Origin of the sequence: Shewanella scandinavica, assembly GCF_031932065.1 — a bacterium.
Classification (GTDB): Bacteria; Pseudomonadota; Gammaproteobacteria; order Enterobacterales; family Shewanellaceae; genus Shewanella; species Shewanella baltica.
Genome location: NZ_JAUOES010000003.1, coordinates 1 through 57,671, shown reverse-complemented (window position 1 = coordinate 57,671; position 57,671 = coordinate 1). Strand labels below are relative to the sequence as shown.

The 57,671-nt window shown below is 45.6% G+C and carries 52 protein-coding genes and 1 rRNA gene (1 of these 53 running past the window's edge); 28 read left to right on the top strand and 25 right to left on the bottom strand.

Annotation, left to right across the window (positions count from 1 at the left end; genetic code table 11):
* Positions 1 to 32: the 5' end (the start) of a DUF3612 domain-containing protein gene (locus Q4Q50_RS03020; RefSeq protein ID WP_311898309.1), read on the bottom strand. Its footprint begins 1,501 nt before the window's first position; 32 of the gene's 1,533 nt are visible here — the first part of the coding sequence; it begins with the start codon at positions 30 to 32; its stop codon lies off the left edge, out of view.
* 251 nt (positions 33 to 283) lie between these two features.
* On the opposite strand from Q4Q50_RS03020, the gene Q4Q50_RS03015 reads away from it, so the two are divergent.
* Together Q4Q50_RS03015 and Q4Q50_RS03010 are read left to right on the top strand one after the other, a co-directional pair.
* Positions 284 to 847, top strand: coding sequence for an aldolase/citrate lyase/malate synthase family protein (locus Q4Q50_RS03015; protein ID WP_012090627.1), 564 nt, complete (start codon positions 284 to 286; stop codon positions 845 to 847).
* Positions 848 to 1,134: 287 nt separating this feature from the next.
* Entirely contained in the window at positions 1,135 to 2,085 is a 951-nt protein-coding gene (locus tag Q4Q50_RS03010) for a YeiH family protein (protein WP_220591524.1), read from the top strand.
* A 22-nt stretch (positions 2,086 to 2,107) separates the two neighbouring features.
* Here the strand turns inward: Q4Q50_RS03010 and Q4Q50_RS03005 are convergent, their stop codons facing one another.
* The 4 genes from Q4Q50_RS03005 to Q4Q50_RS02990 form a co-directional block, all read right to left on the bottom strand.
* Positions 2,108 to 2,254 (bottom strand): hypothetical protein, encoded by a 147-nt coding sequence (locus Q4Q50_RS03005; protein ID WP_086014207.1) that lies wholly within the window; start codon positions 2,252 to 2,254, stop codon positions 2,108 to 2,110.
* A gap of 142 nt (positions 2,255 to 2,396) precedes the next feature.
* Positions 2,397 to 3,032 carry a paraquat-inducible protein A gene (locus tag Q4Q50_RS03000; protein WP_012090633.1) on the bottom strand — a complete coding sequence of 212 codons (636 nt, stop codon included), beginning with the start codon at positions 3,030 to 3,032 and terminating at the stop codon, positions 2,397 to 2,399.
* Between the two features lie 112 nt (positions 3,033 to 3,144).
* A complete protein-coding gene (locus tag Q4Q50_RS02995; RefSeq protein ID WP_311898308.1) occupies positions 3,145 to 4,335 on the bottom strand; it encodes an HD-GYP domain-containing protein in 1,191 nt (396 codons plus the stop codon).
* 306 nt (positions 4,336 to 4,641) lie between these two features.
* Positions 4,642 to 6,012, bottom strand: coding sequence for an ATP-binding cassette domain-containing protein (locus tag Q4Q50_RS02990; RefSeq protein ID WP_311898307.1), 1,371 nt, complete (start codon positions 6,010 to 6,012; stop codon positions 4,642 to 4,644).
* A 520-nt stretch (positions 6,013 to 6,532) separates the two neighbouring features.
* Between Q4Q50_RS02990 and Q4Q50_RS02985 the strand changes: the two genes are divergently transcribed.
* Positions 6,533 to 7,891, top strand: a complete 1,359-nt coding sequence (locus tag Q4Q50_RS02985) for an isochorismate synthase (RefSeq protein WP_311898306.1) — start codon at positions 6,533 to 6,535, stop codon at positions 7,889 to 7,891.
* Between the two features lie 12 nt (positions 7,892 to 7,903).
* On the opposite strand, the gene Q4Q50_RS02980 is transcribed toward Q4Q50_RS02985, so the two are convergent.
* On the bottom strand, positions 7,904 to 8,644 hold the full coding sequence (locus tag Q4Q50_RS02980; RefSeq protein WP_311898305.1) for a substrate-binding periplasmic protein: 741 nt from the start codon (positions 8,642 to 8,644) through the stop codon (positions 7,904 to 7,906).
* Positions 8,645 to 8,859: 215 nt separating this feature from the next.
* On the opposite strand from Q4Q50_RS02980, the gene Q4Q50_RS02975 reads away from it, so the two are divergent.
* Positions 8,860 to 9,519: a 7-cyano-7-deazaguanine/7-aminomethyl-7-deazaguanine transporter gene (locus Q4Q50_RS02975; RefSeq protein ID WP_106648874.1), complete on the top strand. Its 660-nt coding sequence runs from the start codon at positions 8,860 to 8,862 to the stop codon at positions 9,517 to 9,519.
* 100 nt (positions 9,520 to 9,619) lie between these two features.
* Positions 9,620 to 10,078: a GNAT family N-acetyltransferase gene (locus tag Q4Q50_RS02970; RefSeq protein ID WP_311898303.1), complete on the top strand. Its 459-nt coding sequence runs from the start codon at positions 9,620 to 9,622 to the stop codon at positions 10,076 to 10,078.
* A 350-nt stretch (positions 10,079 to 10,428) separates the two neighbouring features.
* On the opposite strand, the gene Q4Q50_RS02965 is transcribed toward Q4Q50_RS02970, so the two are convergent.
* Positions 10,429 to 12,582 (bottom strand): sensor histidine kinase, encoded by a 2,154-nt coding sequence (locus tag Q4Q50_RS02965; RefSeq protein WP_261273201.1) that lies wholly within the window; start codon positions 12,580 to 12,582, stop codon positions 10,429 to 10,431.
* 1 nt (position 12,583) lies between these two features.
* Positions 12,584 to 13,966, bottom strand: a complete 1,383-nt coding sequence (locus tag Q4Q50_RS02960; protein ID WP_311898301.1) for a sigma-54-dependent transcriptional regulator — start codon at positions 13,964 to 13,966, stop codon at positions 12,584 to 12,586.
* Between the two features lie 284 nt (positions 13,967 to 14,250).
* Between Q4Q50_RS02960 and Q4Q50_RS02955 the strand changes: the two genes are divergently transcribed.
* From Q4Q50_RS02955 to mutM, 8 genes are all read left to right on the top strand, one after another.
* Positions 14,251 to 15,075, top strand: coding sequence for an ABC transporter substrate-binding protein (locus tag Q4Q50_RS02955; RefSeq protein ID WP_311898299.1), 825 nt, complete (start codon positions 14,251 to 14,253; stop codon positions 15,073 to 15,075).
* Positions 15,072 to 15,779: an ABC transporter permease gene (locus tag Q4Q50_RS02950; protein WP_107402989.1), complete on the top strand. Its 708-nt coding sequence runs from the start codon at positions 15,072 to 15,074 to the stop codon at positions 15,777 to 15,779. Before Q4Q50_RS02955 ends, Q4Q50_RS02950 begins: the two co-directional genes overlap by 4 nt.
* 3 nt (positions 15,780 to 15,782) lie before the next feature.
* Positions 15,783 to 16,493, top strand: coding sequence for an ABC transporter ATP-binding protein (locus Q4Q50_RS02945; RefSeq protein WP_115335872.1), 711 nt, complete (start codon positions 15,783 to 15,785; stop codon positions 16,491 to 16,493).
* On the top strand, positions 16,477 to 17,070 hold the full coding sequence (mobA, locus tag Q4Q50_RS02940) for a molybdenum cofactor guanylyltransferase MobA (RefSeq protein ID WP_311898297.1): 594 nt from the start codon (positions 16,477 to 16,479) through the stop codon (positions 17,068 to 17,070). Before Q4Q50_RS02945 ends, mobA begins: the two co-directional genes overlap by 17 nt.
* A 29-nt stretch (positions 17,071 to 17,099) precedes the next feature.
* Positions 17,100 to 18,911, top strand: a complete 1,812-nt coding sequence (locus Q4Q50_RS02935) for a bifunctional molybdopterin-guanine dinucleotide biosynthesis adaptor protein MobB/molybdopterin molybdotransferase MoeA (protein WP_311898296.1) — start codon at positions 17,100 to 17,102, stop codon at positions 18,909 to 18,911.
* Positions 18,912 to 18,927: 16 nt separating this feature from the next.
* A complete protein-coding gene (gene moaA, locus Q4Q50_RS02930) occupies positions 18,928 to 19,911 on the top strand; it encodes a GTP 3',8-cyclase MoaA (protein WP_311898295.1) in 984 nt (327 codons plus the stop codon).
* A gap of 90 nt (positions 19,912 to 20,001) precedes the next feature.
* On the top strand, positions 20,002 to 20,457 hold the full coding sequence (locus tag Q4Q50_RS02925) for a hypothetical protein (protein ID WP_006084727.1): 456 nt from the start codon (positions 20,002 to 20,004) through the stop codon (positions 20,455 to 20,457).
* 35 nt (positions 20,458 to 20,492) lie between these two features.
* A complete protein-coding gene (gene mutM, locus Q4Q50_RS02920) occupies positions 20,493 to 21,308 on the top strand; it encodes a bifunctional DNA-formamidopyrimidine glycosylase/DNA-(apurinic or apyrimidinic site) lyase (protein ID WP_311898294.1) in 816 nt (271 codons plus the stop codon).
* A 73-nt stretch (positions 21,309 to 21,381) separates the two neighbouring features.
* Here the strand turns inward: mutM and Q4Q50_RS02915 are convergent, their stop codons facing one another.
* The 7 genes from Q4Q50_RS02915 to rfbB form a co-directional block, all read right to left on the bottom strand.
* Positions 21,382 to 22,857 carry a capsule assembly Wzi family protein gene (locus Q4Q50_RS02915; RefSeq protein WP_311898293.1) on the bottom strand — a complete coding sequence of 492 codons (1,476 nt, stop codon included), beginning with the start codon at positions 22,855 to 22,857 and terminating at the stop codon, positions 21,382 to 21,384.
* A 90-nt stretch (positions 22,858 to 22,947) separates the two neighbouring features.
* Positions 22,948 to 23,439, bottom strand: a complete 492-nt coding sequence (gene coaD / locus Q4Q50_RS02910) for a pantetheine-phosphate adenylyltransferase (protein ID WP_006084735.1) — start codon at positions 23,437 to 23,439, stop codon at positions 22,948 to 22,950.
* A 70-nt stretch (positions 23,440 to 23,509) separates the two neighbouring features.
* Positions 23,510 to 24,340, bottom strand: coding sequence for a hypothetical protein (locus Q4Q50_RS02905; RefSeq protein WP_311898292.1), 831 nt, complete (start codon positions 24,338 to 24,340; stop codon positions 23,510 to 23,512).
* Between the two features lie 20 nt (positions 24,341 to 24,360).
* Positions 24,361 to 24,900 carry a dTDP-4-dehydrorhamnose 3,5-epimerase gene (gene rfbC / locus Q4Q50_RS02900; protein ID WP_107950028.1) on the bottom strand — a complete coding sequence of 180 codons (540 nt, stop codon included), beginning with the start codon at positions 24,898 to 24,900 and terminating at the stop codon, positions 24,361 to 24,363.
* A 10-nt stretch (positions 24,901 to 24,910) separates the two neighbouring features.
* Positions 24,911 to 25,792: a dTDP-4-dehydrorhamnose reductase gene (gene rfbD / locus Q4Q50_RS02895; RefSeq protein WP_107950030.1), complete on the bottom strand. Its 882-nt coding sequence runs from the start codon at positions 25,790 to 25,792 to the stop codon at positions 24,911 to 24,913.
* A 47-nt stretch (positions 25,793 to 25,839) separates the two neighbouring features.
* The gene (gene rfbA, locus Q4Q50_RS02890) at positions 25,840 to 26,709 is read right to left on the bottom strand and encodes a glucose-1-phosphate thymidylyltransferase RfbA (RefSeq protein WP_107950032.1); all 870 of its coding nucleotides are present in this window, start codon (positions 26,707 to 26,709) and stop codon (positions 25,840 to 25,842) included.
* 88 nt (positions 26,710 to 26,797) lie between these two features.
* Positions 26,798 to 27,856, bottom strand: a complete 1,059-nt coding sequence (gene rfbB / locus Q4Q50_RS02885) for a dTDP-glucose 4,6-dehydratase (protein ID WP_107950034.1) — start codon at positions 27,854 to 27,856, stop codon at positions 26,798 to 26,800.
* Between the two features lie 291 nt (positions 27,857 to 28,147).
* Here rfbB and Q4Q50_RS02880 point away from each other — a divergent pair, with 291 nt between their 5' ends.
* Positions 28,148 to 29,062, top strand: a complete 915-nt coding sequence (locus Q4Q50_RS02880) for a WavQ (RefSeq protein WP_107950036.1) — start codon at positions 28,148 to 28,150, stop codon at positions 29,060 to 29,062.
* A 74-nt stretch (positions 29,063 to 29,136) separates the two neighbouring features.
* Here the strand turns inward: Q4Q50_RS02880 and Q4Q50_RS02875 are convergent, their stop codons facing one another.
* From Q4Q50_RS02875 to Q4Q50_RS02860, 4 genes are all read right to left on the bottom strand, one after another.
* Entirely contained in the window at positions 29,137 to 29,697 is a 561-nt protein-coding gene (locus tag Q4Q50_RS02875) for an acyltransferase (RefSeq protein WP_107950038.1), read from the bottom strand.
* The gene (gene vioA / locus Q4Q50_RS02870; RefSeq protein WP_107950040.1) at positions 29,697 to 30,803 is read right to left on the bottom strand and encodes a dTDP-4-amino-4,6-dideoxy-D-glucose aminotransferase VioA; all 1,107 of its coding nucleotides are present in this window, start codon (positions 30,801 to 30,803) and stop codon (positions 29,697 to 29,699) included. The genes Q4Q50_RS02875 and vioA overlap by 1 nt, the downstream gene beginning before the upstream one ends.
* Positions 30,804 to 30,887: 84 nt before the next feature.
* Positions 30,888 to 31,961, bottom strand: coding sequence for a hypothetical protein (locus tag Q4Q50_RS02865; RefSeq protein ID WP_311898291.1), 1,074 nt, complete (start codon positions 31,959 to 31,961; stop codon positions 30,888 to 30,890).
* Positions 31,962 to 31,985: 24 nt separating this feature from the next.
* Complete coding sequence (locus Q4Q50_RS02860; RefSeq protein WP_311898290.1) at positions 31,986 to 33,035, bottom strand: glycosyltransferase family 9 protein; 1,050 nt, start codon at positions 33,033 to 33,035, stop codon at positions 31,986 to 31,988.
* Between the two features lie 98 nt (positions 33,036 to 33,133).
* On the opposite strand from Q4Q50_RS02860, the gene Q4Q50_RS02855 reads away from it, so the two are divergent.
* The gene (locus Q4Q50_RS02855; RefSeq protein ID WP_311898288.1) at positions 33,134 to 33,889 is read left to right on the top strand and encodes a 3-deoxy-D-manno-octulosonic acid kinase; all 756 of its coding nucleotides are present in this window, start codon (positions 33,134 to 33,136) and stop codon (positions 33,887 to 33,889) included.
* A gap of 26 nt (positions 33,890 to 33,915) precedes the next feature.
* Here Q4Q50_RS02855 and waaA read toward each other — a convergent pair whose 3' ends face one another.
* Positions 33,916 to 35,181 carry a lipid IV(A) 3-deoxy-D-manno-octulosonic acid transferase gene (gene waaA, locus Q4Q50_RS02850; protein WP_311898287.1) on the bottom strand — a complete coding sequence of 422 codons (1,266 nt, stop codon included), beginning with the start codon at positions 35,179 to 35,181 and terminating at the stop codon, positions 33,916 to 33,918.
* Positions 35,182 to 35,323: 142 nt separating this feature from the next.
* Between waaA and Q4Q50_RS02845 the strand changes: the two genes are divergently transcribed.
* From Q4Q50_RS02845 to glpG, 5 genes are all read left to right on the top strand, one after another.
* Positions 35,324 to 35,971, top strand: coding sequence for a TetR/AcrR family transcriptional regulator (locus Q4Q50_RS02845; protein ID WP_107950050.1), 648 nt, complete (start codon positions 35,324 to 35,326; stop codon positions 35,969 to 35,971).
* Between the two features lie 287 nt (positions 35,972 to 36,258).
* Entirely contained in the window at positions 36,259 to 37,452 is a 1,194-nt protein-coding gene (locus tag Q4Q50_RS02840; protein ID WP_012588957.1) for a glycine C-acetyltransferase, read from the top strand.
* An 11-nt stretch (positions 37,453 to 37,463) separates the two neighbouring features.
* The gene (gene tdh / locus Q4Q50_RS02835; protein ID WP_006079369.1) at positions 37,464 to 38,489 is read left to right on the top strand and encodes an L-threonine 3-dehydrogenase; all 1,026 of its coding nucleotides are present in this window, start codon (positions 37,464 to 37,466) and stop codon (positions 38,487 to 38,489) included.
* Between the two features lie 101 nt (positions 38,490 to 38,590).
* Positions 38,591 to 38,896, top strand: coding sequence for a thiosulfate sulfurtransferase GlpE (gene glpE, locus Q4Q50_RS02830; RefSeq protein WP_006084745.1), 306 nt, complete (start codon positions 38,591 to 38,593; stop codon positions 38,894 to 38,896).
* Positions 38,893 to 39,738, top strand: a complete 846-nt coding sequence (gene glpG, locus Q4Q50_RS02825) for a rhomboid family intramembrane serine protease GlpG (RefSeq protein ID WP_012588958.1) — start codon at positions 38,893 to 38,895, stop codon at positions 39,736 to 39,738. Before glpE ends, glpG begins: the two co-directional genes overlap by 4 nt.
* A gap of 89 nt (positions 39,739 to 39,827) precedes the next feature.
* On the opposite strand, the gene elbB is transcribed toward glpG, so the two are convergent.
* Complete coding sequence (gene elbB, locus Q4Q50_RS02820; RefSeq protein ID WP_311898286.1) at positions 39,828 to 40,490, bottom strand: isoprenoid biosynthesis glyoxalase ElbB; 663 nt, start codon at positions 40,488 to 40,490, stop codon at positions 39,828 to 39,830.
* Between the two features lie 387 nt (positions 40,491 to 40,877).
* Between elbB and polA the strand changes: the two genes are divergently transcribed.
* Positions 40,878 to 43,643, top strand: coding sequence for a DNA polymerase I (polA, locus tag Q4Q50_RS02815; protein WP_311898283.1), 2,766 nt, complete (start codon positions 40,878 to 40,880; stop codon positions 43,641 to 43,643).
* Positions 43,644 to 44,918: 1,275 nt separating this feature from the next.
* Here the strand turns inward: polA and yihA are convergent.
* Positions 44,919 to 45,578: a ribosome biogenesis GTP-binding protein YihA/YsxC gene (gene yihA / locus Q4Q50_RS02810; RefSeq protein WP_006079362.1), complete on the bottom strand. Its 660-nt coding sequence runs from the start codon at positions 45,576 to 45,578 to the stop codon at positions 44,919 to 44,921.
* 168 nt (positions 45,579 to 45,746) lie between these two features.
* Here yihA and Q4Q50_RS02805 point away from each other — a divergent pair, with 168 nt between their 5' ends.
* The 5 genes from Q4Q50_RS02805 (at position 45,747) to hemN (ending at position 50,660) form a co-directional block, all read left to right on the top strand.
* Positions 45,747 to 46,370, top strand: a complete 624-nt coding sequence (locus Q4Q50_RS02805; protein WP_311898282.1) for a c-type cytochrome — start codon at positions 45,747 to 45,749, stop codon at positions 46,368 to 46,370.
* A gap of 820 nt (positions 46,371 to 47,190) precedes the next feature.
* On the top strand, positions 47,191 to 47,829 hold the full coding sequence (locus Q4Q50_RS02800; protein ID WP_107950056.1) for a class I SAM-dependent methyltransferase: 639 nt from the start codon (positions 47,191 to 47,193) through the stop codon (positions 47,827 to 47,829).
* 90 nt (positions 47,830 to 47,919) lie between these two features.
* Entirely contained in the window at positions 47,920 to 48,480 is a 561-nt protein-coding gene (yihI, locus tag Q4Q50_RS02795; RefSeq protein WP_006079359.1) for a Der GTPase-activating protein YihI, read from the top strand.
* Between the two features lie 74 nt (positions 48,481 to 48,554).
* A complete protein-coding gene (locus tag Q4Q50_RS02790; protein WP_311898281.1) occupies positions 48,555 to 49,022 on the top strand; it encodes a DUF2489 domain-containing protein in 468 nt (155 codons plus the stop codon).
* Between the two features lie 261 nt (positions 49,023 to 49,283).
* Positions 49,284 to 50,660: an oxygen-independent coproporphyrinogen III oxidase gene (gene hemN, locus Q4Q50_RS02785; protein ID WP_107950061.1), complete on the top strand. Its 1,377-nt coding sequence runs from the start codon at positions 49,284 to 49,286 to the stop codon at positions 50,658 to 50,660.
* Positions 50,661 to 50,753: 93 nt separating this feature from the next.
* On the opposite strand, the gene add is transcribed toward hemN, so the two are convergent.
* Positions 50,754 to 51,749 (bottom strand): adenosine deaminase, encoded by a 996-nt coding sequence (add, locus tag Q4Q50_RS02780; RefSeq protein WP_311898279.1) that lies wholly within the window; start codon positions 51,747 to 51,749, stop codon positions 50,754 to 50,756.
* Positions 51,750 to 51,959: 210 nt separating this feature from the next.
* On the opposite strand from add, the gene Q4Q50_RS02775 reads away from it, so the two are divergent.
* Both Q4Q50_RS02775 and Q4Q50_RS02770 read left to right on the top strand, forming a co-directional pair.
* The gene (locus Q4Q50_RS02775) at positions 51,960 to 53,771 is read left to right on the top strand and encodes a DUF885 domain-containing protein (protein ID WP_311898277.1); all 1,812 of its coding nucleotides are present in this window, start codon (positions 51,960 to 51,962) and stop codon (positions 53,769 to 53,771) included.
* A gap of 95 nt (positions 53,772 to 53,866) precedes the next feature.
* Positions 53,867 to 54,850, top strand: a complete 984-nt coding sequence (locus tag Q4Q50_RS02770) for an alpha/beta fold hydrolase (protein WP_259214366.1) — start codon at positions 53,867 to 53,869, stop codon at positions 54,848 to 54,850.
* On the opposite strand, the gene Q4Q50_RS02765 is transcribed toward Q4Q50_RS02770, so the two are convergent.
* Entirely contained in the window at positions 54,807 to 57,257 is a 2,451-nt protein-coding gene (locus tag Q4Q50_RS02765) for an EAL domain-containing protein (protein WP_311898276.1), read from the bottom strand. The genes Q4Q50_RS02770 and Q4Q50_RS02765 overlap by 44 nt on opposite strands.
* A 289-nt stretch (positions 57,258 to 57,546) precedes the next feature.
* Positions 57,547 to 57,662 (bottom strand): 5S ribosomal RNA (gene rrf / locus Q4Q50_RS02760).
* Positions 57,663 to 57,671 lie beyond the last annotated feature (9 nt).

The window sequence follows — 57,671 nt, the reverse complement described above, 5'->3', positions numbered from 1 at the left end:
GATTTTCTCATCAAGCTCTGGTCATTGCGCATTTTGTAAAATTCACAGTGTAAAATTTTTATTGTGAAATTGTAGTCAAAAAAAGACTAGACTACAAATTAAGCAATCGAGAAACGACTCAAGCAAACCAGCGGAGTCAGCAATTCAAGAAATGCTTAACCACTAACCCTTAAAGCGGGCAAGCACTTAAAGCGGACAAGCCAAGTTGAAAACAAACTTTGATAAGCCAAAAGTTAAATCAAAACCCTGAATTTTTAAATTGAAAGAGTGAGAGGAACGAGCGATGAATATGTCAATTATCAAGAGCAACCAGATCCAACCGAATCTAAACAGCCTCATCGCAGAAGAAGTGCTAGCCGTGGCCCAAGTGAATGTCGCCGAGCACGAAAAGATCGCCAATGCGAAACAATTCCTCGACCGCCTCTTTCCACTCAACTCTGGTTCACACCAAGATGTGAGCAGCTATGTGGTTTACTACCAACACCTGTTGGCCTTTTTTGCCGACGGCAGCCACAGTGGTTTACGTCAGCCAAAACAGTTTGTGGCCTTTAACGGCACTAAAGATGCGCCTTGCGCCATAGTGTTGCAGGACCTAGGTTGCCACGTTGAACTCAGTTTCGACCGCAATGGCATGATAGGTGCGAGAGACGTTGCCAATCTGGAAGATATCCAAATCGAAACGTCATTAAACATGGTCGTCGGAACACCAGAGTCACGTTCAGCCGCATCGCGTCATTGGCTCAGCCTGTTACATGCGGGTATGTCCAGCGCTAACGACACCCAAGATAAGTTGTTTACCGCAAAGGATGGCAGCGATTACAACTTGAAAAGTATCGTAAATTTATAATTTCACGCTCTGTAACCTCGCCATTTATAATCCAGCTAAGAAGATGAACTGAGCACAGTTCATCTTCTTCGATTTACCCTCCTGCTTTGCCAAACCTTCTAAGATTCAATAAAACTGATTAACTAGATAAGTTTAATTGATTTTATTGAGGATCATACACACAGCTATAATGCCCTCTTGCATCTGTCTCCATGATCAATCCAATTGATCGCCATTTTGTATCCGTCGCTTAATGTGAAGATCTATGGTTGGAACGATAAAACCGAATCGCTCGAGCCTAAGGCGTTATGAATTCTTCATCGACATCACAGCAAGATAATAAGACTCATCGCATCGTTTTCATCTGTGCGGGCTTGTTATGCCTCGCGCCTTTTATCTCGTCGCCCATGGCGCTAGTGCTCGGTTTTACCTTAGCCAGCCTTGGCTGGGTGCCAGTGCAATGGAATATTGCCGCGCTCACCAAAAAACTCCTGTCTTATTCGATCATTGGCTTAGGGTTTGGGATTAATTTAAACGCGGCGATAGAGGCGAGCACCCACAACTTCGGCTTGATAGTTGGCTCAATCTTTTTCACCCTCAGCTTAGGGTTTGTGCTCACCCGCGCACTGAAATTTGATCATGTCACTGGTCATTTGATTGCCTCTGGTACTGCTATTTGTGGTGGCAGCGCCATTGCCGCAGTCGCTCCGGCCATCAATGCGCGTAACGATCAAACCGCCACGGCTTTAGCCTGTGTATTTGTGCTGAACTCAGTCGCGCTGTTTTTATTCCCCGCACTCGGTCACTTACTCAATATGAGCCAATACGATTTTGGTGTGTGGAGTGCCATAGCCATCCACGATACTTCATCGGTTGTCGGCGCCGCTTCGGCCTATGGCGATGAAGCCTTAAAAACCGCTACCACCATAAAACTTGCCCGCGCCCTGTGGATTATTCCGATCGCATTGGTCAGCGCAGTGCTGTTTGGTGGCGATAAGCGCAAGCTTAACCTGCCGTATTTTATCGGTTTTTATTGTCTAGCTATTGCCGTGGCCCATTGGTTGCCACAATTCCACGCTGTTTATGACACCTTATTTATGGTGTCAAAACGGGCATTAGTCCTGTGTTTGTTTTTGATTGGTGCAGGCATTACAGTGCAGAAAATGCGGGCGAGTGGCCCCAAACCTTTGTTACTTGGGGTCATGCTGTGGGCAGCAATTGGTATCACGTCTTTAGTGTATATTCTTTATTTTCAATAAATATGGTTAGCAAGAAGCCAGTCTACTCTGCCGTTGGCTTCATTCGCCAAGCCCAGCAGAGGACGCCAACAAAGGCGGAGAATTCGATAAGTGAGCGCACGAGTCCTGTGGTTTGCGTCGAAGCGACCAAGGCAATCAGGCAAAACACGATAATCAGCCAGTTTTTCAATTGCATCTTCCTGCAAACTTAGGGGATGCTCATTATTGTTTAGAACTAAAAACTCAGCAAATATCAATTTTCAATAACAAATAGCTATAACAGCTAAGCCAATCCAGCGGCGCTTAAACCGCTATAGGGCATTTGGAACTCGCTACAAAATTGGCGTTGGACGACGCACTAAAAAGCCACTCAAAATCGATAAAATGCAGTAAGCGGTAAAGAAGTAAAAACCGTTTTCAAATTGCGCCTGTGTTTTTAGCATTTCCCCCATGCCACCTGAGGCGTTCCCCGCCATAAAGGTGATGATCAGCGCCACCACAAACACATCGGCCATCGACCACTTAGCGAGTGCGTTGACGACGGCATTAATCCTCAGTTTCAGACCAATCGAACTCACACATTGCTGTGCCAGCATTAAACTCAACTTCAAGGCAGGCACCACCACGCTGAATAACATCACTAATCCTGCGACGAGCCCGTTCCCAGAGTGATAAAGTTCGGTCACCGTTCCCCAAATACTGCGGGTTTTCTGCAACACTTCGACTTCGCCCTTAAGGCTACTCAGCCCCAGCAAACCACTGACCATACTCAGCATACCGCGAGCGCTGTCGCGCCCCGAGTCTTCATCGAAACGTTGAGCAACTTGCTCTATGCCCTGCTCGGTCAGCTTGGCCTTATCGATAGTGCCGCTGATACTCAAAATAGGTTGAGTCACACCAGGGATTAATAAAGCCAAAGATAAGAGAATGATAAAAATAGGAAATAGAGATTTCATAGCACTGTTCATCCCATTGCCAGACTGGAGAAGACATTCAGTTTACGGTTTTTAGCGCAGGCTCTGCAATCGTTCACACCAGCCATCGACTTAGATGACCGGCATTAGAGATAGGATTTGAGGATTAATAGAAAGGCGTTGGATCGATATCCAATGAACTCGGTGACACGCCGCGCTCGATATACAACTCAGATTTTAATAAATCCACCATAGCGACATCTGTGTAACGTTTTACTTTTAAAGAATAAAAGCACTTTACGATTGGATGCAGTGCATCTCTGTCCTTCGAGGCCCAAACAATACCAACGCGGCCGTCCGATAATTCAACTAAGGAACCCACAGGGTAAACACCAATACAACGAATAAACTCATAGACCAATTCTTGATCCAAATGGAATGGCGTCAGACTGAGTAAAATTTTAAAAGCTGCGGCAGGGCTCATGGCCTCTTTGTAACAGCGTGTCGCGGTTAACGCATCGAAGATATCGACGATACAACTCATACGGCCATGGCGGGGGATTTCATCCCCCTTCAACCCCCTTGGATAACCACGGCCATCTAATTTTTCATGGTGCATCAAGCAGATATCTTTACTGATCTGCGATAGACCAGTAGTTTCGTTCATAATTTCAAGCGCATACACTTGATGCAGCTTCATATGTTCGAACTCTTCTGGTGTGAGTTTGCCCGGCTTGTGCAGCACTTTATTATCGACTTTAATCTTGCCAATATCGTGCAAAATCCCACCGACCGCCATTTGCCGCAGCATATCGCGATCCAGCTGTAGATATTTACCAAAGGTTACCAGCAGAAAGGCGACATTCACTGAATGTTCGAGTAGATAGGCATCTTTTGAACGGAGCGCAGACATACATTTAAGTGCATCAGCATCTAACATAACAGACTCAATCATGGTATCGGCTAACGCTTCGAAGGGCGCAACTTCGATGGCTTTACCTTCGAAGGTTTCGGATAACACTTTACGAATAAGATCTTTCGCTTCGGTCAGCATAACCTTAGCTTGAGCTTGTTGCTTATCGCGACTCACTGGCACTTTTCGATTGTCGGTTTGACTATCGTTGGTGGTTTTTTTCTTTAAACCGCAATGCTCTGCCGAACGCTCGGCGTCTACCCAAACAAATTTAATACCGCTTTTGGCCAGTTTTAAAATCGCATCCTTGTGCTTAATTTGTCCAGCATTTGCAATAGCAAGTTGACCTTTATCATTTTTGTCTATGGCACTGACAAACATACCTAATGTCAATTGCGACACAGGTAATTTGATAAGCTCAACTGATTCTGCCGACTCACTCATATCTACAACCCCAAGGATGATGTGCCCGAATAAAATATCAACTTAACCATACGACATAAAAGCGACCTACGCTCAAATGTTCTGTTGTTATTCTTGATTATTATAGAACAGGCGTGAGGGGCATTCTAAGCCGCGCATTAGAAAATCACCATAGACTTTCTTAGTAAACAAAATGCCCTAAACAGTATGCGATGGAATAAGGGCTCAAGGCTTAGGCAAGACCCGTTTCACACTCTCACTTTTTCAATAAATGCTAAAGGGCTAGGCATTCGAAACCAGCGACCATCACGCGCGAAAAGCTCACAACTACCCCACATAACGCTCAGCCATTTCAGTTGACTCTTCCACCAATAAACCATTACGTAAACTCAGTTGCCGTGATACAGCGCTGTGTTCAATACTTCTGTGACTGCTGAGCAAAATAGCGCAACCTTGAGAGCTTAACCGCTTCAGCAAGTACCACACTTTGCCGTAGTAATGCTTATCCATCCCCGCCAATGGGTCGTCCAAAAGCAATACTTTAGGGCGTAAACAGGCGAGTGACGCTAAGGCAATCAAGTGCTGTTGGCCGTAGGATAATTTGTGGGGCGACAGCTGAGCTAAGCTAAATAAATCCAATTCATCCAACATCTGCGCTGCGCGTTCTTTGGGGAGATCAAAACGCCTAAGGCTAAACTGCATTTCGGCGAGCACGCTGGTCTCGAATAATTGCCTACTAGGCCTTTGCATCAGCAGTCCCAACTCAGCGCCATAAATCCCCAACTTAGGTCTTCTCCCGAGCACTTTAAGCGGAATACGCTGCCTAAAATTAAGTACGCCAGCTATGGTTTTCAGCAGACTCGTTTTACCTGAGCCGTTATCTCCCACTAAGGTCACTATCTCACCCGCCTGCAGTTGAAATCCCTGCGGACACGCAAATAATGTAGGACAAGCATCGAACCCAAAATCAAAGGCTTCGGCGCTGACCAAGACTTTACCTAAGTGCTCAAACTTAGGTTGATTTCGCCACGCAGGTGCCTCAACTTGCGGCGCATCGGTCACGGTATAGACGCCTTCGGATAGCTTGCCGGCCTCTAACTGCCAGTAATGCTGAATAATCTCAGCGAAGGCCGAGGCGTTATGTTCAACCAACACTAGCGCCATGCCATCTTGGATAAGATTGCGGAGCACGACCAGCAGCTCACTCACACCGTGATCATCGAGTTGCGCCCAAGGTTCATCGAGCAGTAGTAAATGCGGCTCGCACACCAGTTGGGCGGCAATCATTAAACGATATTTTTGACCGAGGGAAAGCTTGCTGACTTGGGTATCGAGGCGCAAATACAAGCCCACGCGCCGCAGTGCTAATTGCACTTTAGGTAGTATTTGCTCGGCGGGAATACCGAGGTTTTCTAAGGCGAAAGCCACCTCGGCACCAACAGTTTGCCTTAGTAGCTGAGTTTGTGGGTCTTGCATTACCAGACCCGTAACCAATTGAGGATAACGCCAGATGTCACCTTCATGCGGGCGATTTAACACGCCCGCCAGTAGGTTTAGCAGACTCGATTTTCCTGAGCCCGTAGGACCGCTCACGCAATGACATTGGCCAGTGCCAATAGCCAAGTTAACTTCCTGCAATACCGTCGGTAACTGGCTGCCATAGTTGAAGCTAACGCCTTCGAGATCTAAGAGTTTCATGCTATATCTGCCTATAAAGATCTAACGAACAGCCGATGACAAAGCTTCACCCTAGTAGTCTTTTCATTCCCACGGCGAGTCATAGGTTAATAGGCATCTAACTTGTCACGTAGAAAATTTAAGATGTACCAGCTATTGTGGACCGCGATTATTCTGTCTCAACCGAAAAACGTTTAAAAACCAACCTAGATCGACTAATTACGACAAAGGGAAAGTACATTTAACGACTAAGAGACAAAATGTCCACCGAGGGTGACTTATCCGACAAAAAGACCCACTCATGTCACATTTTTTATCAGCGTAAAATGAGACTATGGCGAAAGTCACACGCTGGGGGCTTACATCTTGACACTCTAGACCTTGGCCTTTAATTTGAGCGAAAGATTCTTATTTACAGGCTGAATCAACTAAAGGTAAATGACTTGAAAAAGAGTACATTAACCTGAGTCGAATTTATTAACGCTGACAGAGTGACCTTCAGCTTTCGCCTTCATCCCTTATCTTTGCTTTGGAGTTCTATTTGCCCGTTCATGCCCTGTCTGAAGACCTTAAGTCTCTCATCGACAAACTCATTCAATTAAAGCAAGTTCCGCCGACGGAGCCGATAGTGCAGTTGTCGCTAAATACTGTCGCAATGCCTTTAATTTCATGGTTGGCATCGCAGACGCAATTTCCGCGCATCTACTGGCATGGGCGTGACAGAATCGAAGAAGTAGCGGCGATTGGGGCATGTAAAGACTTCAGATTTGAAACCGGCATTAACGATCAACAACTGGCCATGGCCTACCAAGAGCAGCGAGCCTTATCGACGAATCAAAATATTCGTTACTACGGCGGCGTTGCCTTCGATCGCACCATAGAATCTTGGCCAGAGTTCGGTAATAGTCGCTTTATCCTGCCGCGCATTGAATTTAGACGCAGCGGTAGCAAGTTTAGTCTGTTGGTGAATCTTAATTTTGCCGAAAATGATCACCATAGCGAAATCGACAAAGCCATCGCCGCTATCGAAGCTGTGATGCCCGCTAGACCACTCTCGCCGCCGAAGAAAATCGTTCCTCTTGGCCGTAGTGACAAGCCCAATTTTGAACGCTGGAAAACCTTAGTCAAACAAGTAGTCGAGCCTAAGTTCAATCAAGATACACCTAAAGTGGTGTTATCCCGTTTAACCCAGCTCGAAGTGAACGAACCTATCGATCCTTGGATGGTACTGGCATGCTGGCAGGGACGTAATCCCAACAGCTTCCAATTTGGCTTTCAATTCAGTCCAGAACGCACCTTTATCTCTTGCTCACCGGAGCGTTTATTCCGCCGCCGTCAGCAGGAATTATTCACTGAGGCACTTGCAGGTACGACAGTACGCGGCCTCAATCAAGAAGAAGATATTGCGCTGGCGAATGCCTTGCTAGAAGACAACAAAAATAGCGTTGAGAACCAACTCGTTCGAAGCCACATAGTGAATATGCTCACACCGCTGAGTAATTATGTTGGCGCCGATGAATTAGCGACCATCTTTAAACTGAATCATATTCAACATTTACATCGCGCAATTCGAGCCGAATTAAAACCGGGCGTGAATGATTTCCAACTGTTGCAAGCGCTGCATCCAACCCCTGCTGTGGGTGGCTTACCGCGGCATTCGGCATTGAACTTTATTCGTCAGCGTGAAGGTTATATTCGTGGCTGGTACGCTGGTGCCTGCGGTTATTTCAATAAATACGAGAGTGAGTTTTCAGTGGCAATCCGCAGTGCGTTGATCGAACCGGGTCGGATTAACCTATTTGCGGGGGCGGGAATTATTGCGGGTTCTGAGCCCGAAGCTGAGTGGCAAGAGCTTGAAAATAAACTCGCGACTATCATGTCGATTCTGTTCGAAATGTAATAAGCCTAAGACCTATTTTTCACCATCAACCCTTCGTTTTTCAAGCGTTTCAAGGTAAAGCTTGTCCTGCTCTCCCGAATCGATTAAACGCTTATGTGCAAGGTCAAAATGTTGTTTCAGCATCTGGCCTTTTTCAGTGTTTGCAAAGGCAAAATAGGTTTCGGCCTTGAGTACGCCTTGAATAATCACAAAATTTTGTGGCGCCTTCAGCTTAGGCACATACATAAGCAGATTAGATTTGTAATCCAGCACTGCATCTATGCGTCCTGCGTTTAAGCTATTGAGCATAGTCAACATATCGCTGCTTTCTTCATAGTACATAGGTACAGGCGTCAGCATATTGTATCGATAGGCCAACATGGCCTGAACCCTTTTATGGGATAGACTTTCAAGCCCTGTCCAAGTCGCCGCTAACTCGGGGGTGACCGCTACATCGATAGAATCTACTTCAACCGTATTCTCAGTTAGCAGCGCCTTTTTAGTATCTCCTTTATAAACACTGAGGGTGATATCGGTACGATTGTGCTCAACAAGATATAAACTGCGGGCAAAGGGCATAAACTGCACCTTGAGTTGCCATTCTGGCTCAGGGAAAATCCGTTGGAGTAACTCGAAGTAGTAACCCGTTTCATCACGATTGGCAAAATCCTCCCACGAAGCCGTCGCCACATTGACAACTATCGGCTGGGCGGCATAGATGGATACAGGTAACATGGCTAAAAGTAAGCAAAAAATAGCAAAGAATCGTCTCATGGTTATCCTCCTTCGACGTACTCAAAGTGTAGAAGAGTTTTCATTCTATGCGTACATTTAAACAGCAGGCTTGCATCTTAAAACTCGGCCACTATAATGGCGACCCGATTTCGCCTCGCTGCGATCGGTAATGTTCGGTGATATTGTCGTAAACATAATAAATTGAAAATTAGCGGGTTCCCTCACCCCGCCCTACACAACTAAAAAGGCCACATATGTTAATGTTAACCACAGCGCAGCTTCGCCGCGCCTTATTCCTATTAGTAGGATTCCACATACTGATTATTTGCGTCAGCAACTACTTAGTACAATTGCCATTTCAGCTATTTGGTTACCACACAACCTGGGGTGCATTTAGCTTTCCATTCGTGTACTTAGCCACAGATCTCACTGTCCGTATTTTTGGCCAACAAGCCGCACGTAGCATCATACTCAAAGCTATGATTCCCGCTTTGATGATTTCCTACGTGATGGGAGTTGTGTTCCATCAAGGTAGCTTCCAAGGCGCTGACTCACTTGCAGAATGGAATACCTTTGTGTTCCGAATCGCTTTCGCCAGCTTTGCTGCTTATTTGATTGGCCAGTTAATGGATATTAAGGTTTTTGCCCGTCTGCGAATGAGCCGCTCTTGGTGGGTCGCGCCTGCGGCATCGACCTTAGTGGGTAATTTGGTCGATACCTTAGTGTTTTTCAGCATCGCCTTTTACGCATCTTCCGATAGTTTTATGGCGGCCAATTGGCCCGAAATCGCCACTGTCGATTACGGTTTTAAGCTGATCGTGAGCTTAGGTCTTTTCCTGCCTGCCTACGGGGTTTTGCTAAAAGTCTTACAAGACAAGATTTTGCGCACCAATCCGCAAGAATCAATTTCCTGATTAACTCAACTGGCCAGACCTGTTATAATTTAACCAGTTAATAGCTCAGCCCTGCTCCTGTTAACGCGCGAGTGGGGCTGATTTTTTATGAGAGCAAGCAATGTATTCTATCGAAATAAAAGCAGAGTCAGGTTTGACTCCCGAGTTAACCACTCAGCTTATCCAACTTAGTCAACAAATCCCTGAACTCGATCGTCCACTCACCAGCGAAGTGTTAAATCTGCGCTTACAGGGCAAGAAGTGTTTGATCTTAGTTGCGTATGTGGAAGGTGAATTGGCAGGGTTTAAACTGGGTTACGAGCAAGAAAATGCCATCTTTTATAGCTGGTTAGGTGGCGTTGCCTCCGACTTTAGACGTTTAGGCTTAGCGCAGAGTCTACTCGAATATCAAGAAACTTGGGCACGCCGTCAAGGTTATAACCATATTCAGGTGAAAACGATGAACCGTTTCCCTGCGATGCTTAATTTGTTGATCAGTAATCAATATTTAATTACCGAGCTCAACGCCGATCCTAAAAGCTTAGTCGACCATAAACTGCATCTACGTAAGTCGATCTAAACCGTTAATGGATGAGAGCGAAACGATATTTGTAAAGATGTGCACTTTTTTCAATAAATAGCTTGCAAACACAATTGAGAATGATTATCGTTAGCGTGCGTTCCAAAACTCATCTTTAACAACGATGACTGGTAATCGACGTTGTTACGGAGCTCCTGAGTTTGCAAGCACGACATTGCTCACACACACTCTTTGTGGCCGGATTCATCATCCGGCTTTTTTTTTGCCTAAAATTCGGTGATGCAAAGCCACATAAAGTAGAACCAACAACTGCAGCTATATTTTAATGACAGGTAATCAATCGAATACGGCAAGCTGCCATATCTCACTCGGCAAAACTCATCGGTAAGCTAATCGGCAGACATATCGCTGTAGTTGCCCGCAATGTGTAATCCCTCGTAGGGATTGTTTTGCTGATCTTCCTTCGCCTCATGGTACAAGCCTATGGTAAATAACGTACCTTTACCTAAGGTTGAACTCACTTCTATCGTGCCACCAATCCGCTTAATAATGCCGTAACTGAGCGAAAGCCCTAAACCAGTGCCATCCTTACGCGTGGTGTAAAAGGGGTCGAAAATCCGCCCTAGCTGCTCTGGTGCTATTCCAGAACCTTCATCTTCCACTTCGATTTTGACGCCAATCGGCATATCTTGCTGCACCCAGTCATAGGTTCGCACCCAGATACGTCCTTTACCGTCCATCGCATGCGCCGCATTTACTACCAGATTAATCAAGACTTGCAGCAACTGCGGTCGATTGACCTGCACTGGACAACTGGCGTTTAACTCAGTGATCAAAACTACTTCTTGTTTCTGAATCGAATGCCGCACTAACACCAGCATCTCTTCAATAATGGGGGTAATCGGATGCATTTCTAACGGGGCGTTAAATTCGCCCGGACGACTGTACTGCAACAGGCTGCGGATAATGGTACTGATCCGTCCCACCTGTTGAATAACGAGATCAATTTCTTCTTTTACCACTTCGGCGTTATCGCCAAGCTCATAGCGCAGTAACTCCATGTTGCCGAGGATAACGGCGGTCGGATTATTGATTTCGTGGGCAATACCAGCGGTCAACTCGCCCAGAGCGGTGAGCTTTTCGTTGGTGACGAGCTGTTGACGCGTTTCATTCAGTAACGCCACGTTACGTTGCAACTCTAAGGTTTTGTCCTGTAAGCTGCGGGTACGCTCTTCGACCTTCATTTCAAGCTGCTCTGCTGCCGCTTGGATCTGGGCATTTCGGCGCTGCAGTAAATCGAGCATACTGTCGAACTGCTCGGCCAAGTTCGATAACTCGTTATCCCTATCTAACCCTAAAGCGCCGATACGAATATTGCGCCCCGACTGCACCGCTTGAACAACGTGGTGGATACGCTCAATCGGCTGCAACAAGCTATAGGCGCCGCGATAAACCAGCAAGCCCGACACCAACAGAACCAACATTAGAATCGTGCCCAGCTCTATGATATTGAGTAAATAATTGTGGATAAAAGGTGACTCAGAAAACCCCGTATAGATCATGCCGACACGCTGGCCGCGAATATCTTCCAAGGGAGCGTAAGCGGATATAAACCAATCATTAAACACAAAAGCGCGGTCGACCCATTGCTCGCCTTGGGTTAACACTTTTTCCTTAACCTCCTCCGATACTAAACTGCCCAGCGCGCGACCTTGCGTCTCGTTGCCCGTGGGATAAAAGTGCAATGGTACGTTAGTGGAAATACGGATGTTGTCTAAGAAGATGGTCACAGTGCCGATGGAGCGCTCGGGTAAGGTGCCCTTGTCATACACCAAATCACGAATGTGATCGACAATCCGCGTGTCACGATTAAACAGAATGCCACCATCCAGATACCAAGCCACTTTACCTTGCATATCAGGCACGGGTAGCAGACTACGGCTTAATAAACCGCGTTCTTCAACGGTTTTAGTCGGGCTCTGCGCCCGCAAGGTCGCGACAATCGGGATGCTCGCAGTGATCGCCAATTCGGGGTCTATGCGCGCTAAACGCTCTGGCGGTAGCACCATCAAGCCGGAATAAGGTAATAAACCGTTTATCTTTGGGAGGATCTGCCGTAAATCAGGGTCAGCGGCCGCTTCGGCGACAGTGACGAGACGCAGATAATCGAGGTTAAGTTGTTTTTTCTGTTCGAGGAGAAATGCGTCGAGACTGGCTCTGTGGATGACTTCACCAGTTAATTCTTTACCACTGAAAAGTGGCCTAAAATCATTTTGAAAGGTCCAAGACGTTACCACACGTTCGAGTTGTTTTTCTTGGCGTACTTGCACTTGCTGCAAGGTATTTTCGGCAACAGATAAGTCAGCTTTAACCTTCATAAACAGCTGCTTACCTGTATAACTGATATTCCAGTAAATAGTGATAAACACTAAACTCACCAGTGTCAGTAGAATAGGCAATAACGTCAGGATTAATATGCGATAGCGCACCTTGGCCTGCATTTGCTGCCAACTGACCCCAAAAAAGTGAGTGAAGAATGACACCCTATGACTCCTGTTCGCCGCTGAACTCAAACCACTCTTTATACTTGCGATCTAAGGTCTTACGCGAAACACCTAAATCCCTCGCCGCGGCAGACTTATTGCCCGAATGTAAATCCACCACGCTAGTCACATGGTGTTTTTCAACTTCTTTTAATGGCCAATCCAATGGGTAACCCGATGTCGAGGAAGAGTCACTCTTAAGTTGTTGTTTCCAATATTCCGCCGGCGGTTTGCCCAGCAAAATACAGCGCTCAATCATATTGCGCAGCTCACGAATATTGCCCGGCCACTCGTGTTGTTGCAACTTCACCATGTCCTCATGGCTCCACACGACTTCTCTAACCCCTAATTCGGCGGCGAGTTGACGGGTGAAGTGATGGGTTAACTCGACCACATCTTCGGGTCTGTCACGTAATGGCGGGATTAAAATATCGAGCACATTCAGTCGATAATATAAGTCACGGCGGAAATTCCCCGCATCTACTTCATCAATCAAAGTGCGGTTGGTGGCCGCGATCACTCGCACATCGATGTTCACTTCTTTCTCGCTGCCCACTGGGCGAATCGCTTTTTGCTCTAATACTCTGAGCAATGCCGTTTGCATTATCAGTGGCATTTCGCCAATTTCATCGAGGAAAATCGTCCCGCCCGAGGCAAAACTGAATAAACCTTCACGATTACCTTTGGCGCCAGTAAATGCGCCAGCGGTATGACCAAACAGTTCACTTTCGAGCAATTCAGGAGCGATAGAGCCACAGTTAACTGGGACAAAAGGTCCCTGACGTCCACTGAGTAAATGTAGTTGGCGTGCAACTAATTCCTTACCCGTACCCGACTCACCTTGGATCAGCACAACCGCATTGGTCGGCGCCACACGTTCGATAATATGTTTCACCGACTTCATGGCCTCACTGCTGCCAATAATGGTCGATGAGTAACCGATTGAAACCTCACGGCGCAGCATCAAGTTTTCGCGTTTGAGCAGGCGGCGTTCGATACAACGATCGACCGCTGTCATCATCTGCTCAAGGTGGAAAGGTTTCATGATGAAGTCAGACGCACCCGCGCGCAGCGCGGTAATCGCCACTTCCATGTCAGCATAGCCGGTCATAAAAATGATGTCCGAACGACGACCCTGCTCATCTAGCGCTTCATGCCATTCGATACCTGAGCGGCCTGGCAAGCGAATATCGACGATCAGTAAATCGAAATGGCAGCGGCTACGGAGCTGCTCCGCATCTTCAATACTGCCTGCTGTTTCGACTAAGGCGAATTTCTTCGAGAGTGCCTTATTTAAAAAACTGCGCATTCCGGGTTCATCATCAACAATCAGTACCGATACTGCCGATGGAAGAGGCTTGAGGTTATTATCTATCTGGCTCATATTGTCTGCTTCTGGACATTTTGACTCATTTGCGACCAATTCTAGCACTGAAAATAGATGAATAGGTCACTATGAACCACAGGAAGTAGGTGCTGAGACAATTTGTCTGTAGAGTATTTGTTAAGCTTGGGATCAAGCTCACAAATTAGGTTAAGCTGTGAAGAAAATGACCGCATTCTCAGCTTGGCATCTAATTTGCTTTCAACCGAACGTATTACAATTTACGAGACCTTCCACTCAGTAGGCATTTGAGTTGGAATCCTATTTTTCGCCAAGGAGTACCCATGCTAAACATGAAATCTCATATTAAGTCACTACTGGGCCTGGTTGTTGCAGCCAGTATGTTCACCGTTTTACCCGCTCACTCGACTGAAGTTATCAAGTTAGCCACGACCACCAGCACTGAAAACTCAGGCCTATTAAAAGAACTGTTACCTAAGTTTGAAAGTGAATCTGGCTACAAGGTTCAAGTTATCGCCACTGGTACAGGCAAAGCCCTGAAACTGGGTGAGCAAGGTGACGTGGATTTAGTTATGACTCATGCGCCAAGTGCCGAAGCTAAATTCGTCGCCGACGGTTTTGGTGTTGAGCCCCGTGGCATCATGGAAAATGATTTCGTGGTACTGGGCCCTAAAAATGACCCAGCAAAAATCCGTGACAGCAAAAATGCCGAAGAAGCCTTCGCTAAAATAGCCAAATCAGGCGTACCTTTTATCTCTCGTGGTGACAATTCAGGCACTCATATCAAAGAGTTAGAAGTATGGAAAGCGGCAAGTGTGACACCCGATTTCAAAGGTTACACGTCAGTAGGTCAAGGCATGGGCAAAACCCTGCTAATGGCAAATGAAATGCAAGGTTACACTCTGTCTGACCGTGGTACTTTTGTAGCGTACAAAACTAAGCTAGATCTTGGTGTTGATTTCGATGGCGGCAAAACCTTAGCTAACCCATACCAAGTTATTCTGATCAACTCTGCTAAGTACCCAGATCTAAACCACAAAGGCGCTAAAGCATTCAGCGACTGGTTGATCAGCAAAGAAGGTCAAAGCATGATCAATAACTTCAAAGTTGAAGGTGAGCAATTGTTCAAGGCAACTTATAGCGAATGAGCGACGGCTGGCTAGCACTGTTACAGCAGGCGTTAAGCCTGCTGTTTTCTTTAGACCCAGACGTTTGGTCCATCATTTCGATCTCGTTTTCGGTTTCTTTCGCGGCGCTGCTCATCACGCTGGTGCCATCTATGGTACTTGGCTTTGTGCTAGCGTTTGCGCCATTTCGCGGCAAATGGATAGTCACGAACTTAGTGCAAACTCTGCAATCTATCCCCACTGTCGTTATCGGTCTGCTGGTCTATTTACTGCTCACCCGCAATGGTCCACTGGGCGATCTAAAATGGTTATTCACCCAAGAAGGCATGATCCTCGGGCAAATGTTGATCTGCGCGCCCGTACTGATTGCGATGAGCCAAGCCGCCTTTACTAGCGTTGACCGTAGAGCATGGGAAACCTCACGCACTTTAGGTGCTTCTTGGTGCAGCGCCGTATGGACAGTCTGCCGCGAGCTACGTATGCCCTTACTGCTGGCGATTGTCGCGGCATTTAGTCGCATTTTGACCGAAGTGGGTTGTTCTATGATGGTCGGCGGTAATATTTTAAACGTAACCCGTAACATACCCACAGCTATCGCACTCGAAACCAGCAAAGGCGACTTCGCCCAAGCTATCGCCCTCGGGCTAGTGCTGCTAATCTTGGCCTTGATCCTCAACTTTGCCCTCGGTGGTTTACGCGGCAAAGCCATGCCAAGGAGCCATTAAGCAATGACTAAGGTCAAACTGATCGCCCGTGACTTAGAAATGTCCTTCGGCGCGCGCCTGTTATTCAAAGCGGACGCATTAGCGCTCTGCCAAGGGGATGTGATTTATCTGCAAGGCGACAACGGCACAGGTAAATCGACCTTGATGAAAATTCTTGCGGGCTTGATGGCGCCAACGAAAGGCAAAATTGAGACTGTGGGTTTTGCCCAAAATGCTTGGTGGCGACGCAATCCATTATTAGGTAAAGCCGTTTATTTGCACCAACATCCTTATTTGTTCGACGGCACAGTGGAATATAATCTCACCTATGGGCTGAATTTCAGTTCAGAAACAAAAGCCAAGGCGAAACAACGTATTACCCAAGCGATTGAGATGGCGCAGCTAGGGTCGCTGCTACACGCCAGAGCCAGTAATCTCTCTGGCGGCGAAAGACAACGGCTCGCCATTGCGCGCGCTTGGATCCTACAACCTAAACTGTTAATGCTCGACGAACCGACCTCCAATATGGACAAGGATTCCCAAGAGCTAGTATTAAAAATGATCCAACAACTCAAACACGAAGGCACAGGTATGTTGTTGAGTAGTCATCAGAATTGCGCGTTAACCTCCATCTGCGAACAGCAGTGGCACATAGAAGGCGAACGAGTGACGACCTCTTATCAACACCCAGAATCTTTGCCAGCACAGGAGTCTTTATATGTCATCGCAAATTGATGCCGTTATTCTCGCCGGTGGCATGGCGCGTCGCATGGGCGGCGACGATAAAGGTCTCGTCGAATTAAACGGCGAAGCCATGATTAAGCACACAATAGACAGAATAAAACCTCAGGTTAAGGAGATCCTGATCAACGCAAATCGCAACCAAACACGTTATGCTGAGTTCGGTTTTAAAGTGATAAGCGATGAACATACTGGTTTCCTCGGCCCTTTGGCGGGAATGATCACCGCAATGGGGCAAACGGATGCAGACTACTTATTGGTGGTGCCCTGCGACTGCCCACTGCTACCAACCGACCTTGTGCCGCGTATGTTGGCGGCGATTAAGGCCGAAGATGCAGAGCTCGCCGTTGCCAGTGATGGCGAATATGAGCAACCCGTCGTCTTACTACTAAAACCCAGCTTACGTGACTCGATGAAGGCATTTCTTGAGGCGGGTGAGCGTAAAGTGGACTTTTGGTATGCCAAGCATCACTTTGTCGTTGAGTCTTTCGCCGACCAACCTAATGCCTTTGTGAATGTGAATACGCCAGAACAAAAACAAAGATTGGCCGCAGAGATAAACCAAAGCTAAGGCTTAAATTTCCCAGATTAGAGGTGCAAATGAGTACTCCCTTCGTCAATCCGCTATCTATTCCCGTTCTCGGATTTTGTGCCTACAGTGGCACGGGGAAAACCACCTTACTCAAGCAATTGATCCCCGAATTAAATCAACGTGGTCTGCGCTTAGCCGTGATCAAACATGCGCACCATAATTTCGACGTGGATATTCCCGGCAAAGACAGTTACGAAATGCGTAAAGCGGGTGCGCGGCAAATGCTGGTCGCCTCCCACGTGCGCTGGGCGCTGATGACAGAAGATGCACGCGATGGCGATCCAGAGTTAGTCCATTTGCTCAAGCAAATCGAAGCCGACAAAGTCGATATCGTCCTCGTCGAAGGCTTTAAAAAGCTCGCATTACCTAAAATTGAATTGCACCGCGCCGCCCACGGCAAACCTTTTATCTACGCTCAAGATGAGAATATCCTCGCCATCGCCTGTTGCGATGACACTCAGTTGCCAAACGACGCAATTCCAAATGAGCTGCGCCGACTCGATCTCAACAATGTCAGCCAAATTGCCGATTTTGTGATGGAGTACGCCCAAAACTGGGAGGCGCCACTTAAATACCCGATTTCAGCCGTGGATGCCTGCACCATAGGCGACAACAAAAACCTCAGCGTCAGCCAAGGTTTAGCTCAGATTCTATCCCATGTATCCCCCGTGGCAGAAGTCGAAGAGATTGACTTAGACGCCTTAGATAACCGCGTACTGGCCAGCGACAGTATTTCTCCCGTCGACGTGCCGCAACAAACCAATTCGGCGATGGATGGCTACGCCTTTGTCTATCAAGACCCCATGCCTGCCACCTTAAAACGGGTGGGTGAGGTCCTTGCTGGTCATCAATATTCGGGCACGCTTAACGTCGGCGAAACCGTGCGTATCATGACGGGCGCAACAGTGCCTGCAGGTGCTGATACAGTGCAGCCTCGAGAGCTTGCCAAGGAAGTCGACGACAATGTTAGCTTCGACGGTCGTATTCTGGCGGGGCAACACGTTCGCCTCGCGGGGGAAGATATCGCCCAAGGCCAAGTTGCCCTCGCCAAAGCCACTCGCCTAAGCGCCGCAGAACAAGGTTTACTGGCTTCACTTGGGCTCAATCGTTTGAATGTCTATCGCCGCCCAACCGTTGCCGTTTTCTCCACCGGTGATGAAGTAAGCCAACCTGGCGAAGCACTCAAAGCCAACTGCATCTATGACTCAAACCGCTTTACCATCAAAGCGATGGCGAAACGTCTTGGCTGTGATGTTATCGATTTAGGCATTATCGAAGATTCTGAAACCGCACTCGAAGCGACGCTCGCTAAAGCCGCCACCCTTGCCGATGTTGTCATTAGCTCTGGCGGTGTATCGGTCGGTGATGCGGATTATATTAAAACCGTACTGGCCCGCTTAGGCAAAATCGATTTTTGGCGGATTAGCATGCGTCCGGGTCGACCCCTCGCCTTTGGTAAAATCGGTGATAGCTTATTCTTCGGGTTGCCGGGCAACCCTGTGGCGGTAATGGTCACTTTCCTGCAGTTTGTGCAGCCCGCTTTACGTAAATTGGCGGGTGAAGTGAACTGGCAAGCACAGCTATTCCCCGCAATTAGTGATGAAACACTGCGAAGCCGCCAAGGTCGCACCGAATTTATTCGCGGAATTTTTCAGCTTGGTAAAGATGGACGCCTGCACGTGAGCAGCACGGGCAACCAAGGTTCTGGGATGTTAAGTTCAATGGTCAAAGGGAATTGTCTCATCATCATAGGCGATGATGCAGAAGCCGTGAATGCAGGTGAAACTGTGTTTATTCAACCCTTTGCGGATCTGCTTTAAGATCCAGTGAGTTTTTATGAGTCTAATGGTGGATTCCTTTGGCCGTAAGGTCGAATATTTACGGCTCTCGGTCACCGACCGCTGCGACTTTCGCTGTGTCTATTGCATGACGGAAGATCCCTGTTTTCTGCCAAAGGACCACGTACTCCACCTCGAAGAATTAGCTTGGATTGCCCAAGCTTTTACCGAGCTTGGTGTGACTAAAATTCGCCTGACTGGTGGCGAACCCTTGGTTCGCACCGATTGCGATCAGCTAGTGAGCCTGCTTGGCAAACTGCCTGGGCTGACAGATTTGTCCATGACAACCAATGGTTCAAGGCTGACAAAATTCGCTAAGCCCATGTTTGCTGCAGGATTAAAGCGCCTCAATATCAGCCTAGATACTTTAAACCCCACATTGTTTACCCAGTTAACACGTAACGGCAAGTTAGACAGAGTCATCGATGGTATCGATGCCGCCATTGCGGCGGGCTTTGAACGTATCAAGATTAATGCGGTGATTTTAAAACAACAGAACGATAATGAAGTCATTGATTTAGTTGATTTCTGCCGTGACCGCCGTTTAGACATCGCCTTTATCGAAGAGATGCCACTTGGCGAAATAGATGAGCGTAAACGCGCCCGTCATTGCAGCAGCGATGAAGTCAAAGCCATCATAGAAAGTCGCTATCCGCTGCAGCTATCTAACAAACGTACTGGCGGTCCAGCGCGGTATTACACTATGGCCGACAGCCCAATCCATATCGGCTTTATCTCACCCCACAGTCACAACTTCTGCCACGAATGTAATCGAGTGCGCGTCACAGTTGAAGGCCAATTATTGCTGTGTTTAGGAAATGAGCATGCCGTTGATCTCAAAAGCATAGTCAGGGAATTTCCCGCAGATATTGAGAGACTTAAAGCCGCTATTCTCGCGGGCATTAACCTCAAGCCTAAACAGCACGACTTTGGCAATCATCAGGTACAAATCCTACGTTTTATGAACGCCACTGGCGGTTAAGCATCACCCCTCAATCGCTTAAGGGCTAGCATCTCAATTTTGCCGTGATAAACTCGAAGCATCACCCCATACTTAGCGTCACACATTTCTATGGCCTTAACTCGTAAGCAATGGAATAACGTCATTATTGTCGCCTGCGTCTTTATGGTCGCCGTGCTGACTTTTATGGATAACAAGACCAATAATGTTCCGAGTGATGCTCAGCTGCTATTTGACGATAATGCGCCGCTTTCACAGCTGCAACTCAATGGGATGTGGCTGCACAAGCAAGCATCACAATGGGAGTGCGACACTACAGTCCTCAATTGTGATGAATGGGCAAAGGCTTGGCAAACCATACGGGTGTCTCCCTTAACGGCGGCACCAGAAACCACAGATAATCCGCAAGAGTTAGTCATCCAGATTGCAGATATCCGCGATGCTCAACTGTGGATCTATTTTCCCAATGAAGGCGCCTTAAAGTCTCCCGCAGGTAATTGGTATTTAGTACCACCGAGTTTAAGAGCTAAACTACAACCGATCCTCGATGCGAAACCCGCAGCTTAATGCCGCCCCATTTTACTTAAGATAAGAAAGAATCCATGCCGGAATTACCAGAAGTTGAAGTCACCCGTCAGGGTATTGCCCCCTACCTTGTCGAGCAAACCGTAATAGCTCTTGTGATCCGCAATGGTTCGCTGCGCTGGCCAGTGCCTGACATAGCCAAACAGATTATCGGTCAAGTTATACGCCAAGTGCGACGCCGTGCTAAGTATCTATTAATCGACACTGACGCGGGCACCAGCATAGTGCATTTGGGTATGTCAGGGAGTTTACGGATTTTGCCCCACGACACGCCAGTGGAAAAGCATGACCATATCGACTTAGTGCTCGCCAACGGCCGCATTTTACGTTTTAACGATCCGAGACGATTCGGTGCTTGGCTATGGTGTGAACTCCCAGAAGAAGCGCATCCATTACTTGCCAAACTGGGGCCAGAGCCACTGACTAATGCTTTTAATGTCAAACAATTAGCAGCAGCTTTAACGGGCAAGAAAAAAGCGATCAAACTCTGTCTGATGGATAATCATATCGTAGTGGGAGTGGGCAACATTTACGCTAATGAAGCCTTGTTTGCGGCGGGCATTCATCCTGAAGCCGAGGCAGGTAAGATCGATATCGAGCGTTTAACCGTTTTAGTTGCCGAAGTGAAGCAAATCTTAGCCCACGCCATTAAGCAAGGTGGCACCACACTGAAAGACTTCACCAATGCCGATGGCAAGCCCGGCTACTTCGCCCAAAAACTGCATGTCTATGGTCGCGGCGGTGAAACCTGCACCAGCTGCGGTAACCTATTGAGTGAAATCCGTTTAGGCCAACGCACCACAGTATTCTGTGGCATTTGCCAGACACGCTAATTATCACATTATTTATAAGCAAAATGCCAAGTATTGGCTTGGCATTATTGTTGTCATTAGATGTAAGCTACGATTAGAAGCGATACTCAAAACTGCTAAAGAGCGTGGCATTAGTATCATTTTCTTGAACATCAAATTCCGATCTCGATACCGTGCCACCTAAGCTCCACATGCCTTTCCATACAGGCATACGGTAAGAAAGCTCAAGCATCAACAAATCTTCCTTCGGTGGTTGTGGCGCCCAAGTGCTCGCCACATTAGTGCCATCTTTATTCAACTTCGCATAACGCAATAAAGAGGTAAAACCTCGGCTGTTACTAAACTGGCCGACTAATCCCACCACAAACGTTTGAGCATCGCTATCATAGGTTGAGCCTAAAGCACGGCCATAATAACGAGAACCACTTAGATAGACAGGATCTTCATAGAAGCAATTGGCACTATCACCATCGCATTTTACATAGGTGTCTGAATATTCCATAAACAGCTTAAACTGCTTACCCGATGTGCCAAAATGGGTGTCAATTCCCCAAAGTGAGCCGCAGTCGCTGCCATTCTCACAACTATGTTCGAGATACAATCCCACAGGAATATCCTGCAAAGAACTGCTATAACGCATATCGATACTTTGGGTTCTATGACCTGCATCGCGGCGATCTTCTTGCGCGCAATCACTTGTACCATCGAGGCAAACTGAGTTGCTGGCAACCGAATCCCACCAAGAGTTGAAGTTACAATCTTGGCCCTCTCCGCAAAACAATGTAGACCACGACAGACCCACTTCTAGCTGCTTAATCGGTCTTGCACTTAAGCGCATATCCCACTCAGCCGTTTTAGGCACTGCACGATCAACTTCCGTTAAGCTAAATCCGGTTTTAAATGTCCAAGGACCAATCCAAGATAACCAAGGCGTTTCAAAGGCTGCGGCATTATTGCGGCTCAGCGTTAGCGACTGCATAGGGCGAGCGTTATTAGAACGGTGCAATGTAGAGTCAAATCCAGGCCCCCACCACTGTTCAACCGAACCTAAGGTCGCAATCCAATTACCGAAAATGATGGCAAAATATGACTCATCGAGGCGAAAGTTTTTATTATCTTGCGGATCATAGGTTTCTGCCACCGTCGCCTTATAGGCAACACGCGATCCTAAATACTCGTAGGAGCCCAGCACTTCACCTTTCTCGCGATAATTGGAGCCATAGTGTTGAAAACGAGCAGGATCGGTCGCGCCCGAGACTTTAACCCTCGCATTGCCGCGATTATCGACAGCATTTTGATAGTAAAAGTTAACCCGAGCAAAGGCTTGCACTAAACTAGGAGAAAGCAATTCAGGCTCTACTTTTGCTAAATCGCCGCCAATTCCTGACCACATCAAGGGATAAGTATTCACAGGAACAGTGATCACACCCGCATCGGCCAACGCTTGAATATCCGCTCTAAGATAAATATCAGAGGCATCGACCCAAGGTGCAGCGGCAAGTATTGAAGAAAAAAATAGGCCAGAGGCAATGCTAGTAGCAAGGATCGTGGGGGTTAAAAAAGCCTTCATAACATCCTTTTAAGTATCATCGCGAGGCCACAATGCCTCAAAGTTAACACAAAACGCCTACGTAAAAACCATCAGGTACGAGGGTAAAATCTAAGGTTTAGCCAGCTTAAGCTTTGCTGCTAATGCTGTCGCCACTTCTGAGTGAACAAATTGGCTCACATCGCCACCATGCAAGGCGACTTCCTTTACTAAGGTTGAGGAGATAAAGGAATTTTCCTCGGCAGGCGTTAAAAACACGCTTTCCAGATCTGGGCTCAATCGACGATTCATATTTGCTAGCTGGAATTCATATTCAAAGTCAGATACCGCACGTAAGCCACGCACTAGCACACTGGCCTTTTGCTCCTTGGCAAAATCCACCAGTAAACCCGAAAATCCAACCACTTCAACATTATCCAAATGAGCGGTGACACGATTTACCAGTTCAACCCGCTCTTCTAAGGTGAATCTTGGCTGCTTGGAAGGATTGGCTGCAATACCAATAATCACATGCTTAAACAGCTTAGCCGCTCGCTCAATCAAATCGGCATGACCATTGGTGATAGGATCGAAGGTCCCTGGGTAAATTGCTCTTGTGTGCATAGTAAAAGTACATCCCACCGCTATCATATATTCATTAAAGGCACCCAAGAAGATACCCTAAAACACGCTGCTAACTTAATTTACGCTTAAATGCCATCCACTTCCGCCGAAAACGATTTAACGATCGCATCCACTTCTGCGGATGAAATGAAACTAACTTACCGCCACGCTGAACACAAGTTATAGACAATAGTATCTCATTGAGAATGGCGATCACCTTAAGCTTTATCAGCTCTGGATTTTTACAACTCGCGTTATACCAGCCTTTACCTTGTTTGGTAGGAAACATATAAGTCGACAAATGGTTTTGTATTTCAGCACAGCTACGGGCAAACTCAATCTTGCCATGATTGACTAGAATCGACGCTTTAAAATCATCATCGCAACCAATCTTATCGAACGGTAGTAATAGCCCGATATCCTTCATATGTACTGCCAATAAATAAGACGCAATCCAAGCATCACCCGTCACCTGGTTTAACTGAATGGTCTGTTTAAAATGCTTTATATCGCCCACTACCTCACCAAAGCTAGCGCAATTAATAGCCTGACTAATAAATTTCACATTAAGGGATGAAAACGGCCAATGGTGGCAAAAAGTATCATTAGCAAAAATCAGTACATCATCATCTGCTATATTAATCTGCTGTCGAACATGGGCAAGCCCTTCGTCCCAAGCAGAAAACTCCCAACCTTTATTACTGCCTTCAAGCTCAAAATCAATAAAGTGATCATATTGAGTGGTTTGCGTACGCGCCTCAACCGTATTGTATACAACGCAGATTTTAACTTTGTCGGAAATTTTTGACAGAATATCGGCACTGTACTTAAGTGCGTTTTCCTTGTAATGCGAATAATAACTCACAAGAATTACTATCGCTTGGCGTTTTCGATCATACATTTACAGTAAACCTCGACGAACTAAAATGTAAAAGCATCGGCAAATGCCGTCCCCATCTTATCTTTAGCAGACAATATGGGAGGGACAGTTATCGGCCAAGCTATTGCTAACTCGGGATCATCCCAAGCAATACTCTGTTCAGAGGCTGGATGGTAGTAATCGGTACATTTATACACAAATTCAGCTTCATCACTCGTGACATAAAAACCATGGGCAAAGCCTGCAGGAATCCACAACTGTCTTTTATTTTCTGCGGATAAGTAAACACCAACCCAGTGGCCAAAAGTCGGGGAATTATTACGCAAATCAACTGCCACATCGAAGACTTCACCCGAGGTAACTCGTACAAGTTTGCCTTGAGTTTGATCAGTCTGATAATGCAAACCGCGCAGTATCCCTTTACAAGACTTCGAATGATTATCCTGCACAAATAGGCAGTCGGCGACCTTTTGTTGGAAATCTCTCTGACTCCAAGTCTCCATAAAAAAGCCACGTTCATCACCGAAAACTTGAGGCTCGATAATTTTCACATCTACAATGTTAGTTTCTATAATATTCATGGTCTTACTACTATAAATAGGCCTTAATGTCTTTAAACGCCAATCGCCAATCACTCGCATAAACACCTAGGTTTGTTGCAATTTTTGTACAATTCAACCGTGAATTTAAGGGTCTTTTAGCGGCAGTGGGGTACTCAGATGTAGTAATAGGCTTAACCTTAATGTGCGTATTTAGACACCGTTGGGCATAGGCCTCGTCAAAAATATACTGTGCAAATTCATGCCAAGAAACGTAGGGTGAGCCACTAAAATGATAGATACCCCAAGGACATTCATGCTCCATTGAGCGTTTTGCCATAGCGATCAGCGTGTCGGCAATATCACCCGCATAAGTGGGACTCCCAAATTGATCACAGACAACACGAATATCCGACCGTTCACGACCAATACGCAACATCGTTTTGACAAAATTAGCCCCAGTCTCGCCAAAAACCCATGAAGTTCTCAAAACAAAATGCTGAGGATTAGTATTTATAACAGCTTGTTCACCCGCCAGCTTGGTTTCACCGTAAACACTTTGAGGATCGACTGTATCTGACTCAATATAAGGAACTTTTGCATCACCAGAAAACACATAATCGGTAGAAACGTGGATCATAGTGGCTTTAATCTTATTGGCCGCAACAGCTAAATAAAGGGGCCCCAAGTGATTTACACGCTTTGCATTAAGTTCATCTTGCTCCGCCCGATCCACCGCAGTATAAGCGGCGGCATTGATCACAACATCAGGGCGAAAACGTTCAATGCAAGCATTTACGGCCAACTCATCGGTGATATCCAGCAAGTGTCGATCCACTGCCAATAATTCCACGTGGGTATTAATGCCGCCGCTCAGTTTCTCAACCAATTGACTACCGACTTGTCCCTTTGCACCTGTGACGAGTATCTTCATCGGCTTATCTACCCACAATGAATCGAACTGAATGAAAAGTCATAGGACTATCGCTTATCCATAAGTGAGACTAAATAGCGACCATAATCATTTTTTAGCATAGGTTGAGCGAGAGCAATCAATTCAGCATCACTCAACCAGCCATTTCGCCATGCAATTTCTTCTAAGCATGCCACTTTTAGACCTTGTACATTTTCAATTGTCTGCACAAAGGAAGAGGCCTGATGCAGACTCTCATGCGTACCAGTGTCTAACCAGGCAAAACCACGCCCAAGAATTTCAACATTTAAGCTGCCGGCATTAAGGTAAATTTGGTTCACCTCAGTGATTTCAAGCTCGCCACGGGCGGAGGGCTTGATGCTTTTAGCAATATCGATGACCGAATTATCATAAAAGTACAAACCAGTCACAGCCCAATTTGATTTAGGTGTAGTTGGTTTTTCTTCAATACTAATGGCGCGGTAATCTTGATCAAACTCCACGACTCCGAAACGCTCGGGATCTCGGACGTAATATCCAAATACCGTCGCCCCCGTAGGTCGGCTAGCGACCTGTTTTAAGGTTTTACTAAAAGATTGGCCATAAAAAATATTGTCGCCGAGTACTAAACAAACACTGTCACTACCAATAAAATCTTCTGCAATAATAAATGCTTGCGCTAAGCCATCGGGACTCTCTTGAATTGCATAGGAAATATGGATACCAAAGTCGCGGCCATCACCCAATAATCGCTGGAAACTCGCATTATCTTCCGGCGTAGTGATCACTAATACATCACGGATTCCTGCTAGCATAAGTGTCGACAATGGATAATAGATCATGGGCTTATCATAAACAGGCAATAGCTGTTTAGAGACACCTCGAGTGATAGGATATAAACGACTACCAGAACCACCCGCAAGAATAATACCTTTCATTAAATATCCTAGATGTTAGAGCTTAGCTTTCAAGCCACGGCAAAATGACTGAAACCTAAAATCATATTAACTTTATTGAGTGAAATGGTTACACACCTAAACGTTCACGCTGATATGAACCATCAAGCACATGTTGGCACCAAGATTGATTGGCGAGGTACCATTCAACCGTTTTACGAATACCTGAATGGAAAGTCTCTTCAGGATGCCAGTCTAATTCTGACGCAATCTTAGACGCATCAATAGCATAACGCAGATCATGCCCAGGCCTATCATCAACATAGGTAATGAGATCACTATAACGATTTACGCCGTTAGGTTTTGTCGGCGCCAACTCTTCCAATAACTCACAAATAGCCATCACAACATCGATATTTTTCTGCTCGTTATGCCCACCGATATTATAAGTCTCACCAATAACGCCCTGAGTCACGACTCGATAAAGTGCGCGGGCATGATCTTCCACATATAACCAGTCACGGATCTGTTGGCCGTTACCATAGACAGGTAAAGCCTTGCCTTCCAAAGCATTCAAGATCATCAAGGGAATAAGCTTCTCGGGGAAATGGAAGGGCCCATAGTTATTCGAACAATTTGTGACAATAACTGGCAAGCCGTAAGTGCGATGCCAGGCACGCACTAAATGATCGCTCGACGCCTTAGAGGCAGAATACGGACTACTGGGCGCATAAGATGTCGTCTCAGTGAAAAGATCCGTCATATTAGGCAAATCACCAAACACTTCGTCGGTAGAAATATGGTGAAATCTAAACCGTGACTGTCGCTCAGCATCGAGTCCACGCCAATAATGACGAGCCGTTTCCAGCAACTGATATGTGCCTATAATATTGGTTTCAATAAAAGCGGCAGGACCATCGATCGAACGATCGACATGACTTTCAGCAGCAAGATGCATAACAACATCAGGTTGATGAGCAGAAAATACACGGTCTAACTCTGCTCTGTCACAAATATCAACTTTTTCAAATTGATAGCTTGGATTCGATTCAACGCCAGCCAGAGATTCTAAGTTACCCGCATAGGTCAATTTATCGAGATTCACGATCGAGTCTTCGGTGTTACTTAAGATATACCGGATCAATGCTGAACCAATAAACCCTGCACCACCCGTTACTAAGATCTTCATTCCAACCTCAAAAAATTATCACAAAAATTATGAGGTTTATGATATCAAACCACTCAGTAAAGGTACACGATCAACCAAAGTAACAGAAAGACGGTAGGCACAAAGCCATAGCCTACCCACCCAAAATATTGTTATGACTTTTCCTAAACAATCGGATGAATGCATTGAGATGCCAACAAGCCTACACAACTAGTTACAATACTTTCTAAGCAATGTTAAAATACTTAGCCTTACCATCAAGATCAACAACTTAAGACAAAAATTCACTTAAGCAACATAATAGGTTAGATAATGCAAACGAGATACATCATTTTTGCACCTTCATATAATCGAACCTCTGGAGGTGTGATTGTTTTACACAAACTATGCCATCTCATTAATGAGCTCGGTGGTAATGCTGTGATATTTCCTTTTTTTCAGCAATATAAATTCAGCAAAAAAGATCTCTCTGGACTAAAAAAGTTTATTAATAAGTCTATTGATGGATTATTTAGGCAATATAGAACTAACCCTGAATTCAACACGCCAGTATATAAAGGAAAAATCACTGACAATGATATTGTTATATACCCTGAGCTCGTTTTTGGAAATCCTTTAAAAGCAAAAAATATCATTAGATGGTTGTTAAACAAACCAGGTTTCTTTACCGGAGAGGTTTTCTATGGTGCTAATGAACTTTATTTCAAATTTGACCATGGTCTCGTCAACGACTTTCATTTCCATGGTTCGACATTATCGAATAACATTCTCAACATCTTGCATATCCCCTATGAAATATACAATGAAAAAAATACACAGGAGTCTAGAGCTGGTGTCGCATATTCTATCCGAAAAGATAAAATAAAGCCGAAAACATACCACCCAAAAGATGCAATTCTTATTGATGGTTTATCACATGAAGAAACAGCAAAAATCTTCAAGCGGGTAAAACAATTTATTTCATATGACACTTATTCTGCCTATTCATCGTTTGCCTCTCTATGTGGTTGTGAGTCAATTGTAGTACCGGATGAAGGTGTCACAAAAGAACAATGGTATCCCAACATTGAGAATCGGTATGGCATAGCCTATGGATTGGAAGACTTAGAGTTCGCCAATTCGACCAGGCGTCTAAAAAGACAACATTTTGAAAAACTCGATAAGGCTTATGCACAATCTGTGACTGATTTTATGCTGGAATCAAAAACATTTTTTAATTTATCCTGACGGCTATAGCCACAAGGGATATGCTTGGCATTTATTCAGCATAAATACTAGGCATATCTTTATGTAAAGTGAATCTACTTAAGATTTGCAATATCTGCAATATTAAGTAACTTCCGCTGCCGTTCTTTAATTCTCTTTGCTGGCACGCCAGCGTATATGCCAAATTCATGGCATATGTTATTAACCAAAGATAATGCCCCGACAGCAACACCATCATGAATAATAGACTCAGGTAAAATCACACTGCCACTGCCTATGACAACATGCCTTCCAATTAATACATCACCATGATTTACATTTGTAAATTCTGCTGGCACTGTGGGGTTTGTCATATACTCACCAGAGTAATCATCACTACTAGAATATACGCTGACACGAGATGATAATGTACTGAAATCAGATAACACAATTTCCCCAGCGCCAATCAATAAGGAAAAAACGGCTATATGGACATAATCGCCAATGACGATTCCGCCAGTACCAGCAGATAACACACAAAAATCATCAATGCGAATATTATTACCAAGAGTAATTCTCTCAGTACCGTAGATAGATGCTTTATCTGAAATAAAAACTGTCTCTCCAACTGAAGCGAATCCCATCTTTTCTAATTCATCACGGCTCAAATAGGCCATTAGATACTCCTTATCAAGTCAATAATTAAATTAACATCATCAATTTCCATCTCATTAAAAATAGGAATGCACAATACTTTATTTGAAGTCTCATTCGCATAGGGAAGATGAGCTACTGAAGCAGACTCCAACCCTTTATACATAGACATATTACTGATTAACGGGTAAAAATAACGACGAGATAAAATATTGTTTTTCTTTAGTTTTTCATAAAGTTCATCTCGAGTCAGACTATATGATGACTCAACCAAAATAGGGAAATAAGAATAGTTGCTGTTACTATCTTTAGATAATTCAGGCACCCTAATTCCTTCTACTTCAGCAAGCTTCTCTCTATAGTGATGATCGATAACTTTTCGTTGCTCTATTGCTTGGGCAATATATTTCAACTGCACCAAACCAAAGGCAGCATTGATTTCACTCATTTTTCCATTTATGCCTACCGCGGTAACCGTTAACTCATCCTCAATACCAAAGTTTTTCAACCTATCGATTTGTAATTTGGTCTCTGCATCTGGACTAATCACAGCTCCACCTTCAAAAGTATTAAACACTTTCGTGGCATGAAAGCTTAAAATAGATAAATCACCATAGTTAAGTAAACTCTGACCTTTGTAATTAACACCGAATGCATGAGCAGCATCATAAATGACCTTAAGCCCATGTTTATCTGCAATAGCCTCGATCGCCTCAACATCACAAGGATTGGAGTAACAATGGACTGGCATAATAGCCGATGTCTTAGGTGTGATTGCAGCCTCAATTTTTTTAGGGTCTATATTGAACGTATTGGGATCTATATCGACAAAAACTGGCACGAGCCCATTCCATAAAATAGAATGACTCGTCGCAACAAAAGAATATGGCGTTGTAATCACTTCTCCAGATATCTTTAATGCCTGCAAAGACGTGATTAGCGCGATCGTAGCATTATTAAATAATGAGACATGCCGTACACCAAGATACTTACCCAGTTCTTTTTCGAGTCTCTGATGGAATGGGCCATTATTTGTTAACCAACGATTACCCCATATTTCTTCAAGATATGGGGTAAATTCATTCAGTTCGGGCAAGAATGGTTGAGTCACTGGGATCAGTTTAGACATATGTATTCTCTCAATAAATAATGCAGAAATATTGCATACTAGCCAGGTAAGATTAATAGGCTAAAAATGACTCATCATAAAAAATCAGCCAAGATCTAACAAAAATGCCAACTCCTTCATCGCCACATCAAGCCAGTTAAGCTGCTCGCCTCTTGCTAATGAGGTTATTAGCTGATTAGCTAATGTAGGATCTAAGAGCAAGGCAATCTTATGTCCTATGGCTTCTGATTTAGTTTCACAACTTATTACATACTTTTCTGATACACATTTTTCAATCCTTGGCGGCTGATCCTTAGATACAGGAACAGCCAAGGTCGGTTTGTGCAGCGCTATCGCTTGTAATAAAGTATCTCCACCGCTCAATACGGCAGCCTTAGCCGCGGCCAAAATATTAATAAATTGCTGATTATTCAATTGAGGAATAACAACTACCCCCTCAAGCTCAGGCAGAGGATTTGGATAATTAGGGCCAAAAACCATGACACTTGTTATGCCAGATGCTTTATAGCTTTCATGAGCGGCCTGAGCAAAAATATCTGCGGCTAATTCGCCATTTACCTTGTGCCCACCAGAACCCGCATTAAATAATACAAACTCATTTTGCGTTAGCTGATATTGCGCTAATAATGCCGCTTGAGTGCTTGCATCGGGCTGAGTAAAGACAGGACCTATATTCAAAGGCGCGGGTTTATTAATGAGTTTCAGCTTCAGGCGATCTAACCAACTGATAGGACCGATCACAAATTCTGGTTGCACGACCCAATGACAATCCGTCACTAAAGCGCGGCCAATTTTCATTCCACGGCTACGCTTACGCTTGTGCTGGCTGAGAAATATGACCTTAGCGCCGAGTTTATGGGCATGGACTAACTGTGATTTACGCCCAGAAGCATCGAACAATACTATATCGGGCAGGTAATCAGACATGATTTGATTCACCGCTTTGACTTGTTTAGTCGGCGTATCTTCAAGTAGCACTGCCGGATAAGGGCATTGAGCCGCATAGGGTGCTTTTTCACTTAAAATAAACTTTATCTCGGCATTCGGCCAAGTTCTTTTCACCTCATCGGCAATGATCATTGAGCGCATATACTCACCTATGCCCTCAGCCGATGAGACTGGGATAAACAAGAACTTAGGGGCTTTTTGAGGAGCCATAATTAACCTTTAATCCAAATAAATTTATTCTGCAGTTTTAGTGTCATACGCCACCAGATCAAACTTCTCAATCACAGCTTCAACACTAATCAATGACATTAGATGCTCGCCTTTAGCGCGAGTTCCCCACTTAATTTGTCCACTATGCTGCAACCTGATGGCCTCATCATAGGCGCTCGCCACATATTGCTGCGATAAATACGGACCCGTGCGCCCGGGATTGGAATGGGCATATAAACCAATGACTGGCGTGCCTTGGGTCACCGCCATATGCGCAGGACCGGTATCTGGCGCTAACACTAAACTGGCGCGTTTTAGCAGCGCTAAGAGTTGAGTCAGACTGGTTTTGCCCACTAAATTATCGATTTTAGAAGGGCAAGCCTGCAAGATTTGCTCGGCTAAATCCTTCTCAAGCTGAGTTGGGCCACCGCACAGCATGACTCTAAACCCTTTAGCAATCGCATGACTCGCGACGGCAGCATAACGCTCGGGCAACCAGTTACGTTCAGCCTTACTCGCGGCAGCGCAAATGATAAAGACTTTTTCATTATCTTTAATCTGCGTCTGGGCAAATTCAGTATCCGCAATGGGTACAGGAATATGCCATTGGGGAGTGAGATCCTTGACGCCAATCGCCTTAGCGAAGCCCATAAATCCTTCGAGCACATGGGGCTTGGCCAAGGGCTCAACCCTACGATTCGTCACTAGCCACTGGCCTTCTTTAGCGCGGGCACGATCAAAACCTATGCGCACCTTTGCCGAAATGGCTAATGAAGCCAAGGTTGCACGTAGCGCAACCTGCATATGCAGCAGCACGTCAAAACGTCGGCCTTTTAAGGCCTTACGCAAATTAAAATAGCTGCGCCATCCTTGAGATTTATCGAAAATAACAAACTCAATACCAGGTAAATGCTTCAACAATTGATATTCGAGTTTACCGATCACCCATGTGATTTTGAGCTCGGGGTATTGCCGCTGAATCGCCTGCACCATTGCCACGGCATGACAGACGTCACCGATAGCGGATAAGCGCAGCAAACAAAGAGAATTCATGGTATTGGGATTTAAACTCATTGGGATTGAAGCTAAAAGCTCTTAAGGTTATTTGGCGCAAGCTAAGGATCTTAATGTAGAATGGCCCTAGGTGCCACGCTTAAGTCAACAAATCTCCGATGAATGCTCAGATACAGCTCATAAAAACCGCCCAAGGTCACATGGCAGTTTGCCAAGATACGCCAACAGATATCGATCCCGCGTGGTTCTCGGTGGATTTTTGGCGGGCTAAAAATGCTGTCGTAGGTTCATCCAAAGGCCGCTACACCACTTGGTTTGTGGCATTTGAGCACAGTCATTGGGTATTGCGTCATTATTGGCGTGGCGGCTTAATGGAGAAATTCAGCAAAGATGCTTACGTTTATACTGGCCTCGAAAATACCCGCGCCATGAGTGAGTTACGCTTATTAGACATTTTGTATCGCGAAGATTTTGCTGTACCTAAACCGATTGCCGCCAACATAGTGCGCGATGGATTATTTTACCGCGCCGATATCATTATCGAACGGGTCGAAGGCGCCGAAGATTTAGTCGCTAAACTCGGCAAAGGGGTCATGAGCACTGAGCAATGGCAAGCATTGGGAGCAACTATCGCCCAATTCCACCAGCGTGGTGTGTACCACGCCGACCTTAATGCCAAGAATATTCTGTTCCAGCCCGCGCAAACTGAACCCTTAACGCCAGAACGGTTTTATCTTATCGATTTCGACCGCGGCGAGTTAAAAACACCGAGCCCGCAATGGCAGCAATCGAATCTAGACAGACTGTTACGCTCCTTCAATAAAGAACAAGGCAAGTTACCAAACCTTGCCTTCACCGCTGATAACTGGTCATCACTGATGCAGGGCTATCAAGCGGCGATGCAAAACGCCTGAACCACTAAAAAAATTATCCAGTTAAATTAAGCGGTTATTAAATATTGTGCGAGAAGAAATTGTCGCTGTAAGGCACCACGATTAGCCTCAACCACAGCCAATCCCGCGTTCACCGCCTGCAGGCGTAACTCAGGTTTAGCAAAATACTCAATCAAGTTAGCGGCAAGTTCATCCGCCGATGCGACAACCTTTAACCCACCAGCATCCGCCAACATCTGCGTAATTTGAGCAAAATCCCAATGGTTCGGTCCCACCATAACAGGCACGCCCATAGCAACAGGCTCCAAGGGATTATGGCCACCATTATTGATCAGCGTGCCACCGACAAAAGCTTGATCAGCGGCGCCATAAAAGGTCAGAAGTTCACCCATGGTATCGCCGACCAGCACTTGAGTCGTTGCCGTCACAGGAAGATTACTGCTGCGACGAATTAATTCAAAACCTTGGCTGGCAACAAACTCAGCAACTGCAGAAAACTGCTCAGGATGACGCGGCGCAATAATCAGCAAGGCATCGGGCCACTGAGCCAATAATTGCCTATGGGCGGTGAGCATGGCGTCAAATTCTCCAGGATGCACACTGCCTGCGACCCAAATCGGCGAGGTTTTACGCCCCCAAGTCTGACGCAACAGCTTGGCATTGGCTAAACGCTCAGGCGTAATACTGAGATCAAACTTCAAGCTACCGCATACTGTCACTCTGTCCTGCGATACACCTAACTCGATAAAACGCTGCGCTTCTACTTGAGTCTGCACCGCAATAACATCGAGTCGTTGCAACATAGGTCGACTGAGTTTAGGACGCTTAGCATATTGCGCCGCCGACTTGGCCGACAGACGTGCATTGGCCAACATCAAGCGCACACCTCGCTTGGCCGCTATGGCAACCAAGTTAGGCCACAGTTCAGTTTCCATAATGATGCAAGATTTAGGTGAGACTTGGCGCAAGAAACGCCGCACACACCAAGGTAAGTCAAAGGGCAAATAACAATGCTGCACTGAGTCACCAAAGGCTTTGCGCACTTCAGCAGACCCCGTTGGACTGGTTGTGGTAACCGTAATACTTAGCTCAGGGTGTGATTGCATAATCAAACGGATCAAGGGAATTGCCGCGAGCGTTTCCCCCATAGACACAGAATGGATCAGTAAATCCGTCGATTTTAGTCGGGTTAATCCAAAACGCTCCCCCCAACGACCACGGTAATCAGGACTTTTGATAGCACGAAATGCTAAATAGACGATCAGCAAAGGGGATAATAAATATAAGATCGTGGAATAGAGAAAACGATTCATTAAAAACGTGCTTATGAGTTTTGCCTGATGAATGGCGGCAATGTTAGCATATGCACCAAATTAGGGATAATTTACCAGCAGTATGGCGGTCGTTGGTTAACTCTATCGATGATGTGGCGTTCACTAGCAATTTGGATAACTTATGAAAACCCGCGACAAAATAATCTATGCCAGTCTTGAACTGTTCAACGAGCATGGCGAAAGAAACATCACCACCAATCACATTGCCGCTCACTTAAATATGAGTCCCGGGAATCTTTATTATCATTTTCGCAATAAAGAAGACATTATCCGCTGTATTTTCAGCTTATATGAGAATCATCTCGAATCGGGTTTCCAACCCTATGAAGATAAGCAAGTGGATGTGGAACTGTTAATCGGCTACTTCGATGCGATGTTCTATACCTTGTGGCAATTCCGCTTCATGTACGCCAACCTTGCGGATATTCTCGCCCGCGATGAAGAGCTAAAAAAACGTTATTTGCATGCACAGCAACAAGTTTTAACGCGTTCGAGCCACGTGCTGCATAAACTTAAGCAAGATGGCTTTTTGAACTTAGAGAGCGACAAAATCACGCCACTGGCGGATACCATCAAGATGATCGTCAGCTTTTGGATCGGTTACCAACTCACGCAATCCAGCACGTCGACCATCACTAAAGCGACGCTCTATGAAGGTGTATTGAGGGTACTGATGATTTTCAAAGCCTATGCAACCCCGACATCCGTCGCGACGTTTACTCGCCTAGAGCAGCATTATCACGCGTTAGCGAATCAAGAATCCCTCTAACATCGTCCCAAACACCTTTGTTGGGAACTCGCATTCGGTACTAGACTCAAAGCAATTATAGTGCTGAGTGCGAGCTCGGTTTTCGCTCTACATCCCTTAAAAGAAGACTCAGCCAAACAGTGGCAAACTTATGTTGCACATTAGTTTTTATAATGTAAAAACTACTTTAACCCTAAACTAGTTTATCTTGCGAACCTGCATGAAAAAAAGGCTGTAGGCCGATTAGGTTTAGAGTTAGAATGCCACCACTCCCAAAATCAGAATAAAGTTAACTAAGGAGATATCAGGTGGCCTCTACCTCATTCTACGCACAGATTAATCAACAGCTTGCAGACATCAAAGCCGAAGGCTTATATAAAAGCGAGCGTGTTATTGCCTCACCGCAACAGACAGCCATTCAAGTTAATCAGCAAGAAGTTATTAACTTTTGCGCGAATAATTACTTAGGCTTAGCGAATCACCCAGAGCTAATCAAAGCCGCCCAACAGGGCTTAGACAGCCACGGCTTTGGTATGGCGTCGGTGCGCTTTATTTGCGGCACGCAAGATATCCATAAAAAGCTAGAAGCTAGCCTGAGCGAATTCCTCGGCACTGAAGACACCATTCTTTACTCTTCATGTTTTGATGCAAACGCCGGCCTGTTCGAAACCCTGTTAGATGCAGAAGACGCGATTATTTCCGACGCGTTAAACCATGCTTCTATCATCGACGGTGTACGTTTATGTAAAGCCAAGCGTTTCCGTTATGCCAACAACGACATGGCCGATTTAGAAACTCAGCTGATCGCCGCTAAAGAAGCAGGCGCCCGTAACATCTTGATCGCCACCGACGGCGTATTCTCCATGGACGGCGTGATTGCAAACCTTAAAGGTGTATGTGATTTAGCCGATAAATACGGCGCACTGGTGATGGTCGATGACTCTCACGCGGTAGGCTTTATTGGCGCGAACGGCCGTGGCACCCACGAATATTGCAATGTGATGGACAGAGTCGACATCATCACAGGCACCTTAGGTAAAGCCTTAGGCGGCGCATCGGGCGGTTTCACTTCGGGTAAAAAAGAAGTCATCGACTGGTTACGCCAGCGTTCACGTCCTTACCTGTTCTCTAACTCATTAGCGCCGTCAATCGTGACTGCATCTATCCATGTGTTAGAAATGCTCAAGTCGGGCCAAGCACTACGCGAAGCCGTATGGGAAAACAGCCGTTATTTCCGTGAGCAAATGTCAGCAGCAGGCTTTACTTTGGGCGGCGCCGACCACGCGATTATCCCTGTGATGATTGGCGATGCGAAACTGGCGGGCGACTTTGCTAACCGCTTATTAGCAGAACATATTTATGTTATTGGCTTCTCATTCCCTGTGGTTCCTAAGGGACAAGCCCGTATCCGTACGCAAATGTCAGCGGCACATACCCGTGAGCAACTCGACAAAGCGATCTCCGCCTTTACCCGTATTGCCAAAGAAATGGGCATTATTTAGGACTTAAGACAATGAAAGCACTAAGCAAGTTAAAAGCCGAAAAAGGTATTTGGTTAGTCGATGCGCCTAAGCCAGTAATGGGCCACAACGATCTGCTGATCAAAATTAAAAAAACGGCGATTTGTGGCACCGACATGCACATCTACAACTGGGACGAGTGGTCACAAAAAACCATTCCCGTTCCTATGGTTGTTGGCCATGAATATGTAGGCGAAGTGGTTGATATCGGACAAGAAGTGCGTGGTTTTAAGATTGGCGACCGCGTATCTGGCGAAGGTCATATTACCTGCGGCCACTGCCGTAACTGTCGCGCTGGCCGCACCCATTTATGCCGCAACACCTCTGGTGTCGGTGTAAACCGTGAAGGTTCATTCGCGGAATACTTAGTGATTCCCGCCTTTAACGCCTTTAAAATCCCTGATGACATCAGCGATGATTTAGCGTCAATCTTCGACCCGTTTGGTAACGCTGTGCACACAGCATTATCCTTCGATTTAGTCGGTGAAGACGTCTTGATCACAGGCGCAGGCCCAATCGGCATAATGGCTGCGGCAGTATGTCGTCACGTAGGTGCGCGCCATGTAGTAATCACCGACGTTAACGAATACCGCTTAGAGCTGGCCCGTAAAATGGGTGCGACTCGCGCAGTGAACGTGTCTAAAGAAAGCCTGAAAGACGTGATGAAGGAACTGGGCATGACCGAAGGTTTCGACGTCGGCTTAGAAATGTCTGGCGTACCATCAGCCTTCCACGCCATGTTAGATACCATGAACCACGGCGGCAAAGTCGCTATGCTGGGTATTCCTGGTGGCGAAATGGCGATTGATTGGAGCAAAGTGATCTTCAAAGGTTTGGTCATTAAAGGCATCTACGGCCGTGAAATGTTCGAAACTTGGTACAAGATGGCGAGCCTTATCCAATCTGGCTTAGATATTTCGCCTATCATCACTCACCACTTCAAGATTGATGATTTCCAACAAGGTTTCGACGCCATGGGCTCGGGCCAATCGGGTAAAGTGATCCTCAGCTGGGATTAATCCTGCAGAGCATTACTTAGATAGGGGCTGTACACTCGCAGCCCCTTGTTGCACACTTATCCCATCTTGATTTCCATCTCTTAGCTTTGTCAGGTTTTATTATGTCTTCCTTTAAACACTTAAGCGTTAATCAATTGCTGCAAATGACCGAAGCACAGCCAGTGCAAATCGTCGATATCCGCGATGGCAATAGCTTCACCAACGGCCATATTGCAGGTGCAACTAACCTGAATAACGAAAACCTAGCGCAATTTATTAGCCAAGCCGATATGGACAGCCCGCTAGTGGTGGTTTGTTACCACGGTATGAGCAGCCAAAATGCGGCACAGTATTTATGCGAGCAAGGGTTTGATGACGTTTACAGTCTAGACGGCGGCTATAGCGCCTGGCATGAGGCAAATGCATGATAGAAATTGGCCGACTCCCCAACAGTAGAGCCGCGCAGGCATTTGTCGATTACCTCAAAGGTGAACACATTGACTGCCAAATTGAGCCGCTGGAGCAAGGTGTCGCCATTCTCGTCATCCATGACAAAGATCTGGAGCAAGCGCGCACAGAGTTTGCCCATTTCATGGCTCATCCCTACGACAGTAAATATCTGCAAGCCTCGTGGGAACACGGCGATACCCAAACTAAGATAGATTACGGCGCGCCTTCGCTACAGTTGTTTACCCAATTCATTACCGGCGCAGGCCCAGTCACGTTGATCGTTTTTGCGGTTTGCGTACTCATTTTTGCGGCGATGAACTTAGGGTTCGCCAACCAAACCTACGCAGCACTGTCCTATTTTGGCGCTGTACCAAATTCAGAGTTCAGCCAGTTCTGGCGTGTTTTTACCCCAAGCCTGCTGCATTTTTCAGCCATGCACGTCATCTTTAACTTGCTCTGGTGGTGGTATTTAGGCGGTAAAATCGAAACCCGAATCGGCACAGCACCATTGCTAATCTTGCTGTTTGTGGCGGGAACACTGCCAAACGTCATCCAATATTATGTCGGTGGACCTAACTTCGGCGGGCTATCCGGCGTTGTGTATGCCGTGGTGGGTTACACTTGGGTCATGGGGATACGTAAACCTGCTGCTGGAATAGACTTTCCACCATCATATATGGCCTTTATGATTATTTGGTTGGCATTGGGATTCACGGATATTCTAGGGGTTGCCGTTGCGAACGGTGCCCACATTGGTGGCTTACTCATAGGGTTAGCCCAAGGTTTATTCGATAGCCGCAAGTCCTCAAGCTCAATCTAATCCCGTTATACCAAGATAAATCCACAAGAACGCATGGGGATTTATCTTGGTTCAATGACGCGCTCTTACACTTCTACAAACCGCTCAAACTAACGTGCGTCAGTCATCTCCAGTACCTTAGCAACCAGCTTCTCGATGCCTGAATGCGCTTCAGCAATACTCCCAGCCAACATATAAGCGGGAGTGCTGACTATTCGATTCGCTTCATCTACGACGATCTCATGCACAGTGGCGACTTGATGCTCTCCCCCCATCAAATTGAACGCCGCAACAGTATCGCTATCATTACCAATAGTGCCTTTTACGCCATGGGGATATAAACGCGGGATCATCATAGGTGCGATACAGATAAAGCCGACGGGCTTTTTCGCCAGAATGAACTCATTGATAAAATCTGTGACCAGCGGATCTACTTCACACTCGCTGCCGTTCGTCGCAAAATTACACAGATTTTTCGCCGCCCCAAAACCACCGGGAATGATCAAGGCATCAAATTCGGCGATAGCTAATTCTGTGGTCGATTTGACTTCGCCACGGGCAATGCGCGCCGACTCCACCAGCACATTACGCCTTGCTGTCGCATCGACCTCGCCAGTGAGGTGATCGACCACATGCATCTGTTTGATATCAGGTGCAAAACATTGGTAGTGAGCCCCCGCTTTAGATAAGCATAAAAGCGTTAAAACCGATTCATGGATCTCTGTTCCATCGAAAACACCGCATCCACTCAGTAACACTGCGACTTTTTTCATTAAAAATATCCTTCTTATGTCATTAAGTTTTAACAAACTACAAACAAACTAGTTGATCTGATTAAAAATCGTGCTAACTTAATTCGTCGAATCTGACGGGTGCCGAAAATTAAGCCAATCCTTAGATGTATTTTACGGAGTCAATAAAAAATCCACAAATTGGGAAGATTTTTTAAGAAACAGTATTGAACTCACACAAATCTTTTATAAATATAAAAAACAACAACTTAAAAATATCGCACTAAGCCGTAATCATCGCCATTATTCTCAGTTGACTTTTTCACTCACAGACTTATCCACAGGCTGGGAGTCATTTTGCCGTGGCTGAAATAGCGCTTATGTGGCATGCTTAGCGCCATCTAAGTCATCGATAAACGAAAAATACTTATGCCAACCGTCGCTAAAAACCCACTTGTGCTTGTGGATGGATCTTCCTATTTATATCGCGCTTATTATGCGCCTCCTCACCTGACAAACTCAAAGGGCGAAGCAACCGGTGCCGTTTATGGCGTAGTGAATATGTTACGCAGCTTGCTGACTCGCTATCAGCCAAGCCATATCGCAGTCGTGTTCGATGCCAAGGGCAAAACCTTCCGCAATGACATGTACAGCGAATACAAAGCACAGCGCCCACCTATGCCTGATGACCTACGTTCGCAAATCGAACCTTTACACCGCATTATTCGTGCACTGGGTTTACCACTGATTTCGATTTCCGGCGTCGAAGCCGATGACGTGATCGGCACTATTGCTCGCCAAGCCAGTTTAGAAAACCGTGCAGTGCTTATCAGCACTGGCGATAAAGACATGGCGCAGTTAGTCGATGAGAACGTCACGCTCATCAACACCATGACAGACACCATAATGGGCCCAGAAGAAGTCGCGATTAAATTTGGTGTTGGTCCAGACCGTATCATAGATTTGCTCGCGCTGATGGGCGACAAGGCCGATAACATTCCCGGCTTACCCGGCGTTGGTGAGAAAACAGCGCTCGCTATGCTCACAGGAGCCGGCAGCGTGAGTAACTTATTAGCGGAACCCGAAAAAGTCGCCGAGCTCGGCTTTAGAGGTTCTAAAACCATGGCGGCGAAGATCATTGAAAATGCCGACATGCTTAAGCTTTCTTACGAACTCGCCACCATTAAAACCGATGTCGAACTTGAGCAAGACTGGCACGAACTCACCATCAAGCCTGCGGACAAAGATGAACTGATCAAATGCTATGGCGAGATGGAGTTTAAGCGTTGGTTAGCCGAAGTCTTAGATAACAAAATCACTGCAAATACCTCAATTGATGCGGCATCCGAGACACAGGAAGACTCAACTCCGGTCGAAGCGATTGCAACGCAGTACGACTGCATTCTCACGGAAGCCGAATTAGACGCTTGGATTGCGAAGCTTAAAAAAGCCGACTTGATGGCGGTAGATACCGAGACCACCAGCTTAGATTACATGGTGGCGGAATTAGTCGGGATCTCCTTCGCCGTTGAGGCAGGAAAAGCCGCTTATCTGCCTTTGACCCATGATTATGTTGACGCGCCGACTCAAATCAATAAAACCGTCGCGCTAGAAAAACTGCGTCCACTGCTTGAGGATCCAAAACTTAAGAAAGTCGGTCAAAATCTTAAGTACGACATCAGTATTTTAGCCAATGCGGGGATCAAACTGCAGGGCGTCGCTTTCGATACTATGCTCGAATCCTATGTCTTCAACTCAGTGGCTTCGCGCCATGATATGGATGGCTTAGCACTCAAGTACTTAGGCCATAAAAATATCAGCTTCGAAGAAATCGCTGGCAAAGGTGCAAAACAGCTGACCTTCAACCAAATTCCACTGGAAACGGCTGCGCCTTATGCGGCCGAAGATGCCGACATCACCCTACGTTTACACCAACATTTGTGGCCAAGACTCGAAAAAGAAGCGGAACTGGCCGCTATGTTTACCGAAGTCGAATTGCCGCTGATCCAAGTATTGTCGGATATTGAACGCCAAGGGGTATTAATCGACAGCATGTTACTCGGCCAACAAAGCGATGAGCTGGCGCGTAAAATCGATACCTTAGAAGAAAAAGCCTACGACATTGCCGGTGAGAAATTTAACCTTGGCTCGCCTAAGCAACTGCAAGTATTGTTTTTTGAAAAGCTAGGTTATCCGATCACCAAAAAGACCCCCAAGGGCGCACCATCGACCGCGGAAGAAGTGTTGGTCGAATTGGCGTTAGATTTCCCTCTGCCAAAGGTGATCCTCGAACATCGCAGCCTATCTAAATTAAAGAGCACTTACACAGATAAACTGCCACTAATGGTCAACGCTAAAACGGGTCGTGTGCACACTAGCTATCATCAAGCCAATGCGGCAACAGGACGCTTATCATCGAGCGAGCCTAACCTGCAGAATATTCCTATCCGCACCGAAGAAGGTCGCCGTATTCGCCAAGCCTTTATCGCACCAGATGGTCGTAAAATTTTGGCAGCCGACTACTCGCAAATCGAACTACGGATCATGGCGCATTTATCCCAAGATGCCGGCTTACTCAAAGCCTTCGCCGAGGGCAAAGACATTCACAGAGCTACAGCTGCCGAAGTGTTTGGTACTGACTTTGATGAAGTAACCACAGAACAGCGTCGCCGCGCCAAAGCGGTTAACTTCGGCTTAATTTACGGCATGTCAGCCTTTGGTTTAGCGCGCCAGCTCGATATCCCGCGCCATGAAGCACAAACCTATATCGACACCTACTTTGCCCGTTATCCAGGCGTATTACGTTATATGGAAGAAACGCGTGCGGGGGCAGCCGACCTAGGTTACGTATCGACTCTGTTTGGTCGTCGTCTCTACTTACCCGAAATCCGTGATCGTAACGCGATGCGCCGCCAAGGTGCTGAACGTGCTGCGATTAATGCACCAATGCAAGGCACGGCTGCCGACATCATCAAAAAGGCCATGATCAATATCGCCCAGTGGATCAAGACAGAAACCCAAGGCGAAATCACTATGATCATGCAGGTTCACGATGAATTGGTGTTTGAAGTCGATGCGGATAAAGCAGAAGCGCTTAAAAAGACAATCTGTACTTTAATGGCACAAGCCGCCGATCTCGATGTTGAACTGCTTGCCGAAGCGGGCATTGGTAATAACTGGGATGAAGCTCACTAACCTTAATGACATCAAAATCAAAACTAGCACTATCAATATGATTTAAAGTAAATAAAGCTAACCTGAATTCAATATTTTGAACTCAGGTTAGCTCTCTCCCGTCTTAATCATCTCTAAGCACATCAATACTGAGTCCCTTTCATCACTGTGCGAAAATTATCTTTTCACAATACAAATCAGATCATTAAGTTAAGAAACACTGCATCGGCAGCACAATGTATGACTCTCAACGAAGCAATCTCGACTCCACACGTATTAGACCATCAAGTTCGGCGCGACTTTACTGGCGACACAATGTATGACTCACAGCCAAACAATCTGTATTCCGAACACGCGAGTTCGTTAAGCGCAGCGCAACTTAACAGACGACACAAACCATGACTCACAACTAAACATTCCTTTCCCCACAAACACTAGAGCCTTAAGTACGATGCAACTTCATCGGCAGCAACATGCATAACTCACTACCACACAATCTTTACCTGATACATTTAGCAGTAGAGCTCATCGATACACTGCCGCAGCAGATGGAGACTCAAGGGTGTGATTACACGAATCGAAATGGCGTTAAAGCCAGCTATATATGCTCAAAAGTGTCATAACGGTTGTTCTCTCACGCGTACACTAAAACATTAAGCCAGATTTAGAGTAAAAACATTAAATCTCAAATATTGATCTCTTTTGTATATAAATTTCGGATTACTCCGCTAAATCAGCCGATTAAGCATTTTTAATGAAATTTTAAGATCAATTTAAGATGCTTTTTCACTCATAACCTGAGATCAAGCGCACATAATTACCTCTTTTTTGAAAAAACTGTTTTCCATTTAAAGTTAAATGGAGTAATATTCTCTGCGTAGGGTACAGAGGTTAAGATGTTCTATCTTTCAGACCTTTATTTCACTTATAGTGATGAGCCAAATTCTGGCGCCTCAGCAACTTGTTTGCTGAGGCTTTTTTTTGCTCTTTTTCAGACTTTAGGTAAATTTTAGAGTATTTACTTTAATAAAAAGTAAATTGGCTGTATGCTAGTTTCATTGAGAACCATTGAAGCTAATTTGGTGGTGCTTGAGTCTTGTTGAATTTAGCTTCTCCCCAAAAGAGCTAATATTTTTGGCCGATGACACTGTCATCGGCTATTTTTTTGCCTGAAATTGACGAAAAGTTAATAGGGATAAAAGCTTAACAAGAAGGAAAGATAAGAAAAAATTGTAGGAAAAATAGAAGGGCGGCATACACAGTCAAACTCGACCATGTATGCCAAAACAGGCAATATTATTCGGCGTTGTTCGCCGCATCTAACTCATCGGTCAACCATTGCGGATGGCACCATTCATTTAGAATAGCCAACACTTTAGGCTTACCGGTTCCTTTAAGCGATGAGAAAGGCTCAACCTGTACCCAGTCACCAAACTCACTCAACGCCAGACGCACTTCATTTACCGTTTTCATCTTAGCGCTTTGAGCTAATTTGTCTGACTTGGTCAGCAAAGCTAACACAGGGATTTCACTGGCAACCGCCCACTCGATCATCTGCATATCGAGATCTTTTAGTGGATGACGTATATCCATCAAGACAACCACGCCACTTAAACAAGCGCGTTTTTGCAAATATTCACCTAATGCCTGCTGCCATTTATTTTTCAACGCAAGCGGGACTTGTGCAAAACCATAGCCAGGTAAGTCAACTAAACGACGCTGAGCATCTAACTCAAATACGTTAATTAATTGAGTTCGGCCAGGGGTTTTACTGGTTCTTGCTAAACTTTTTTGCTCAGTTAATGCATTGAGTGCACTAGACTTTCCAGCATTAGAGCGGCCAGCAAATGCAATCTCAACTCCAACATCGCCGGGCAGATATTGATCCAAATGTGCAATGTCAGGTGCACTGATTAAAAACTTTGCCCTACGAAAATCTATACGAGATTCAGTCACTATTTACTCCGAAATTTTTCTACGCAATACCATAATTTATGAAGAATTACTTACTTTTCCACGTTTTCGTGTAAAATATTACTCCGATCACATTAATCATATTTTACCACGCTTGCGGGTCACCCTAGTAAGCTCAGGATAATAATCTTAACCAGAAGTTGGAACGCCATGAAAAAGCTAGCTCTTGCGCTGTCTGTTGTAATTGCCGCCATATCTTCACCTGCGATTGCTGAAGGTAATGCTGAAGCGGGAAAAACGAAAATCATTGTCTGTTCAGCCTGCCATGGTATGGACGGTAACAGTATGATCGATATGTACCCTAAACTTGCGGGCCAACACGCCACTTACCTCCAAAAGCAACTACATGATTTCCGTAGTGCAGCGCAAACTGGCGGTAAAGACGGTCGTATGGATCCTATCATGAGTGGCATGGCAATGCCTCTAAGCGATCAGGATATTCTCGACATTACTGCATATTTTTCTAGCCAAGTAATCCAAGTGACTGAAGCGAAAGATGTCCCTGAGTTAGGCGCTAAACTTTACAAAGGTGGCGATGTTTCACGTGGTATTACCGCTTGTATGGCATGTCATGGCCCAGATGGTAAAGGCGCTGAACTTGCAGGCTTCCCAACATTGGCTGGCCAACACGCCAACTACATCAAGATCCAACTGACAAAATTCCGTGAAGCGGGTCGTCATAATGACCTGAACGGCATGATGCAAGATGTGGCTAAAAAGCTAAGCGATAGCGATATCGACGCACTATCTAAGTATCTTTCTAGCCTGAAGTAATCTTAGTCAGTTAAGAAAGGGGTGTATTATCACCCTTTTTTTACACCACCAAGTTGACGTGAACGTAAACTGCATAAGATTCATGCTTGACATAGATCACAGATTTGGGTTTAATAAGCCCCGTACCGAGATAAACCCATCTGTTTGTACAAAAAGATTAATAATAACTTACAGGTTTCGGTATAATTAACATTCAAGATATAAGAATAAAGACACTCAATAACAATAATATACTTAAGACCACTCTCTAATAATAACAAGAGTCGTGATTTCCACTTGAAATCCAGGTCAGCACAATTTTGTAAGGGATGGCCGATAATGCCAATTTGCTTCTAGCAAAACGCCTTACATTCAGGGTAACTTGCCCCATCAGGACACAGTTTACATGATGTAAACTGTCGCAAAGGAAGCGATAAGCTTAGGATGCACTGGCTGGATGCTTGTTATCACTGGAAGGTACTTAAGTAACACGGATGGTTAACTAAACGTCAATGATGACGATGCTATACAATGATGTGTCGCGAGACCATCTACGGAAACTGTGGTCAGGATGGCGACAGAAAAAATAAAGTGTCTGGAAGACCGTTAACAAAAATAATGCAGGGAAAGCAGTAAAAAAAAGAAGGATACCGACCGGGAAAGTCGCATAGCAAGTATGGATACTTGGAATCAGGATAAGGTGCTAAAGCACCCTTTGTAAGGCGGCAGTTTAACTGCCGCCTTTTTTCTTTGGTGTAAATACACCACCAGTGTCTAAAATGTGCACTCGACCAATATAATTGGTACAATCAAAGCCTTAATAACCACTTCAGCAGACTCAATGCCCAGATGCCCTCTTTGTCATAACAGTCAGACACAACTCCTTCATCAAGATAAAAAACGGAGTTTTTATGTTTGCAAGACATGTGAGTTAACCTTTGCGGATGCAAATAGCCATTTACCACCCGCGGCAGAGAAACAAAGATACGGTCGTTCACGCATTGCGTTGAAGCAAAAGCAGCTATCGCAATTTATTTTGCCGCTGTTAGCGCAATTAGAGCAGCAGCAAGCTGGTCGTTTATTAGGATTGAATTTTGGACGCATACTCGATAATGAGAGTTTGGCGACCATAGAAAATGCGGGCCACAAGTTAAACCAATACGATCCCTTTTTTGCCCCGAATCATGATGTGTTAAAGCAAGAATATGATTTTATCTGCTGTTATCGCGTTTTTGAGCATTTTCAGTACCCAATAAAAGAGTGGGCCTTACTCTCTCGACTACTTCATCCAGGTGGTTGGTTAGCGATAAGCACACCGTTACTGACTGAATTAGATGGTTTTGCTAAGTGGCATTATAAGAACAACCTCACCCATGTGAGCTTTTACCAGCGACAAACCTTCGAGTACCTAGCAAACAATAGCGATTTTGAACTATTATTTGCCGCAAAGGACCTCGTTTTGATGCAAAAAACATCATAATCTGGTATAACACTCGGCCTAATTTCGCACCTTGTAGACAAGCTCAACCTTAGTCTGCGGGGCCATACGTTGTAAACAATTGAGAAGACCATGTCTCGTAGCAAGAAAACACGCAAGGGCGGCGAGAACAGCCCTAAGTTACAGCCAAGAGTGAAGAAGCAAGATCGCGCTGTAGCGACTGGCAAACGTAAAGATTCTGGCAATAAATCAGGCAGTCGTCATAACGAAAGCTTAATTTTAGCGCAAGCGCCGCAACAGCAGGCCGCGAAGAAAAAAGACCCGCGTCATGGCAGCAAAAAGCCTATTGCTTTAGCGATTCCAGCGGCAGTGGTTACAGATAAAGCCGCCCAGCCAAAAGTGAAACAAGCTAAGCTGACTGACGAGCAAAAACTGCTGAAATTGGAAGAAGATCCAAGACTAAATCAGCTGTTAGATATGCTGGAAGAAGGCCGTGATCTCAACGATGTAGATCAAAAATGGTTAGATCAACAGCTGAATAAGATTGAAGCTCTGATGGTTAAACTCGGCATTAGCGACGATATGGATGATGACGCACCTTCATCACCAGCTAAGTCTTTGTCTGACGATGAGTTGTTCGATAAGTTCGAATCAGGCGCTGACTTACTGAAAGATTATCAAGACAAGTTCTAAACCTCTCAGTGCTAAGGCATAGGGAACTCAGTTTTTTAGCTGTGCTCCTTATGCCATTCATATAAGGAGTCTCTGTGTCTACGGCTATCATTATTCTCGGTTTTATCATCATAGTAGCGCTTAGTAGCTACGCCACCTTCTTAATCCTAAAACTCAAGCAGCAAAAAAAGCGTCAGCAGGCCGAACAAGCCGAGCGTGAAGTCACGGCGAATGCAAAACGCGCCCAAGTTTTAGATGATATCCGCTATATCGCCACTGCCATGATTGAAGACCGCTGTGAGATCTCTGAAGGCGTGGTCAGAATTGGGCGATTATTTGAAATCCTGTCATTGAGTGAGCGTGTGGCTCCTGATTACCCTTCATTATTCAAACACTTTGAGCTAATTAAAAATCATCCCATCATGGACGCTCGTCAAGCCTTGCCTAAGCAAGAAAGGATGAAGTTAGATTTGATCAGAATGAAGTCCGAAGCGGCATTAGAGCAAGGCATCAGTGATGATGCGAAAAAACTGGCGGATTACCAAGCCAAAGCGATGCATTAAACTCGCTCATTGTTATACCTCAAGACCACTTATGTTGTGGTTTTGAGGTCATCTCGATAAAACCCACTCCAATCTTACTCTGCTGTCTCCCGTGAGACTGCGCACAAAACCACCACATATCGACAGACAAGCGTACTTTTTTGATAGATATTGCGTAACTTCTAAAAAGACAGACGTCATTTTTACAACCTAGATCAAGGTTATTTACTTAAGAACCTTGCATACTTCGCTTGTTGCTAATTTACCCACGGAGGACACGCCTTGAAGCAGCCCACTCAGATTAGCTGGGATCAGTCGATGATCGAAAAGTATAACTACAGCGGTCCCCGTTATACCTCTTACCCAACGGCATTGGAGTTCGATGACACATTCACCGAACAAAACCTGCTGACGGCCATTGAAAATAGCAAAAGCGATAAACTGTCGCTGTATATTCATATCCCGTTCTGCGCCAAGCTTTGTTATTACTGCGGCTGTAATAAAGTCATCACCCGCCACCAACACAAAGCCGATCAGTACATTGAATATTTAAGCCAAGAAATTATCAAACGTGCGCCCCTGTTTAAACATTACAGTGTGACCCAAATGCATTGGGGCGGCGGTACACCTACGTTCTTAAATCCTGAGCAGATTCTTAAACTTACGTCATTGATTAAAGCTAACTTTAACTTTGCGGAAGAAGGCGAGTACTCGATTGAAGTCGATCCTCGCGAGATAGAACTGTCAATGCTCGACACATTGAAAGAAGCGGGCTTCAACCGGATCTCCATTGGCGTACAAGATTTCAATAAAGAAGTGCAAATTGCCGTTAATCGCGAACAAGACGAGCAATTTATCTTCGACTTGATGGCCAAAGCGAAAGCCATGGGTTTTGTGTCAACCAACATAGATTTAATCTATGGTTTGCCACACCAAACGCCAGAAACCTTTGCCGTCACTATGCAGCGCGTTTTAGATTTATCACCTGACCGCCTGTCGGTATTTAACTATGCTCACTTACCTGCGCGCTTTGCTGCACAACGTAAGATCAAAGACGAGCATTTACCTTCGCCAAAACAAAAACTCGAAATGCTGCACCAAACTATCGAGACCTTAACTGGCGCGGGTTACCAATATATCGGTATGGATCACTTTGCTAAACCCGATGACGAGTTAGCCAAGTTACAGCGTGAAGGCAGACTGCACCGCAACTTCCAAGGTTATACCACCCAAGAAGAATGTGATTTGTTAGGTCTTGGCGTGTCATCCATCAGTCAGATTGGCGACTGCTATGCGCAAAACCAGAAAGATATCCGCCCTTACTATGAAGCCATAGATAAGGAAGGCCATGCTTTGTGGAAAGGTTGCAGCCTGAACCGTGACGATGAAATCCGCCGCGTAGTGATTAAACAGCTGATTTGCCACTTCGAATTAGATATGGCGAAAATTGATGAGAAACTGGGGATTAACTTCGAAACCTATTTCGCGGAAGATCTTAAGTTAATGCAGACATTTATCGATGACAAGCTAGTTGAAATCGTCAACAGACAGATCACTATCAGCCCAACTGGCCGTTTATTGATCCGCAATATCTGTATGTGTTTCGACCTTTACTATCGTCAAAAAGCACGTCAGCAACAGTTCTCGCGCGTGATCTAAAGCGCCTATCGCTGCACTCGCGAACGCTCATAAAAAATCCGACTCTAGAGTCGGATTTTTTATTTATAGCTATTTTTATTAATGACTCAGAGCTTATACCTTAGCGGCATACAGTGCTTTGCGATCACTGTCGGATAAAAACGCCATTTCAACGCCGTTGCGTTGCACCTGCGCTAACTCAGCATCGGTTAACTTGAGTTCGGATTTAGCAATACGGTACTCATGATTAATGTCGATAGCGCTCACACCGGGATCATCGGTATTTAAGTTGATCAATACGCCTGCATCCATAAAAGTTCTAAAAGGATGCTCAGCGTAAGAAGCGACTGTAGAAGTATGCAAGTTACTGGTTGGGCAAGATTCGATACCAATACGGTGCTTAGCGAGATATTCCATCAACTTAGGATCGTGAATCGCGTTCACCCCGTGGCCAATTCGCGTCGCGCCAAGTTCTTGAATCGCTTGCCACATACTTTGTGAACCCGCGGCTTCACCGGCGTGAGCCGTAATCGCAAGATCTGCATCACGAACACGTTTAAAGTGCTCGTTAAATAACTCGCCAGGGAAACCCATTTCATCGCCAGCTAAGTCCATAGCCACGAGATGTTGTTTATGGGCAAGTAAGCCTTCAAGTTCTTGAGTACAAGCGGCTTGACCGAATGAACGTGACAAAATACCAATCAAATTGATCTTCACGTTATAGTCTTTTAAGCCCGCTTTAACGCCGTCGATTACTGCTTCAACTACGCCTTCAATCGGTAACTTATGGTTCATCGCCATATAGTAAGGACTAAAACGTAACTCAGCGTAATCTAAGCCAGACAATGCCGCATCGGCAACGTTTTCATAGGCAACGCGTTTAACCGCATCCAAGTCAGCGAGTACGCCAACCATCCAATCGAGCTTCTTTAAGAAGGCGACTAAGCTAGTTTCTTTCCCCTGAATTTGCACAAAAGGTGCGAGAGTCTCTAAAGAATCGGCAGGTAGCACAATGCCGTGTTGGTGTCCTAGTTCCCAAATGGTGTTTACTCGCACATTACCGTCTAGGTGACGATGCAGATCCACCAATGGAATGGATGTATCAATCATATTTAACCCCTATTTGAACTACCCAGCCAATGCTTTTGTTATTTGGTCGCGGGCGGACACTAAGTTTAACACGCATTTTCAGGGGCATTTATGCGCCAAACGCATTTAAATTCACATTCAGTCACAATTCTGCTTAATATCCATACAAGGAACTGCCGTATTCATCAGGCATAATGACTTCAATAACAACGAAAATATCAGAGATCGACTATGCATAAACTCTTAACCCCCAGTTTATTGATATGCGCATTAAGCGCCTGCAGTGCCACTCAAACCACAAAAAATGACCAAACCGCAGCGCCACAGGCAATATCAGCAACACAGTCGCAAGTTGAGCCCATAGTTCCCGCGCTGCAAGCGATCATCGACCAAAGCTGGCAATTACAGCTCAGCGCGAGTCCTGAAATGGCTTACAGCATGGGGGATGCCAGTGCCGCAGGAAAGTTATCGGATCTCTCGCCAGCTGCACTCTCTAAGCTCAATCAAGGCCAAATCGCAGTATTAGCGCAGCTCAAAGCACTCGACCGCAGCAGTTTGAGTAAAGAAGATAAGATTAACGCTCAAATACTGGAAGATCAGCTCCAAAACGATGTCGACCTGTATCGCTTTAAAGATTATTACTTGCCCATTACCGCGGAAAGCGGCTTCCACGCTTATATCACCTCAATCGCACAGGGAAGATTCAACACCCTTGAGGATTACCGCAACTATATTGCCAAACTCAATGCACTCCCGACCTATTTCGCCCAGCAAACTCAATGGCTGAAACAAGGATTAGCCGAGGGAATAACGCCGCCTAAAGTGACACTCAATGGCTTTGAAGACAGTATCAGTGCTTATATCGTCCCTGTGGAAAAGAGCGGTTATTTCAAACCTTTTACGCAATACCCCAGCTATTTCACTGAAGCACAAAAAACTCAGCTGACCCAAGAAGGTCGCGCCTTAGTCGAGCAAAAAGTCCTACCGCTATATCAAAACTTCTATGATTTTATGACCAAAGAGTACATTCCCAATGCACGGGAAAATATCGCGGCCAGCAGCTTACCTAACGGTGCTGAGTTTTATGAGAATCGAGTACGTTACTATACGACCTTGAATATGACGTCGGCAGAAGTGCATGAGCTGGGCTTAAAAGAAGTAAAGCGTATCCGCCAAGAGATGGAGCAAATCATCAAGTCCGTTGGCTTTAAAGGCAGCTTTGCCGACTTCTTACATTTCCTGCGGACCGATCCCCAGTTCTACACCACCAGTGCCGATCAGTTACTCAAAGAAGCGGCATTTATTGCCAAAAAAGCCGATGCCATGCTGCCTAAGTACTTCGGCAAACTCCCCCGTAAACCCTATGGTATAGCGCCAGTGCCCGCCGAAATTGCGCCGAAATACACCACAGGCCGATATTCAGGATCGAACAGCGATGACGAACCCGGTTACTACTGGGTCAACACTTATGCATTGGACAAGCGCCCACTCTACGAGTTAGAAGCTTTAACTTTGCACGAAGCCGTACCCGGTCATCATCTGCAAATTTCACTCAACTCTGAGCTAACGTCACTCCCCGATTTCCGTCGTTATGGCTATATCTCTGCCTTTGGCGAAGGCTGGGGTCTGTATTGCGAATACTTAGGTTTAGAGGCTGGCTTCTACCAAGATCCCTACAGTAACTTTGGCCGCTTAACCTATGAAATGTGGCGGGCAGCGCGTTTAGTCGTAGACACAGGCATGCATGCCCAAGGATGGAGTCGTCAACAAGCCATCGATTTTATGGCCAGCAATACCGCGCTATCACTGCACAATGTCACGACCGAAATTGACCGTTATATTTCGTGGCCAGGACAAGCCTTGTCCTACAAGATTGGCGAGTTAACGATCAAGCGGTTACGCGCTAAAGCAGAACAGGAACTCGGCGACAAGTTTGATATTCGCGCCTTCCACGACGCTGTGCTCGAAAATGGCTCAGTACCTATGTCGATCCTCGAACAGCAAATCAATGATTTTATTGAAGCTAAAAAGGCGACACGCTAAGTTAATCACAACCATGGGAGTCGGTATTTTCAGACTCCCATGGTTGTCTGTTACACTCTAGCAAACCATTCAAGCCAAATGATTTGCGACTGAGTATGAGCCAAGCCAAAGCGACATTTTCGACTGAACACGATTTAAATACCTCAGAGCAGCAAGCCTTCTGGCAAAGCGTTGTTCAAGACACGCTGATCACAGCTGATGGCATCACGCTGGCCTATATGATGGTCAAACATCCCCAAGCACATACCGCAATCGTTCTCAGTAGTGGCCGAGTTGAATCCTATTTAAAGTACCAAGAATTGGTCTTCGACTTGTACCAACAGGGTTACTCTGTTTATGCCATCGATCACCGTGGCCAAGGATTGTCGGATCGTATGACAATCAATCCACACATGGGTCATGTGCGAAGATTCAATGATTATATTGATGATTTTGCACTGTTTATGCAGAAGAAAGTGTTACCGCAAAACGACAAACAACTCATGCTACTTGGCCATTCAATGGGTGGCGCGATTGGCACTTTGTATCTCAAACAACATCCCGATATTTTTACCGCCGCGGTATTTTCAGCGCCCATGTATGGCATCAAATTACCTATGCCAAAAGCATTCGTGCGCTGGTTAGCCAGTAAACTCGATACCACACTCAATGGCGGTGAACCTAACTATGTGCTTGGAGGACAAAACTATAAGCCGGTTCCCTTCAAAGGAAATGAGCTAACCCATTGCCAAAGTAGATACCAAGCCTATCGAGACTTGTATGACGCGGCCCCTAAGTTACAACTCGGTTCCCCAACTAACCGTTGGTTGACAGAATCTTTAGATGCAGCAGACACTTGCGTACTGGCAACGGCGCAAATTCGCACGCCAATCCTGATACTGCAAGCGAGTGAAGATAAGATTGTTGATAATGCGGCCCAGAATCTTGCGGTGAGCACTCATTGCCAATTGAAGGTGATCGCAGGGGCTGCCCATGAGATTTTTATGGAAAAAGACGCCTATCGGAACCAAGCCTTAAATTATGCGCTCGACTTCTTTAAACGCTTCGCAATAAAGGACGAGGACAAACAAGCTGGATAAAGTCCGCTTGGTTTAGCGCTCGGCTGAATAAATAGCCCTGATAACCATCACAGCCAAATTCAACAAAGGCTTGATAGTGTTGGGGTGATTCAACGCCTTTAGCCACCACGTGCAAATTAAACTGCTGCGCAGAGACAATTAACGCCTTCACTCTTTGTGGCATTGCGGCTAATGAATCAATACAACTCATATCCAATTTAACCGCAACTAATGGCTGGTTGGCTAAACAACTTAAAGCACTCGAGCCAGAACCGAAATGATCGAGGACGATACCTATCCCTGCATCAACTAACTTAGACACGCGCTCAGCCACAAACTGTGGTTGCATTAACAATGCGGCCTCATTGAGTTCAATACCCAGTTGATGAGCCGTAATGCCATGCTCTTTAACTAACGCAACCAATGCATCAACAAAATCTGCCTGACCAAATGAGAATGCACTGATATTAAGAGTTAAAGTCGGCAAACTCCGGCCTTGGGCATGGGATGTCTGAATAAACTGACACACACGATTAGCGACCCAAAAATCGAGTTCAGCAATCATTCCTCCCTGTTCGGCTAACGCTACAAACTCTGCAGGCGGGATAAACTCGCCATCGGTACGATACCAACGTGTGAGCACTTCAGCCGAGACCAATTCACTGTGCGCATTCATCACAGGTTGGAACATTAACGTCATGCTATCTTGCTGTAATGCCGTCTGTAACTCCTGTTGTAACTGTTCATCACGGCTCTGACGTAAATCCATCTCAGCATGATAGAAAGCGCATCCCGCTTGCCCAGGTTGCTTAGCACTCAAGGTTGCTAACTCGGCGCGGCGCATGACTAAAGCAGGATCTAAGGTCTCTATGCTGTCGAGCAAACAAATCCCCACATTCGCGCTAAGCTCAAAATAATGATGACCATAATGGAATGGTCGAGCAATCACTTGCCTTAACTCACTCGCAAGCGCTAAAGCACGACGCGCAGCCACTGAAGCATCAACCGCTAAGTCTTTAGCCAGCAAAACAAAATCACCGGACTCCAATCGGCCAACGGTAATATTCTCAGTAAAATAACTCGATAGACGTGCAGCCACTTGCGTGAGTAAGCGCTCTAATTCGTGGGAGTTTAGAGTCGCGACCAAGCCTAATCTATCCACCTCAACAAGCAGCAATGCTCCCCATTGACCTGAACTATTACCTTGGGTTAAAAATTGCGACAGTCGCGCCACAAAGACATCGGGTAACATCTTGCGACCCGTAACCGATTGATCCACAAGTTCATTAATCGCAGCATGGTTCTTGGCACTTTCTGACACATCCATATGAATGCCGATCATCCGAGTAGGACGTCCTTGAGGGTCCCAATCAACCAGCATGCCGCGATCCAGCACCCACACATAATGCCCCTCTCTATGTCGCAGGCGATGGACACTTTCAAATTCCTTACTTTTACCGCTAACGTACTCCTGCAACGCATCCAGTACGATATCCCTATCATCGGGATGTAACCGCGTTTCCCAAGTCTGGAATACGCCCGCTAATTCATCCGGCGCATAACCGATCATCTCTTTCCAGCGATCAGAAAGAAAAACCTCACCCGTGCTGATATCCCAATCCCAAATACCGTTCCGCGAGCCTTCCACCGCAAACAGCCAGCGCAGTTCGCTGTCATTCAACTGTTTCACAGCACGACTCAAACGTTCATGTACCTGCTGCAAACTGGCTTGCAATGATAAGACTTCTGATGAGCTCCAAGGGATCGATGTCGAAAAGGAAGAAGTCCCTACCTGTTTAGCGGCCTCGCTTAATATTTGGAATGGACGGATCAACAGGAAATAGAGAATGAAGGTAAAACCAATCAGTAATAATCCACCCAGCCCCCAAACCCGCATAAAACGTTGTTGTAACTTAGCGGAAGCTTCGGCAACTAAAGGCGCTAAATCGGCTTCAAGATAAATCAAATCAACCGCACCACCATACTGAGGCACGACGGGATAATATGCTTGAATAGTTAAGCGTTCGAGATTAACGAGAATTTGTGGCAGGAAAGCCTGAACCACAGCACGATGACGAGTAGCATCATAACCATCAATGACTTGCATGGCATTGCTATCACGCCAAACAGTATGGTTTGCAAAACGAATACGGCTATCAGCATCAACTAAGATATAAACCATAGTGCCCATATCCAGCGCAGCTAAGGAAACCTCCTGCTCGATCCGCTCCACATCCTGTAAAGCCTGCGCCGATTGAACCACATTCTGCATCCGGAACAACTGCTGCTTTATCAGTTTCGATTGTCGCTGCGCCAATTCAGCACGCACTTGATCGCTTTCAAACAGGTACTCGCCTATGACCAACACTAAATATAGTGTCAGCATACACAGAGGGAGCAGTACCGCGAGCGAAAGCTTACGAAGCATAGGCAACAGACAGCCTTTAACAAAAATGTGAATAGTTTTTGTATGCTAACGGGAAACTAACCACTAAGCAAAAGGACTTATCAAACTAAGCGAGATCTTGATGTAAATAATGAACTTAGAGTATAAAAGTCTGAAATATAGGAAGGAAAAAACGTAAAGAACTAGCGAAATGACCAGAGCTAAAACGAATAGAACAATGTTCTGTATTAACGCTGATTTAACAAATTGCAGATGCAAAAAAGCCAGCTTATTCAGCTGGCTTCGTTACATCTCAATGAGATAATTAGGCGCTTGGCGATGACCTACTCTCACATGGGGAGACCCCACACTACCATCGGCGCGTTTGCGTTTCACTTCTGAGTTCGGGATGGGATCAGGTGGTTCCACAAGGCTATTGTCACCAAGCAAATTCTG

What these genes read in the sequence shown, in the direction of transcription:
- Q4Q50_RS02805 (WP_311898282.1), top strand. Translation starts at nt 45,747, where the DNA reads ATGAAAAAGCTAGCTCTTGCGCTGTCTGTTGTAATTGCCGCCATATCT.
- Q4Q50_RS02845 (WP_107950050.1), top strand. Translation starts at nt 35,324, where the DNA reads ATGAAAACCCGCGACAAAATAATCTATGCCAGTCTTGAACTGTTCAAC.
- elbB (WP_311898286.1), bottom strand. Translation starts at nt 40,490, where the DNA reads ATGAAAAAAGTCGCAGTGTTACTGAGTGGATGCGGTGTTTTCGATGGA.
- rfbD (WP_107950030.1), bottom strand. Translation starts at nt 25,792, where the DNA reads ATGAAGATACTCGTCACAGGTGCAAAGGGACAAGTCGGTAGTCAATTG.
- Q4Q50_RS02935 (WP_311898296.1), top strand. Translation starts at nt 17,100, where the DNA reads ATGAGTACTCCCTTCGTCAATCCGCTATCTATTCCCGTTCTCGGATTT.
- glpG (WP_012588958.1), top strand. Translation starts at nt 38,893, where the DNA reads ATGATAGAAATTGGCCGACTCCCCAACAGTAGAGCCGCGCAGGCATTT.
- Q4Q50_RS02995 (WP_311898308.1), bottom strand. Translation starts at nt 4,335, where the DNA reads ATGAGTGAGTCGGCAGAATCAGTTGAGCTTATCAAATTACCTGTGTCG.
- mutM (WP_311898294.1), top strand. Translation starts at nt 20,493, where the DNA reads ATGCCGGAATTACCAGAAGTTGAAGTCACCCGTCAGGGTATTGCCCCC.
- Q4Q50_RS03010 (WP_220591524.1), top strand. Translation starts at nt 1,135, where the DNA reads ATGAATTCTTCATCGACATCACAGCAAGATAATAAGACTCATCGCATC.
- tdh (WP_006079369.1), top strand. Translation starts at nt 37,464, where the DNA reads ATGAAAGCACTAAGCAAGTTAAAAGCCGAAAAAGGTATTTGGTTAGTC.
- Q4Q50_RS02865 (WP_311898291.1), bottom strand. Translation starts at nt 31,961, where the DNA reads ATGGCTCCTCAAAAAGCCCCTAAGTTCTTGTTTATCCCAGTCTCATCG.
- Q4Q50_RS03000 (WP_012090633.1), bottom strand. Translation starts at nt 3,032, where the DNA reads ATGAACAGTGCTATGAAATCTCTATTTCCTATTTTTATCATTCTCTTA.
- Q4Q50_RS02955 (WP_311898299.1), top strand. Translation starts at nt 14,251, where the DNA reads ATGCTAAACATGAAATCTCATATTAAGTCACTACTGGGCCTGGTTGTT.
- coaD (WP_006084735.1), bottom strand. Translation starts at nt 23,439, where the DNA reads ATGCACACAAGAGCAATTTACCCAGGGACCTTCGATCCTATCACCAAT.
- Q4Q50_RS02915 (WP_311898293.1), bottom strand. Translation starts at nt 22,857, where the DNA reads ATGAAGGCTTTTTTAACCCCCACGATCCTTGCTACTAGCATTGCCTCT.
- Q4Q50_RS02855 (WP_311898288.1), top strand. Translation starts at nt 33,134, where the DNA reads ATGAATGCTCAGATACAGCTCATAAAAACCGCCCAAGGTCACATGGCA.
- Q4Q50_RS02960 (WP_311898301.1), bottom strand. Translation starts at nt 13,966, where the DNA reads ATGAGCCAGATAGATAATAACCTCAAGCCTCTTCCATCGGCAGTATCG.
- Q4Q50_RS02765 (WP_311898276.1), bottom strand. Translation starts at nt 57,257, where the DNA reads ATGCTTCGTAAGCTTTCGCTCGCGGTACTGCTCCCTCTGTGTATGCTG.
- Q4Q50_RS02950 (WP_107402989.1), top strand. Translation starts at nt 15,072, where the DNA reads ATGAGCGACGGCTGGCTAGCACTGTTACAGCAGGCGTTAAGCCTGCTG.
- vioA (WP_107950040.1), bottom strand. Translation starts at nt 30,803, where the DNA reads ATGTCTAAACTGATCCCAGTGACTCAACCATTCTTGCCCGAACTGAAT.
- Q4Q50_RS02770 (WP_259214366.1), top strand. Translation starts at nt 53,867, where the DNA reads ATGAGCCAAGCCAAAGCGACATTTTCGACTGAACACGATTTAAATACC.
- Q4Q50_RS02775 (WP_311898277.1), top strand. Translation starts at nt 51,960, where the DNA reads ATGCATAAACTCTTAACCCCCAGTTTATTGATATGCGCATTAAGCGCC.
- Q4Q50_RS02925 (WP_006084727.1), top strand. Translation starts at nt 20,002, where the DNA reads ATGGCCTTAACTCGTAAGCAATGGAATAACGTCATTATTGTCGCCTGC.
- moaA (WP_311898295.1), top strand. Translation starts at nt 18,928, where the DNA reads ATGAGTCTAATGGTGGATTCCTTTGGCCGTAAGGTCGAATATTTACGG.
- Q4Q50_RS02875 (WP_107950038.1), bottom strand. Translation starts at nt 29,697, where the DNA reads ATGGCCTATTTGAGCCGTGATGAATTAGAAAAGATGGGATTCGCTTCA.
- Q4Q50_RS02980 (WP_311898305.1), bottom strand. Translation starts at nt 8,644, where the DNA reads ATGAGACGATTCTTTGCTATTTTTTGCTTACTTTTAGCCATGTTACCT.
- Q4Q50_RS02990 (WP_311898307.1), bottom strand. Translation starts at nt 6,012, where the DNA reads ATGAAACTCTTAGATCTCGAAGGCGTTAGCTTCAACTATGGCAGCCAG.
- Q4Q50_RS03015 (WP_012090627.1), top strand. Translation starts at nt 284, where the DNA reads ATGAATATGTCAATTATCAAGAGCAACCAGATCCAACCGAATCTAAAC.
- rfbA (WP_107950032.1), bottom strand. Translation starts at nt 26,709, where the DNA reads ATGAAAGGTATTATTCTTGCGGGTGGTTCTGGTAGTCGTTTATATCCT.
- Q4Q50_RS02860 (WP_311898290.1), bottom strand. Translation starts at nt 33,035, where the DNA reads ATGAGTTTAAATCCCAATACCATGAATTCTCTTTGTTTGCTGCGCTTA.
- rfbC (WP_107950028.1), bottom strand. Translation starts at nt 24,900, where the DNA reads ATGAATATTATAGAAACTAACATTGTAGATGTGAAAATTATCGAGCCT.
- waaA (WP_311898287.1), bottom strand. Translation starts at nt 35,181, where the DNA reads ATGAATCGTTTTCTCTATTCCACGATCTTATATTTATTATCCCCTTTG.
- Q4Q50_RS02975 (WP_106648874.1), top strand. Translation starts at nt 8,860, where the DNA reads ATGTTAATGTTAACCACAGCGCAGCTTCGCCGCGCCTTATTCCTATTA.
- glpE (WP_006084745.1), top strand. Translation starts at nt 38,591, where the DNA reads ATGTCTTCCTTTAAACACTTAAGCGTTAATCAATTGCTGCAAATGACC.
- mobA (WP_311898297.1), top strand. Translation starts at nt 16,477, where the DNA reads ATGTCATCGCAAATTGATGCCGTTATTCTCGCCGGTGGCATGGCGCGT.
- rfbB (WP_107950034.1), bottom strand. Translation starts at nt 27,856, where the DNA reads ATGAAGATCTTAGTAACGGGTGGTGCAGGGTTTATTGGTTCAGCATTG.
- Q4Q50_RS02880 (WP_107950036.1), top strand. Translation starts at nt 28,148, where the DNA reads ATGCAAACGAGATACATCATTTTTGCACCTTCATATAATCGAACCTCT.
- Q4Q50_RS02905 (WP_311898292.1), bottom strand. Translation starts at nt 24,340, where the DNA reads ATGTATGATCGAAAACGCCAAGCGATAGTAATTCTTGTGAGTTATTAT.
- Q4Q50_RS02800 (WP_107950056.1), top strand. Translation starts at nt 47,191, where the DNA reads ATGCCCAGATGCCCTCTTTGTCATAACAGTCAGACACAACTCCTTCAT.
- add (WP_311898279.1), bottom strand. Translation starts at nt 51,749, where the DNA reads ATGATTGATACATCCATTCCATTGGTGGATCTGCATCGTCACCTAGAC.
- yihI (WP_006079359.1), top strand. Translation starts at nt 47,920, where the DNA reads ATGTCTCGTAGCAAGAAAACACGCAAGGGCGGCGAGAACAGCCCTAAG.
- Q4Q50_RS02945 (WP_115335872.1), top strand. Translation starts at nt 15,783, where the DNA reads ATGACTAAGGTCAAACTGATCGCCCGTGACTTAGAAATGTCCTTCGGC.
- Q4Q50_RS02970 (WP_311898303.1), top strand. Translation starts at nt 9,620, where the DNA reads ATGTATTCTATCGAAATAAAAGCAGAGTCAGGTTTGACTCCCGAGTTA.
- polA (WP_311898283.1), top strand. Translation starts at nt 40,878, where the DNA reads ATGCCAACCGTCGCTAAAAACCCACTTGTGCTTGTGGATGGATCTTCC.